The sequence below is a fragment of the Novosphingobium sp. 18050 genome, from assembly GCF_902706195.1.
In the GTDB taxonomy this organism is placed as follows: Bacteria; Pseudomonadota; Alphaproteobacteria; order Sphingomonadales; family Sphingomonadaceae; genus Novosphingobium.
The window spans coordinates 1-57671 of the sequence record NZ_CACSJO010000024.1; the positions used below are offsets into that span (position 1 = coordinate 1).

The window sequence follows — 57671 nt, forward strand, 5'->3', positions numbered from 1 at the left end:
TTCCTTCGGGGCCGCCGCCGGGAGGAGGGCCGAAGCCGTCGGGCGGAGGGCCGTCGCCCGGAGGCGGGCCAAATCCGTCAGGCGGCGGACCGCCGGGGAAAGCGCCATCGGGGCCGCGGTCCTCGCGGCTGCCGTTGACGGTGATCTCGTTGCCTTCGCCCTGCTGGCCGCCCTGTTGCTCGGGAAGCTGCGCCAGGCCTTTTGCCTCCCCGCCCGGCTCGTGCGTTTCTTGCCCCTGAGGCCCCCATCGGCCCGGACCCGTCCGTTCCTCTCCGGCGCCCGGCGATGAACGCCACTGGGACCGCCGCTCGGGCCGCTTGGCCTTGCGCAGCTGCGCCGAGAAATTGAAGCCCCAGCGCAGCTGCTCGGTGCGCTGGCGATAGATGTTCACCGGCCGGGCATCGACTTCCACCAGCGTGCCCCCGGCATCGCGCATGAAGCGGTCGGGGAAGGCGTCCTCGACCGCTGCGGTCACCCCGCCCAGGCTCATCACCGCGTTGCGGTTGCGGCTGTCGACATAGCTGGCGGTGAAGTTGAGCTTCGGTTCGCTCGTCAGCTTGGCGTTGACGCCCAGCCGGAAGACGTGGCGATCGTCAGACTTGAGGCCGGCATTGCCTCCCGTCACGCTGGTCACCAGTACGGTCTGGCCGGTGACGTAATCGTAGACCCGCTGGTTGCTGCTGATGGTCACCGGATTGCCGAGCTGCGCCACGGTGGGGGCGCTGCGGTCCTGATTGACCGACGCAATCACGCTCACCCCGGTAACCGGTGCCCAGTTCACCCCGTAGCCGAAAGTACCCAGCGTTCCATAATCCGAAACTTGCGTGATCCCGCCGTTGAGGTTCAGGCTGATCGTGCCGATGCCCCCCAGCACGCCCTTACTGCGGCTGGTCAGCGGCACATCGACACTGAGCCTGGCGCTGCCGTTGGTGCGGTTGGCGTCGCCGCTGCTGGTCAACCCGTCGCGCACCGTGGTCGAGGACTGCGCGGTGAAATCGCCGCCCAGCTTCAGGCTTACGCCAAGGTCGCCTGCGGGAAGCTTCAGCAGCTTGCCGAACAGCAACACGCTGGCACTGCCGGTATCGCTGTTTGCATTGGCGCGGTTGGTGACCATGTTGCCCAGCAGGGCGCCAGATAGCGTGGCATAGGGATCGACGGCGGTGTTACCGCCGTCCAGCGCAGCCTGTAGTGCGCTGATATCGTACCCGTTGTCCGACCGGGTTTCCGACTGCGAATGCGCGTAGCTGCCGATGACAGACAGTTTCCAGCGCGTGGACAGGTCGACGTTCAGCGTACCGCCCGCCGAGACACTGCCCGAATTGGTCGCCTTGCGCAGCGGATCGGTCGACAGATAGCGTTTCAGAGGCGTTTCGGTGCCGTCCGAGTAGGGATTGTCGGCCGGGATCGTCAGGTCGCCGGTGGCCAGTCCGTCCAGCCCGCGGCTGGTCGCGTATGTGCCCTTCAGGTTGAACGAGGCGTTGGAAGTGGCGCTCAGTTCGTGCGCGAGGCCGGCGCCCAGCGCATAGTTGCGGGTCGATGCCTGCAGTGTGCGATTGGCAGTCTCATCGGCGATGCCGCCTGCGGGAGTCACGCCGCTGGCGGGATCGGCGGCGATGCCCCGATCGCTTTCCAGGATTGCGGCCTGGGTATCGACCTTGCCGGTCAGGTTCAGCCGGTCGTTGTCGTGGATCTGCGTGTACGTGAAAGCGCCCGATCCCTGTCCGCCCCCGCCCTGCGCCGCCATGCCGCCGCCAAGGTTGGCGACGCGCGACTTGAAGCGGCGTTTGAGGATGATGTTCACCACTTTCGCCTGCGCATCGTAGCCGTACTTGATGGCCACTTCCTCGGGCAGGATATCCACCCGCAGAACCGATTCCACCGGCAGGTCGCCCACCTCGTTGACACCCGAGACGCGCTTCCCGTTGACCAGCACGACCGGCCCGCTCGACGCATCGCGCCCTGCGATGCTCGTGGTCTGGTCGGCCAGCTCGGCAAGGAGATCGCTGACCGAATCGACACCGTAAGAGGCGATCTCCGCCTGCCTGATCTGGTTTTCCGGCGGTACATCGCCGATTACAGCGCCCGGCACGGCCTGCCCGGTGACGATGATTTCATCCTCGGCCGACGCTTCGACAACCGGCGCCTTTTTTGCCGAAATCGGCGCGGCGGCGGTTTTCTGCGCTACCGCTTCCCCCGATATCGCCGTCGACGCGAGCAGGATGCATAGCAGGCCGGAGCCGGACCGGAGGGGGAGCGTGTTCCTCATGATCTCCCGGCTATGATGACAAGGGCTCACAAAGTAGCCGCAAATGGTAAGAAATTGTATTGGCCTCGCGGCGCGTCGTGAAGGCCGCGACGGGAAATCGAAGCCAGAAGCAACATTCCGCGACTTCGTCCCTTGTCGACAAGGAACAATCGCATGCCTCACGGGAAGGGATTAAACGTTGCTCACCGTCCACCACCTCGAAAATTCGCGGTCGCAGCGCATCCTGTGGATGCTCGAAGAGCTGGGGATGCCCTACAAGGTCACCCGGTACGAACGGAACAAGGAAACGATGCTCGCGCCGCCTGAACTGCGCGCGGTACATCCCCTCGGCAAATCACCCGTCATCGTCGACGGGGATGACGCAGGCGAGCCGCTTACAGTCGCCGAAACCGGGGCGATCATCGAATATCTGGTAGAAAAGGCCGGCGGCACGCTGGGTCCTCCGAATGAACGGCAGGAGGCGCTCCACTATCGCCATTTCCTGCATTATGCAGAAGGTTCGCTGATGCCGCCGCTGCTCATCAAGCTGGTGCTGGGCAGAATCCCCCTCCTCGGCAAGACCGCGCAGAGGCGGCTGCAACCGATGATCGACGTGCACCTCAATTTCGTGGAAAGCGAGCTTTCCGCCCGGCCCTGGTTTGCAGGAGATACCTTCACCGCCGCTGACATCATGATGAGTTTCCCCCTGGAAGCTGCGCGTGATCGCGGCGGTCTGGACGGCTCCCGGCCCGCGACGACAGCATGGCTCGAAAAGATCCACGCGCGCCCTGCCTACCAGGCCGCGCTGGCCAGCGGCGGTCCCTACAAATACGTCTGAGAGGGCGATCCGCGCCTTACGTAACGGCGCGGATCGTCTGCACGCCCGGCTCGATATCGTCGTGCTTGGACGCCGAAGCGACCAGGGCGTCGTGTTCGGCGAACACCCGCTCGATCTCGTCGCGCTTGTCGAAGATCATGCGGGCCACGCCTCCGGTCATACCCCCTTCTTCGCCGACCCGCCCGAGGACGCCGGCAAGATCCTCCAACGTAGCCCGTTCAGCGCTGCTATGGAGTCCACCCTTGGAATCGCGATAGGCGATGCATTCGCTTGCCATGTGCCGTCCCCTTCTCTGGATAGCAATAAAATGCGCCAGTTCGGCCAGAGTTGCATCCGTAATTCTACGGAGCATGGGCTTCAGCCCCCGGGTTTTTCTGCGGATGCCCCCAGAGGTGCCTACCAGCCCCGGTTTCAGGAGCGCTTGGTCGCCCCTCACTCGCCCCTTCCCGATGCCGGGACGCCGATGCAGATGGTAGACAGGGCGGGTACAAGCCCCGATTCGGCAGCGGCAATATATTTGTTATGCCTGGATGCTCCGCTTCCCGACGTATGATTAGCCGCTCGCAGTGAAGCCAAATCCCAATGGTGCTGGGCCAAAACCCAATTCTGGCGCATACTCGCACCGGCCCGGCGGGAACGCCCGGCCCGCATGCGAGTTAGCAGTTGCAGCATCACGGGAATTGCAGGTTTCCGGGCACTATCGGCATGTTTAGCAGCCATGCCCCCACCCTGCGCCCTTACCATCTGGAGTGTCGCGATGTCGCAGGGGTCCGCCGAATTTTCCTTCGCCAAGCCAGAGCGCCTGATCCACGAACTTGGCGCCGAATATACCGGCCAAGGCACGCATTTCGCAGTCTTTTCCGAAAATGCCGAGGCTATGGAACTGTGCCTGTTCAGCGATGACGGGGCGCAGGAAGTCTCACGCATGGAACTGCCCTCGCGCGAGGGATCGGTGTTCACCGGCTATGTTCCGCGGGTACGGCCCGGGCAGCTCTATGGCTTTCGCGCCCACGGCCCCTACGAGCCCGAGCGCGGCCACCGCTTCAACCCCAACAAGCTGCTGCTCGACCCTTATGCTCGCGAAGTCTCGGGCGCGGTCCGCTGGGACGATGCCCTGTGGAGCTACGACCTCACAACCGGCGACGACACCACGTTCGACGAGCGCGATTCCGCCCCGTTCATGGTGAAGAGCGTAGTGCAGGACCCCGATTTCGACTGGGAAGGCGACCAGACCCTGGCCCGCCCCTGGACCGAAACCGTAGTCTACGAAGCCCATGTACGCGGCCTTACCATGCAGCACCCCGACGTGCCCGAAGCCTTGCGCGGCACATACGAGGGCATGGCCAGCGAGCCGATCCTCCACCACTTGCGCAAGCTGGGCGTCACCGCGATCGAACTGCTGCCCTGCCAGTTCTTCCTCGACGACCGGATGCTGCTGGATAAGGGGCTGTCGAACTACTGGGGCTACCAGACCCTGGGCTTCTTCGCACCCGAACCGCGCTTCCTGCGCTCGGGCGACGTCGCCCCGCGCGCGATCAAGCAGTTCAAGGACATGGTGAAGCGGTTCCACAAGGCCGGGATCGAGGTCATCATGGACGTGGTCTACAACCACACCGCCGAAGGTTCGGAAAAAGGCCCGACGCTGTGCTTCCGCGGCCTCGACAACGCCAGCTACTACCTGCTGAGCCCCGAGAACCCGCGCTACAGCTTCGACACCACCGGCACCGGCAACACGCTGCAGGTAGCCCATCCGATGGTCATGCGCATGGTCCTCGATTCCCTGCGGTACTGGGTGCAGGTGATGCATGTCGACGGCTTCCGCTTCGACCTGGCCTCCACCTTGGGCCGCGAGGCGGCGGGTTTCGACCGCGAGGGTGGATTCTTCGACGCGATCCGGCAGGACCCGATCCTCGCCGGCGTGAAGCTTATCGCCGAGCCATGGGACGTGGGGCTCGGCGGCTATCAGGTGGGCGGCTTCCCCCACCCGTTCCGCGAATGGAACGACAAGTTCCGCGACACCACCCGCAGCTTCTGGCGCGGCGACGAAGGTCAGGTGGGAGATATCGCCCAACACCTGATCGGCTCTCCGGTCCAGTTCAACCACTCCGACCGGGGCGCGACCAGCTCGATCAATTTCCTCGCCGCGCATGACGGTTTCACGCTGATGGACACCGTATCCTACAACGACAAGCACAACGAGGCGAACGGCGAAGGCGGTGCCGACGGGCACGACAACAACATCTCCGACGACATGGGCGCGGAAGGTCCGACGGACGATGAAGGCATCATTGCCGCCCGCGCCCGCCGCCGCCGCGCGATGGTGGCGACGCTGCTGGTCAGCCAAGGCGTGCCGATGCTCCTTTCCGGCGACGAGATCGGCAACAGCCAGAAGGGCAACAACAACGTCTACTGCCAGGACAATGAACTCGGATGGGTCGACTGGAGCGCGCGCGACGACGAATTCCTCGAATTCTGCACGAACATGATCGCGCTGCGCCACCAGTTTCCGGTGCTCAGCCAGGAGAACTTCCTGCAAGGCGACGCCAGCGACAACGAGCGCGTCGAAATCGCATGGTTCCAGCCCGACGGCCGGCCGATGGACCAGGAGTTATGGAACCAGGAGGGGCTGCGCGTGCTGGGCATGATGATCGACTATTCCGCGCGTGAGGTCTTCCTAGACGGCGGACGGCCGCTGTTCGCCGTGCTCAACGCGGGCGACGAACTGGACTTCGTGCTGCCCAGCGGCAACGGCGCGGATCGCTGGGTTCGGGTACTGGATACCGCCCGCGACGATCCCTTCACGTCCGAGGCGATCCCCGGCGAGACGGCGGCGATTTCGCCCGCCAGCCTCTGCCTGTTCCGTCCCGTCTGAGCGGGGCGAGGACATGACCAAAGCATGGGGCGCGGCCCCAATCGACGGCGACCGATGGCGCTTCGGCCTCTGGGCACCGGACGCCAGACGCGTCGCCATAGAGCTAGGCGCGTCGGTCCTGGCGGCCCGGCCTGCCGGCGATGGATGGTGGCAGCTCGATACCAAGGCGCAGGCGGACGACGCCTATCGCTGGGTGGTCGACGGCGGCGCCTATCCCGACCCGGCCGCCCGCGCCCAGACCGGCGATGTCCACGGTCCCTCGCGCCTCGTCGATCCGTCGCGCTTCGTATGGCAGCAGGAATGGCCCGGCCTGCCGTGGCACGAGGCGGTCATCTACGAACTGCACATCGGCACCTTCACTGCGGAAGGTACTTTCGCCGCCGCCATCGACCACCTGCCGCGCCTGCGCGATCTTGGCATCACCATGATCGAGTTGATGCCCGTGGGCCAGTTCGACGGGGCGCATGGCTGGGGCTACGACGGTGTGCTTCCTTACGCGCCGCACCCTGCCTACGGCACACCCGACGATCTGCGCGCGCTGGTGGACGCGGCGCACGGACAGGGCATGGGTGTCCTGCTCGACGTGGTCTACAATCACTTCGGCCCGTCCGGGAACTACCTCGCGGCGTGGAACCCCGCCTTCTTCCATGAAGGTCGCCCCTCTCCGTGGGGACAGGGCATTGCCTTCGAAACCCCCGCCGTGCGCGAATTCTTCATCGCCAACGCCCTGCACTGGCTGGACGAATACCGCTTCGACGGCCTGCGCCTCGACGCCGTCCACGCCATTGAGGACCACTCGGCCAAGCACTTCCTCGATGAGCTGGGCGACCGCATCCGCAGCCATGTGGCCGGCCGGCCCGTCCACCTTATCACCGAGGACGAGCGCAACCTCGCGCGCTATTTCACCCCGGAAGCGCCTTTCGACGCGACGTGGAACGACGACTGGCACCATGCCGTCCATTGCCTGCTGACCGGCGAGGACGAGAGTTACTACGCCTCCTTCGCCGTGAACCCCATCGGCGACATCGCCGCCGCCCTCGCAGACGGTTACGTCGAGCAGGGGCAGACCAGCCGCAACGGCAAACCGCGCGGAGAACCCTGCGGACACCTGCCGCGCACTGCTTTCGTCAACTTCCTCGGCAACCACGATCAGGTCGGTAACCGCGCCAGGGGCGAGCGTCTGCACCAGCTGGCCCCGGACAAGCACGCCCTGCGCGTGGTCACCGCGCTGACGCTGCTTTCCCCGTTCGTGCCGATGCTGTTCATGGGCGACGAGTTCCTGACCTCGGCCCCGTTCCAGTTCTTCGCCGATTTCTCGGGCGACCTTGCCGAGGCCGTACGCAAGGGCCGCGCGGAGGAATTCGCCGGGTTCGCCAGCTTCGGCGGCGAAGTGCCAGATCCGATCGCGCGCGAAACCTTCCTCGCCTCGAAGATCGGCGAGCCGGACCGTCCCGAGCAGTGGGAACACGAACAGTTTATCCACGGTCTGCTGACCCTGCGCGCCGAACATGTCGCCCCGCTGCTGGCGCAGAACCCGAACCCGGTCGCCGCCGTGTACCGCACCGGACCGCAGATCGAGGCGCAGTGGGCCTTCGGGCCGACCGCCCTGCTCGTGCGCGCGCGGCTGGGAGCCGGTGAAGGCACCGATTTCAAACCGCACCCTGCGCCGATCCTGCAACTGTCCGATCCATCCAGCCCCTTTGCATTCTCTGCCGCCGTGACGGCCTTGTGAGACGGGAGTGACCTCGATGCCGCCAGCCGTACCCGTCGCCACCTACCGCCTCCAGCTGCGCTGCGGCGTCGACCTCGACCGCGCGCGCGCGCTGCTGCCGTGGCTGGCCGAACTGGGGGTGAGCCACCTCTACCTCTCCCCGCCGTTCCACGCCGCCACCGGCTCCACCCACGGCTACGACGTGATCGATCCCACCCGCATCGACCCCGTGTTGGGCGGTGAGGAAGCCTTCACGGCACTGAGCGAGGCCGCCCAGCGGATCGGCATCGGCATCGTGATCGATATCGTGCCAAACCACATGGCGTTCACGCCCGAGAACCCGTTCCTCGCCGATGTCCTGCGCCATGGAGCGGATAGCCGCTTCGCCAGCGTGTTCGACATCGATTGGGAGAAAGGTCCGATACACTTTCCGGTCCTGGACGGCACCGTGGCCGAAGTGCGCGCAGCGGGGCAGATCGCGCTTGCGGGTAGCGAGGACGATCCGAAGCTGCGCATCTACGACCGCGAATATCCCCTGCGCCTGACGCCGCTCACCCAGCGCCTGGCGCAGGCTGCGGGTGAGTTGGACGACCCCGCGCTCGATGCCCTGCTGACAGAACAACACTGGTCGCTGGGTGACTGGCGCAAAAGCGCCGATCGTATCGTCCACCGCCGCTTCTTCAATATCACCGACCTCATCGGCGTGCGGCAGGAAGACACGGAAGTCTTCACTCTCACCCACCGATGGATCATCGACGCTGTCGCGGCCGGCCGGGTGCAGGGGCTGCGGGTCGATCACATCGACGGGCTCGCTCGCCCCGGCGGCTATCTCCACCGCCTGCGCGAGGCCGTGGGCGACACCCCGATCTGGATCGAAAAGATCGTCAAACCCGGCGAAGAGATCCCCGCAAACTGGCCGATCGAGGGCATGAGCGGCTATGAGTTCATGAGCCCGGTCACCCGCCTTCTGACCGATCCCGACGGTCTTGCCGCCATGCGCGATGCGGCGGACGGGGCGGTGCCGCCCTCCACCGCGCAGGAAGTGCGCAAGGTGCGCGGAGAACTGCTGGAACAGGTCTTCACGCCCGAACTGGAGCGAGTCACCGACGCCGCCATGGCTGCACTGTCAGCCGACGTGGATTTCCGGCCCGCGCTGATGGACGCCGTCGTGCGGCTGGCGACGGCCTGGCCCGTCTACCGCTCCTACGCCGCAGACCTGTGCCCCCTGTCCCCGCAGATCGCCGAGGCCGTGGCGGCAACGGGCACTCAAGCGGGTGCAGCCCGCCTGCTGGACCTGCTGCGCGCACCCGACGACCCGCTCGCCCGCGCTTTCGGCGCGCGATTCGAACAGTTGACCGGCGCCCTCACCGCCAAGTCCGAAGAAGACACGGTGTTCTTCCGCAGCGTCGCCTTCCTGCCCCTGTGCGAAGTCGGTGCCGAGCCCGACCTCGACCCGTTCGACCATGAAGGGTTCGAGGAAGTCATGGCGATGCGCGCGGCCCGGACGCCGCTCGCCCTCGATACCCTTTCCACCCATGACACCAAGCGCTCCGCCGATGCGCGCGCGGTGCTGATCGCCCTCAGCCACTTTCCGCAAGCGGCACGGGACCTTTACATCGAAGCCCGGGAAGCTGCCCTTAACCTCGGCCTGCCGGAAGGTTGGGGCATCTACGCCCTGCAAACCGCGCTGATCCTGCGCGGCCAGCCTGACGCCAACGAGCGCCTTGCCGCCCACATCGCCAAGGCCATGCGCGAGGGCAAGGAACTGTCCCGCCACGAAGCCCCCGACGAGACCGCCGAAGCCGCCGTCACCGCTCTTGCCCGTTCGCTGCTGAACGACCTGTGCGACGGCACTTTGATGTCTGCGGAATTTGCCGCGTCGTTCGACGCGGCTGTGGAGACGGTCGTGCTTGCCCAAGTCGCCCTGCAACTCACCGCGCCCGGCGTGCCCGACATCTATCAGGGCACCGAAGGCCTCGCCATCGCTCTCACCGACCCCGACAACCGCCGCCCTGTCGACTGGAACGGGCTCGAGACTATGGACGAAGATGACACCAGCCTTTCCGCCCGCAAGCTGGTGCTGACCCGCGAACTCCTCGCCCGGCGCCGCGCCGCGCCGCGTCTTTTCGCGCAAGGCAGCTACCGACTGGTCGCCGCCGACAACGCGCTGCTGGTCGAACGCGGATGGGACGGCGAAAAGTTCACATTCGCCATCCCGATCCCGGTGAAACAGGCCGCGCCGGGTCCAAGGCTCGCCGATCAGTCCGCCTGATCGGTTGCCCCGCGCGCTCTACAGTCTGAACAGAAACCCGCTCAGCCGCATTTACTGAAACCGCATTGGAAGCAGGTCAGGCACCCTTCGATGCGGTGGGCGGTATCGCGCTTGCAGTTGGGGCATTCCTCGCCGTTCTCTTCCGCGCTAGCCGTTCCGACCACGGGGGCAGGATCATCGAACAGCTCCTGCTGCGGTGCGGAATGCATACGAAGGATGCGCCCCATCAGCGCAATGAGGCTTGGGGCATAGCGCCCCTTCTTTTCGCCCTCCAGCCTCACGAACGTGCCGCCCTTGGGGGAGTGGACCCGCTCCAGTTCCTCGAACAGGAAGGTCGCATCCCCGCGCCGGCACGCGGCGGAGAGTGTGCGGGTCAGCGCCGCCATCGCCTCGAAATTCTCCACCGAGCTGGTCGAAATGAAGATTTCGAACGGCACCCGCCGCCCGTCGCCGTGCACGTAGTCGTTGATGGTGAGGTAGTAGTTCTCGCCGTCGACCGGCCATTTGATCTTGATCGTCTTGCCGGACAGGATTTCCGGCCGCTTCAGGATCGCCTGCTCCTCGGGCGTGGCGGGCGTCGCTGCAGCAGGAGCCGCTTCGGCAACCGAAAGGACCGAGCCGCGCACGCCGCTGGGGCGGTAAGTCGTGCAGCCCTTCATGCCCATCCGGTAGGCGGTGAGGTAGACCTCGCGGAATGCCGCGTAGCTCATGGTAGCCGGGCAGTTGATGGTCTTGGAAATGGCCGCATCCACCCACCGCTGCGCGGCTGCGGCAACCGCGATATGGTCCTCCACTGAAAGTTCCAGCGCGCTGACCATGTAGTCCGGCAAAGGCGCCGCCGGATCGAAACCGGGCAGGCGGCTGTAGAGGAACCAGCCATAATCCTCGACCTCGAACTGTTCGGTCTTTTGCTCCGTCGCGTTCTGCTCCACCACCACAGCGCGGTTGTAGTGCCAGCTGAAAGTCGGCTCTACGCCCGAACTGACATTGCCGTAGAAGATCGAGGTCGTGCCGGTCGGCGCCAGCGTCAGCAATACGCCGTTGCGGATGCCGTGAGCGGCGATCTCATCGCGCAGGTCCTGCGGCAGCTTGGCCAGAAACGGTGCGCGCGCGAAGGCCTTGGCATCATAGGCCGGGAAGACGCCGCGTTCCTGTGCGAGTTCCACCGAGGTACGGTAGGCCGCTACCGCGATCGCCTCGCCCAACTGTTCCACTAGCGGCACCGCGCCCGCGCCGTAGCGCACCCGCATCTGCTGCAGCAGGTTGCCAAGGCCGGTATAGCCAAGCCCGATGCGCCGCTTCGCCAGCGCTTCCTCGCGCTGTTCGGGGGTGGGGAAGGGCGAGGTGTCGAGCACATTGTCGAGGAAGCGCACGCCCGTCGCCACGGCGGCCTTCAGCCGGTCCCAGTCAACCCGCGCAGCGTCGGTGAAGGGATCGAGCACCATGTTCGCCAGATTGACGTGGCCAAGATCGCAATCGCCATTGGGCGGCAGCGGCTGCTCGCCGCATGGGTTGGTTGCGGCGATGGTTTCGCAGTAGTTGAGGTTGTTGAGCGCGTTCACCCGGTCGATGAAGATGACGCCGGGTTCGGCAAAATCGTAAGTCGTGCGGGTGATGAGGTCGAACAGTTCCGCCGCCGGCAGCCTATGGTAGACATACCAGGGCGCCCCGTCCTTCTCCAGCACCTCGACGTGCTTGCCATCGGCGCGCGGCACGGCAAAGCCGAGGTCCCAGTGCCGCCCCTGTTCCAATGCCGCCATGAAATCGTCGGTTATCGTCACCGAGACGTTGAAGTTCTTCAGGAAATCCTTGCGCGTCTTGGCGGTTACGAAAGCCAGCACATCGGGGTGCCATACGGGCAGCACGCCCATCATCGCACCGCGCCGCGATCCGCTGGAACGAATGGTCACGCACATGCCGTCCCACATCGCCATGAACGGGATCACGCCCGACGATACCGATCCGGTACGCCCGACCAGCGCGCCGTCGGGGCGGATCGTGCCGAAGTCCATGCCGATGCCGCCGCCCTGCTGCTGGGTAAAGGCCGCCACGCTGAGCGCAGGCATGATGCCCACGCCCGGCTGACCCGGCTCGGTGTCCATCGAATCCTGGATTGTCGGGCTGACGAAACAGTTGATCCACGTCACCCGCTTGGCCGTACCTGCCCCTGCAAAGATGCGCCCGCCGGGCACCCAGTCACGCGCTTCCAACGCGGCCAGCGCCAATGCGGCGTGCGCCGTGTCCTTCGCATAGACCCCGGCGATGACACGGCGGAACGTGTCGGACGGCGTGGCCTCCTGCCCATGCCGATATTTCTCGCGCCAGATATGCACGGTTACGGGCTGGTCGAGAGGGCCTTGGCTGTCGGTTCCGGTCATCGGAGGTCGTCTGTCCGTTTTGCTGGTTGAGCCCATGAGGGCAGAAAAATCCCAAAGTCGGTGTCAGGCACGCGGCCTGAAAAGCGATAGCGCATTGCGCATGTAGGCCGCCTTGCCCTCTTCCGAATTGATCCAGGGCAAAGCCACGGACCGCATCATCAAGGGCATCGCGACGGCCCCGATCAACATCGTGAGAAATGTCTCTGCGTCACATTCCGGCGGCAGGATGCCTGCGGCTTCCGCTTCGCGCAACAGCGGCAGCAGCGCTTCGTCATTGAGGTTCCAGATATGCTCGATCACGTAGTTGCGCCGCTCGCCCGGGCGGGAGATTTCGTCGGCGAAGAAGCGGCCGAGATCGGGCATTTCGAGGCTGAAAAGCACGAAGCGCTCGATGGTGGCATGGAGCCGCGCCTCGATGGAAGTCTCGGCTCCATCCGCCGCAGGAAGGTAGGCGTCCTTCAACCCGGCCGAAACCTCATCGACGACCGCCCGCCAAAGCCCGAACTTGCCGTCGTAGCGCCGCACGATCAGCGCCGCATCGACGCCGGCCTCCTGCGAGATGTTGCGCAGGCTGACGCCGGCATAGCCATGCTGGGCAAAGGCGCGCAGTGCCGCCTGCAGGACTCCGGTCGGGTGGGGTGCATCCTCCTTGCGAGGGCGACCACGGCTGCGCTTGATTACAGGTACTTGCATGACCGGGATGCTAAGCGACGCCTTGGATTTAATCAACGCATATTGATTAATTTCAACAGGTCCGTAACACTACGCCGTGACCGGACGAAAAACGCCCGCGCCGGCCGTTCGTCACGGCTGGCGCGGGCGTTGGATTGCCTGAAAGGCTAGGTCAGTTGGCCGGAGCGGTTCCCGCCGCGCCGACGGTCTCGGTCTCTTCGAGACCGCCGCCAAGCGAGCGATACAGCTCGACCAGATTACCGCCCTGGGTAAACCGAGTGGTGACCAGCTGCTGCTCGGCTGCATAGGCGATACGCTGGGCGTCGAGCGTGGTCAGGAACGAATCCACCCCCGCGCGGAAGCGGGCATCAGACAGCTTCGCCGCCACTTTCGCCGATTCCGCCCTGCTCGACTGCGCGCGGACCCGTTCACCGATCTTGCCGCGCTGGGCAAGGGCATCGGCGACTTCGCGAAACGCCGTCTGGATCGTCTTCTCATAGGTCGCGACGGCAGCCTGCTGCGACGCCTTTGCGTAGTTCAGGTTGCCGGTGCGGCGGCCGAAGTCGAACAGCGGCAGACCCACGCTGGGGCTGGCCGTATAAGTATAGCTACCGTCCTTGAACAGATCGGAGAGCCCCAGGCCAAGCGTACCGAGCGCACCGGTGAGCGAGATCGTCGGGAAGAACGCGGCGCGCGCGGCGCCGATGTTGGCGTTCTGGGCGATCAGCAGGTGCTCGGCCTGAAGCACGTCGGGACGGCGCAGCAGCACGTCGGAATTGACGTCGCCCGGCAGCGCATCGCGGGTCGCCGGCTCGGCGCCGAGACCTTCCGGAAGCTGCTCCTGCGCCACGGTGGTGCCGACCAGCAGGTTCAACGCGTTCTGGTCGAGCGCAACTGTCGCCTCCAGCGCGGCAATGTCGCTGACCGCGCCCTGATAGCTGGTGTCCGCCTGGCGCACTTCCAGCTCCGAACCGACGCCGATGCGGAACTGCTCCCGCGTGAGGCGCAGGGTGTCTTCGAATGTACGCAGGGTTTCCCGCGAAAGGCGAAGCTGTTCCTGGTCCGAGGCCATTGTCAGCCAGGCCGTGGCGATTTCGGCGATCAGGCTGATGCGGGTGGAGCGCTGGGCTTCCTCGCTGGCGAATACCTGCTCCTGCGCCGCGCGTGACAGGTTACGCACGCGCCCGAACAGGTCCAGTTCGAAGGACGAGAGGCCGATGGTGGCCTGGTAGATCTCGATGTCCTGCGAGGAACCGGTGCCCGTACCGACTCCAGTCCCGGCGCCGCCGGCACCCTGGAGGTTGTTGGTGAAGGTTCCGGTGCCGGTGGCGTTGACCGTCGGCAGCAGATCCGCGCGCTGGACCCGCAGCTGAGCGCGGGCCTGAAGCACGTTGGCCGCCGCGATCCGCAGATCGCGGTTATTGGCGAGACCCGTCTCGATCACCTGCCGCAGGCGGGGATCGAGGAAGAAGTCCCGCCAGCCGATGCGCGACACGTCTACGGCATCGGTGGCCGCGGCGGGATAGACCCCGCCTTGGGGCAAGGCGGCCGGGATGGCGCCTGCGGGCCGCTCGTACTTGGGTGCAAGGTTGCACCCGGCGAGCAGCGCAGTGCCGGTGAGCAGGGCGATGAGCGACTTGGTCATGTTCAGAATCCCTGCGGCCCGACGCCGTCTTCGGAGGGGCGGTGCATGTCTTCGGTTACCGGCTTCTGCCGGTCGGTCTGCCCGTGGTTGAACAGGCGGCAGATGACCACGAAGAACATCGGCACGAAGAAGATCGCGAAGACCGTGGCGGAAAGCATACCACCAACCACGGCGCGTCCGATGGCGTTCTGGCCGCCGGCGCCCGCGCCAGTGGAGAGCGCCAGCGGCAGCACGCCGAAGATGAAGGCCAGCGAGGTCATCAGGATCGGGCGCAGACGCAGTCTTGCCGCTTCCATCGCCGCATCGAAGGCGTTCATGCCCGCCTGCACGCGCTCCTCTGCAAACTCGACGATGAGGATCGCGTTCTTCGCCGAGACACCGATCGTCGTTATCAGGCCCACCTGCAGGTAGATGTCGTTGTTGAGCCCCGTCATCCACGCGGCAGTGACCGCACCGATGACGCCCAGCGGCACGACCAGCAGCACCGAGATCGGCACCGACCAGCTTTCGTACAGCGCGGCAAGGCAGAGGAACACGATGAACAGCGACAGCGCGTAAAGCATCGGCGCCTGACCGCCGGAGAGGCGTTCCTCATAGGACAGGCCGGTCCATTCCAGACCCGTGCCCGGGGGCAGTTTCGCCTGCATCTCGGTGATCGCCGCCATGGCGCCGCCGGTGCTCAGGCCCTGGCCCGGCGCACCCTGCAGCTGAACTGCGGGACGACCGTTGTAGCGCGTAAGGGTGACCGGGGCGGTCTTCCAGGACAGCGTGGAGAAGGCGCCGAAGGGTGCCATCTCGCCGCTGGTTCCGCGCACGTAGAAGTTCTGAAGGTCCTCGGGAACCTGACGATAGGGCTCGTCGGCCTGAAGGTAGACGCGCTTGGTACGGCCGCGATCGAGGAAGTCGTTCACATATGCGCCGCCCCAGGCCGACGAGATTTCCGTGTTGATCGCACTGAGATTGAGGCCCAGCGCGCTCGCCTTGTCCTGATCGATCTTGATGTCGAGCTGCGGTGCATCCTCGAGGCTGACCGGGCGCACCTGGGCGACGCGCTTGTCGCCAGCGGCCATGCCCAGCATCTGATTGCGCGCGGCAATCAGCTTCTCGTGGCCCATGTTGGTCTCGTCGACCAGCCACAGGTCGAAGCCGGTGGCATTGCCCAGTTCCTGCACGGCAGGCGGCACCAACGCGAAGATCATCGCGTCACGATATTTCGAGAACGTGCCCATGGACCGGCCTGCGATCGCGGCAGCGTGGTTTTCCCCGCCGCTGCGGGCAGCCCAGTCCTTCAGCTTGATGAACGCCATGCCGGCGCTCTGGCCCTGGCCGTTGAAGGAGAAGCCGTTGATGGTGAAGACGGATTCGACGTTGGCTTTCTCATCTTTGAGGAAGTGGTCGCGCACCAGGTCCAGTCCTTTCTGGGTCCGGGGCAGCGTGCTGCCCGGAGGGCCCTGGACAAGCGCAATCATAATGCCCTGGTCCTCGTCCGGCAGGAAGCCGCCGGGCAGGCGCGAGAAGACCAGAGCCATGATCCCCGCGATAACCAGGTAGATCAGGCTCGAGCGCTTCCATCTGCGCGCGGTGCTGCTGACGCCCTTTTCATACTTCTTCGTACCCCGGTCGAACTTGTCGTTGAACCAGCGGAAGAAGCGGGCGAACAGGCCGTTGCCCTGCCCCTGCTTGGGGTCATGAGGCTTGAGGATCGTGGCGCAGAGCGCCGGTGTCAGGATCAAGGCGACCATCACCGACAGCGCCATCGAAGACACGATGGTGATCGAGAATTGGCGATAGATGACGCCGGTCGATCCGCCGAAGAACGCCATCGGCAGGAACACCGCCGAAAGCACCATGCCGATGCCGATCAGCGCGCCGCTGATCTCATCCATGGATTTTCGCGCTGCTTCCTTGGGAGACAGATGCTCCGTCTGGATCAGGCGCTCGACGTTCTCGACCACGACGATGGCGTCATCGACCAGAAGGCCGATCGCCAGCACCATGCCGAACAAGGTCAATGTATTGATGGAATAGCCGAGCATCGACATCACGCCGAACGTGCCAAGCAGCACGACCGGAACCGCGATCGTCGGAATGATCGTAGCACGCCAGTTCTGGAGGAACAGGAACATGACGAGGAACACGAGCACGACCGCTTCGACCAGCGTGTGCACCACCTGCTCGACCGAGAGGCGGACGAACGGGGTGGAGTCGTAAGGGAAGGCGACCTTGACGTCCGCGGGGAAGTTCTTGGCGATCTTCTCCACTTCGGCCTTCACCGCATCCACGGTGTCGAGGGCGTTCGCGCCCGAAGCCAGCCTGACGCCGAAACCGGAAGAGTTCTTGCCGTTGTACTGCGTTTCGAAGCCGTAGGTTTCCGCGCCCAGTTCGACGCGCGCTACGTCACGCAGACGCACGATCGCGCCGCCCTGGTCGGTGCGCAGGCGGATGTTACCGAATTCCTCAGGCGTCTGCAGACGCGACTGGACCGATACGGTGACGTTGAGCTGCTGCTCCTTGGACGAGGGAAGCTGGCCGAGCTGACCGGCCGAAACCTGTGCGTTCTGGGCCGAAACAGCGGTGCTGATATCGGCGATCGTCAGGTTGTAACTGCGCAGCTTGAGCGGATCGACCCAGATGCGCATCGCGTACTGAGTGCCGAAGATCTGCAGTTCGCCGACGCCGTTGATGCGGCTGACCGGGTCCTGGACCTGGCTGACGATATAGTCGGAAAGGTCGGTGGAGCTGTGGCTGCCGTCCTCGGAATAGATGGCGGTGACCAGCAGGAAGCTAGCCGCCGACTTCTGCACCTGCACGCCTTGGCGCTGAACGTCCTGCGGCAGGAGCGAAGTCGCCGCCTGCAGCTTGTTCTGCACCTGCACCTGCGCGATGTCGGGGTCAGTGCCCTGCTCGAAGGTCAGGGTGATGGTGACCCTGCCCGCCGAAGAGGACGAGGCCGAGAAGTAGCGAAGGTTGTCGATGCCCTTGAGCTGCTGCTCGATGATCTGCGTCGTCGTGCGCTCAAGCGTTTCGGCGTCGGCGCCCGGATAGGCGGCGCTGATCGTGACCGTTGGCGGCGCGATCTCGGGAAACTGCGAGATCGGCAGGCTGCGGATCGCGATCGCGCCGAACATCATCAGCACGATCGCGATGACCCATGCGAAGATGGGCCTGTCGATGAAATAGCGAGACATGGTCTGTTACTGCCCCTGCTTCGGCTGCTGGCCTGCCGCCGGAGCGTTGCCGCCGGCCTTCGCCGCCACGGCCTTGACCGCCGCGCCGGGACGCGCGTTCTGCGCGCCTTCGACGATGACCTTTTCACCCGCCTTCAGGCCGCCGGTGACCAGCCAGTTGGTGCCGACCGTGCGCGGTGCGGTGATCTTGCGACCCTCGACCTTGCCCTGCGCGCCGACGACGAGCACCGTCGGGGTGCCCTTTTCATCGCGTGTAACGGCGACCTGCGGGATCAGGATGCCGTTGCTGCGGGTGCCTTCGACCAATTCGGCGCGCACATACATGCCGGGAAGCAGCAGACCGCCGGAGTTGGGGAACTGCGCCCGCACGACCTGGCTGCCGGTAGCGGGATCGACGCTGACGTCGGTGAACTTGAGCACACCTTCCTGCGGATAGACGCTGCCGTCCTCCAGCTTCAGGCGCACGCGTGCGTCGCCGCCTTCGCGTGAGATTTCGCCCGAAAGCAGTTGCTGGCGCAGCCTGAGAACGTCAGCGCTGGATTGCTGGATGTCGACGAAGATCGGGTCGATCTTCTGAATCGTGGTCAGGGCCTCGGCCTGCGAAGCCGATACGAGAGCGCCGGTAGTGAAGGTCGAACGCCCGATACGGCCCGAAATCGGCGCGCGCAGGGTGGTGCGGCCCAGATCGATCTCGGCGGTCCGCAGCGCGGCCTGCTGGGCAGCGACGTCCGCCTGTGCCTGCTGCGCGGCCACGACGGCGTTCTCTGCGTCCTGACGCGAAATCGCGTTGATCTTCACCAGTTCGTTATAGCGCCGCGAAAGGGCGGAGGTGGAAGCAATCGCCGCACGGGCACGGCCCAGAGCGGCACGGGCGCTTGCAACCTGCGCTTCGTAAGGTGCTGGATCGATGCGATAAAGCGCCTGACCGGCGGTGACCTGGTCACCTTCGGTGAACAGGCGCTGCAGGATCAAACCGTTGACCTGCGGACGAACGTCCGAAGTCTCGTAAGCACTGGTGCGGCCCGGAAGCTCGGTGCTGATGACCACGGCTTCCTCGCGCACGGTCACGACGCCTACCTCGGGCGGACCTGCGGGCGCGGCTTGCTGCCCTCCCCCTCCACATGCAGACAGCAGCAGCACCAGGGCCGGGGTGATCTTTTTCATGGAGTCTATCCGCCAAAGGAGTTAAAGCGTGAGTGAGTGTTCACTCATGATTCGGGCGCTCTTTATTGCGTCGCAGCATTCAATGCAAGTCGGGACGGGGAATGACAAACAACTGTACTATCGACCGACCGCGCGCCGCACGGTCGGCGGCCCGGCGGCAACACCTTCTCCTCATAGCGCGTAACCTTTTTGCTGAGAAAGGGTTCCATCAGACCGGTGTGGCGCAGATCGCCAACGCTTCCGGCATCGCTGTCGGCCAGATTTACAGGGACTTCGCGAACAAGGAGGCGATCATCGCCGCCATCTGCGAGGCCGACCTTGCCGGCTGGCTTCAGGAGGAAGTTCTTGAGGCCGCGGTGGCTGCCAGGGACAGTCAGGCGATCCGTGACTGGATCGAACGCGTCGCCATCGAGGAACCCACGAAGGAGGAGCGCCGGCTGATGTGCGACCTGCTTGCGGAGGTTGGCCGCAACCCTATCATCGCGGAAATCAACCGCAAAGTGAACGAACGTCTCAACACCAGCCTGGAGGCCGCGCTCGTTTCGCTCGCGCCCGACACCACGCAGCAGCAGCGTCGCACGATGATGGATTTCATCCTGTCGATCTCGTGGGGGATGGTCGCGCGGATGGAACTGTTTCCCTACCGCGAACATGCAACCCTGCACCGCTATGTCGGCTCGCTGCTTCGCCAGGAGATCGCCGCTCTGGGCCGCTGAAAAGGCCCGCCCTGCCGCGCGAATCCCTCCAACGGGTTCAACGGATGGGCCGCACCATCGCCGCAACACGATTCGAGTCCGGCAACTGGCTGGAAACGGCACAATCGTGCGCGTTTGAGGGGTCTGGACATTCTTGCTTGTTCGTATCATCCTGATGCCATTGAAGACCGAACAATACGGTCTCGTGATAGGATGCCAAAATGATGATCGAGAATAGTGACGTTGATACCGGCGATAAGGCAATGATCATTCTGCAGAGCCTGATCTGCTACCTGCGTGAAAAGAACGTGCTCTCTCGCGCGGATATGGAAGAACTGCGCGACCGCGTGGAGGCCCGTATCGCTGCGTCCGAGACCAGCCTTCCCTGCGGCCAGGCCATCGCTGCGGCGGCTGCAAGCGAAATGCGCGAACTCGACGACTTCTGCGGTAAGAAGTACGGCGGCAAGCATCGGCGCCGGGTAAACTGACCACCCGAAGCGCGCCTGTCGAAACCGGCGCGCGCACTGTCATGGAGCTTTGGCGGGGATTTCAAACTCGACCCTGAGCCCCTGCCCAGGCACATTGGCCGCGACTAAGCGGCCCCTGTGTGCGGCAACCGCGCGTGACGCGATCGCAAGACCAAGGCCCAGACCCTGGCCATCCGTCTGTCCTCGCACGAACGGTTCGAACAGGGTGTCGATCAGATCCGGCGGCACGCCCGGTCCTTCGTCGACGACCGACAGGCGAAATGCGCCTTCACCGGCCAGGTACGCGCAGCGGACCTCGATCCGCCCTCCCGGCGGGGAAAAGCGCAGCGCATTGCGCACAACGTTCTCTATCGCCCGGCGCATCAGCTCAGAACTGCCGCGCACCGGCGGGCGCCCCTCTTCCTCTTCGCCCGGCGCATCGAAGGCGATCTCGACAGCCCCCGGCTGCGCTTCATAGCGGGCATCGGCAATAACGCTGGCCGCCACGCCGACAAGGTCGAAGTAGTCGTCGCCGGGGTCCTGCTCGTTCTCGGCGCGGGCCAGCATGAGCAGTTCGCCGACTAGCCCGTCCAGCCGCTCGACCTCGCGCTCCATCCGGTCCATCGCGCTTTCGATCCGCGCCGGGCTCTGCCGCGCCAGCGCGATCGCCAATTGCAGCCGCGCCAGCGGGGAGCGCAATTCATGCGAAACGTCGTGGAGCAGCCGGTCGCGGCCCTGCACCAACTGCTCGATCAGCCGCGCCGTGCGGTCGAATTCATGGGCAAGGTCCGCCACTTCGTCCCGCCGCGCGCCGATCGCGGGTGAAACCCGCGTTGCCAGTTCGCCGCGGGCAAGGCGTTCGAACCCGCGCCGCAGGTGGTTGATCGGGGCCAGCAGATACCAAGCGAGAAGCCCGCTGAAGAGCAGTCCCGCCAGCAAGCCCGTCACCACGAGTTCGCGCGGGACGTTGAGCAGCCCGGGCGAATCATCGCGGTGATAGCGAAAGCGCAGGAGATAACGCGCCCCCGCCGGGTCACTCACCCGCCGCTCCAGCACAGCGTACCCTTCGCCGGGTCGCGCCGGGGTCGCGCCGTCGGCGACGAGTTCCAGGCGGCGGCGCGAATCCTCGGGCAGGTTCGGCAACATCGCTCGGTAGCGCCCCGGGCCGCCGCCCGCGACTGCCTGCACAGCCGCCTCCAGCACCGGCGGGCCGATATGGCGGGTCATCAGGAATTCCGGCGGTTCGCGGTCTCCGCGCAGCGCGAAGAGCAGCCAGACCGCCTGCGTCATCACCACGAAGGTGACAAGGAACGCCAGCAGGATCTTCCAGAACAGCCGCCGTCCGGCCAACAGCCGCCCGATCCGGAGGCTCATCAGCGGACCCCCAGCCGGTAGCCGACGCCGCGCACCGTCTCCACGTTGGCCGCGCCGCGTGAGACCGATTCCAGCTTTTGGCGCAGGTTGCTGACGTGGACGTCAACACTGCGGTCATAAGTCTGGCGCGCACGGCCAAGACCCCGCAACGAAATCTCGTCCTTGGTTGCTACCGCCTCGCCGGCTCGGGCCAGCACCAGCAGGATGTTGAATTCGGACGCGGTCAATTCCACGGCCGCGCCTTGCCACTGCGCCTTGCGCGCGGCGACCTGCACTTCCAGCCCGCCCATCGCGATCGTTGCGGGCTGCAGGGCGGCCACCGGCTGCTGGCGGCGCAGGTTGGCGCGCAACCGGGCGACCAGCTCCCGCGGATAGCAGGGCTTGGCGACGTAATCGTCCGCGCCCAGCTCCAGCCCTATCACCTTGTCCACCTCGTCGCCGCGGGCGGAGAGCATGATGACCGGCACCTGATTGCTTTCCCGCAGGGCACGCAGCAGATCGATTCCGTTGAGGCGAGGCAGCATGATATCCAGCACCACCGCGTCATGCTCACCCGAAAGCGCGCGCGCCAGCCCCCGCCCGCCATCGGAGACGATCTCGACGCGGAAGCCTTCGCTTTCGAGATATTCGCCGAGCATGGCGCCCAGTTCGTGATCGTCGTCGATCAGCAGGATGCGTTTGGAATCCTCGTCCACCAAGCCTTGATGGCCCAGCATCGCGCCGTTGTCAGCCGAAGCCTGCTTACCCTTACGAAAACTTTACAAATCCCTGTCGAAGTCTTTACCCACAACTCACCAGCCACAAGCCATACCGGAGCCCATGTTCACCACTCGTCGCATCGTGATCGGTGGCGCCATTCTGGGCGCGTGTATTCTCCTCCTCGTGTGGAAGCTGTTCCTGTCGGGGCCGGCCGAGCCCAATGTCGCGACCGCCAAGGTCGTGCGCGGCGCGATCGAGCATACGGTCGAGGCGACCGGCACGCTTGAGCCCAAGGAACTGGTCAGCGTGGGCGCGCAGGTCGGCGGCCGGCTGGACCAGCTCAACGTCGCGGTAGGCGACGTGGTGCGTCAGGGCGACCTCATCGGCCTGATCGATCCGCGCACCCAGACCAACAGCCTGGAGACGGCAAAGGCCAATCTCGCCAACACGCAGGCCCAGCTTGCCGGCGCAAAGGCTACCCTGGCGCAAGCCCAACTCGCCTTCCGCCGCCAGCAGGCCCTGGGATCTGGCGAGGCGACCTCGCAGCAGGACTTCGAGGCGGCACGCGCAACTCTGCAATCCGCGCAGGCCAGCTACGATGCGCTGCAGGCGCAGATCCGTGCGGCCGGGGTCAGCGTCGATACCGCGCAGGTACAACTGGGCTATACCAAGATAACCGCGCCGATGGACGGAGTGGTCGTCGCCGTGGTCAGCAAGCAGGGGCAGACGGTCAACGCCAACCAGTCGGCACCGACCATCGTCGTCCTCGCCAAGCTGGATGTGATGACGATCAAGGCCGAAGTGTCCGAGGCCGACGTCATCAACGTAAAGCCCGGCCTGCCGGTCTATTTCACCATCCTGGGCGACCCGGACAAGCGCTATGAAGCCAGGCTGCGCCTGATCGAACCGGCGCCCGAATCCATCGTCGACGAAGTCAGCACCAGTTCGAGCAGCTCCTCGACCAGCAGCACCTCCACGGCGATCTACTACAACGCCCTGTTCGAAGTCCCCAACAACGACGGCCGCCTGCGCGCGCTGATGACCGCCAAGGTCTCCATCGTGCTGGACCGCCGGGCCAATGCCCTGTCCATCCCGGCCACAGCGCTCGGCGCCAAGGACAAGAACGGAAGCTACACGGTGCGCGTGAAGACCGGGGAAGGCCTGATCGAGAACCGCCAGATCAGGATCGGGCTCAACAACAACGTCAATGTCGAGGTCGTCTCCGGCCTCAAGGAAGGCGAGAACGTGGTGGTCGGAGAGGCCAGCGCGGCAACCGCATCGAGCGGCCGCCGCATGGGCCCACCGGGTTTCTGAGGCGGCGATGACCACCACGCCGCTCCTGTCGCTGTCGAAAGTCCGGCGTGAATATCCTTCGGGTGACGGTGTCTTCGCCGCGCTCAAGGACATCGACCTGACGATCCAGGCGGGCGAGATGGTCGCCATCGTCGGCCAGTCCGGTTCGGGCAAGTCGACGCTGATGAATATTCTGGGCTGCCTCGACCGGCCGACCTCCGGATCGTACCGGGTCAGCGGGCGCGACACCGGCAAGCTGGAGCCGGACGAACTGGCCGCCCTGCGCCGCGAGCATTTCGGCTTCATCTTCCAGCGCTACCACCTGCTCACCGACCTTTCCGCGCTCGGCAATGTGGAAGTTCCGGCAGTTTATGCCGGCAAGCCGCGCGGCGAGCGGGCGGACCGGGCCGGGCAACTGCTCGCCCGCCTCGGCCTGGGTGAGCGCACCAAGCACCGGCCCGGCCAGCTTTCGGGCGGCCAGCAACAGCGCGTCTCGATCGCGCGCGCATTGATGAACGGCGGCGAGGTGATCTTCGCGGACGAGCCGACCGGCGCGCTCGACAGCGCCAGCGGCGTCGAGGTCATGGCTATCCTCGGCGAACTCCATGCCGAAGGTCACACGGTCATCATCGTCACCCACGACATGCACGTCGCCGAACACGCCGACCGGATCATCGAGATCCACGACGGCGAGATCATCGACGACCGCCGCAAGGGCGAGGCCAGGCAGGCTGCCACCCTGCCCCCGCCGGTCCAGGGCACCAGCGGCTTCCAGCAGCTTGCCGACCGGTTTCGGGAAGCCTTCCGCATGGCGGTGCTGGCGATGTCCGCGCACAAGCTGCGCACTTTCCTGACGATGCTGGGCATCATCATCGGCATCGCCTCGGTCGTATCCGTGGTGGCGCTGGGCAAGGGGTCGCAGGAGCAGATCCTCTCGGACATCTCGGGGCTGGGCACCAGCACCCTCACCGTCTTCCCCGGCAAGAGCTTCGGCGACATGCGATCGGGCAAGATCCAGACGCTCAAGGACACCGACGCCGACGCGCTCTCGCAGCTTTCGTACATCGACAGTGTGACCCCCAGCGTCTCCTCCAGCGTCACCGCCCGCTACCGCAACGTCGCCGCTACGGCGAGCGTCAGCGGCGTCGGCGCAGACTACTTCCGCGTGCGTGGTTTGAAGCTGGTGTCAGGCAGCCTGTTCGACCAGCAAAGCGTGCGCCGCCTCGAGCAGGACGCCGTTGTCGACGAGAACACCGTGAAAACCCTGTTCCCGGACGGCGAAGACCCGCTGGGCAAGGTCGTCCTGCTGAGCAAGGTGCCCGTGCGCATCGTCGGCGTCGTGGGCACCCAGCAGCAGGGCTTCGGCGGCAGCGACAGCCTGACCGCTTACGTGCCCTACACCACGGTGATGAGCCGGATGCTGGGCCAATCCTACGTATCGAACATCACCGTGCGCATCGCCGACAATACCCCCACCTCGGCGGCGGAGGCGGCGGTGACGCAGCTTCTGACCCAGCGCCACGGCACGGTCGACTTCTTCATCAGCAACTCCGACGACATCCGCGCCACGATCACCAGCGCCACCCAGACGATGACGCTGCTGGTGGCCGCGATCGCGGTGATTTCGCTGATCGTGGGCGGTATCGGGGTGATGAACATCATGCTCGTCTCGGTCACCGAGCGCACCGCCGAAATCGGCGTGCGCATGGCCGTCGGCGCGCGCCAGTCGGACATTCTCCAGCAGTTCCTGATCGAGGCGATTCTGGTATGCCTGATCGGCGGCGTGATCGGGGTGCTGCTGTCACTTTCGGTGGGCGTCGTGTTCTACCTTGCGAGCGCCCCGATAACCCTGTCCTACTCGACCACTTCGATCGTTGCCGCCTTCGTGTGCTCCACGATGATCGGCATCGTTTTCGGCTTCCTACCCGCGCGCCGCGCAGCCCGGCTCGACCCGGTCGACGCCCTTTCGAGAGATTAAGCGTGCATAGGCCCTTCCCTTCTCCGCAGCTGCTCGCCGTGCTTGCACTGCTTCCCCTGACCGCCGGCTGCGCGGGCGTGACCCGCTCGCATTACGCCGCGCCTTCGGTCCCGGTCGCGGCCGGATGGGACGCCGCTCCGGTCGGCGATCCCGCCCGCGCAGGCGGGCCGTGGTGGAACGAATTTGCCGATCCCGCCCTCACCTCGCTGGTGGAGCAGGTGCTGGCGACCAACGCCGACCTTGCCGCGGCCGGCCTTCGCCTGAAACGCGCGCGCCTGTCGTCCGATCTGGCGCGGCAGGCATTGCTCCCCAGTTTCACGGCGGGGCTGTCCTCCAACGCCTCGAAGCCGCTGGAGGGCGGCGCATCGTGGACCAAAGGCAGCACCGGTTCGCTGGGCGCCTCGTGGGAGATCGACCTTTTCGGCAAGCTCGACGCGCAGGCAGACGCGGCGCGCTGGGAAGCGCAGGCCACCGCGCAGGATCTGGCCGGAACGCGGCTTTCGCTTATCAGCACCGCTGTGCAGGCCTGGTGGCAGCTGGGCTATGCCAACGAGCAGATCGCGCTGGGCGACCAGAGCATCGCCTATGTCAAGCGCGCGCTGGAACTGGTGCAGCGCCAGTATGACGCCGGCGCCGTATCCCGCGTGGAACTGCGCGATGCGCAGCAGTCGGTCGCATCGCAGGAAGCCGCGCAGACGCAGCTGGTGCAGGCCCGCGTCGAGGCGCTGAAAGCCCTCGCCGCGTTGCTGGATCGGCAGGGTTACGACGGCGAGGAACTGCGTGTCCTGCCCCAAAGCGCCCTGCCCGCCATCGACGCAGGCGTGCCCGCCTCGCTGCTTGCGCGCCGGCCCGACCTTGCCGCCGCCGAACTGCGCGTGCGCGGAACGCTGGCGACCAGCGATGCCACCACGGCAAGCTACTACCCCGGCTTCAGCCTGACCGGGGCGCTGGGAACGGCCAGTTCCTCGCTGCTCACGTTCTTCAGCAACCCCGCCGCCAGCCTCGGCGCGGCGCTGTCGTTGCCGGAACTGAACCCGGTCAAGGTGCGCCTCGCCACCGGCGTCGCCCGCACGGATTACGACATCGCCGTCCAGGCCTTCCGCCAGACCTTCTACGACGCCCTGCGCGATACCCAGATCAGCCTTTCCGCTCGCGACCAGTTCATCGCACAGGCCCGGTTCCTGGACGCCAACTACACCGCCGCCAAGGACGCCGAGGCCCTGTACGAGCGCCAGTACCGCAATGGCCTCATAACCCTGCGCCTGTGGCTGGACGCGCAGGAACGCTTGCGCAGCGCGCGCAGCAGCCTGCTACAGAACCGCTACAACCAGCTGACTGCCCAAGTGCAGGTCTATCAGGCGCTGGGCGGGGGTACGGCGACCCCCGCCTCCTGAAGGCGCCAGTCAGGCGCCGAAGCCGCCGTCGATGGTGTGCATGGCGCCGGTGATGCCGCGCGCATCCGCGCTCACAAGATACGAAACAAAGCTCGCAACTTCCGCGCCGGTGCCGTGGCGCTTGATGGCCATGACGCTGTGCATCAGTTCGGCCATGGGGCCGTCGGCGGGATTCATTTCGGTGTCGGTCGGTCCGGGCTGGACGACGTTGACCGTGATTTCGCGCGGACCGAAATCACGCGCAAGCCCGCGCACCACGCCCTGCAAGGCCGACTTCGTCATCGCATAGGCGGCAAGGCCGGGGAACGGCATGCTGTCGCCGTTGACCGAGCCGATGAACACGATGCGCCCGCCTTCAGGCATGGTCCGCGCCGCCTCGACGGCGGCATGGTAGGGCGCGCGTACGTTCACGTCGATCATGCGGTCGACCGCGTCGGCATCCAGTTCCAGCGGGTCACCAGCCACCAGCAGGCCCGCGTTGAACACCAGGATATCGGCCGGTCCGGCATCGCGCACAGTCTTTATCAGGCCATCGCGATCGGCAGCGTCCGAACGGATCGCCGTGGTCCCGGTCTCCTGCGCCAGAACCTCGGCGGCTTGCTGAGAGCCTGCATAAGTGAAATCGACTTGCGCGCCGTCAGCCGCCAGTCTCTTTACGATAGCCGCACCAATGCCTCGGCTGCCGCCGATCACAAGTGCCTTCTTGCCTGCGATTCCTGCCATGTCACATTCCTTGATAAATATTGAGTGACCGCTACATATATCTCGCCAAAAGGGTGTTCAAGAGGTATTTTGTAGTGACTGCTAATTTAATATCGGGAAGGGGCAGGCCGCGCGGCTTCGATACCGAGCAGGCGCTGGCGACAGGTGAGGCGCTGTTCCACGAAAAGGGCTACGACGGCGTCGGCCTTGCCGCGCTGACCAGCGCCCTGGGCATCAAGCCGCCCAGCTTCTACGCCGCCTTCGGCAGCAAGGCTGCCTTCTTCGAGCGTGTCCTCCAGCGCTACAGTTCGGCGGCCACCCCAATCGAGGACCTTTTCGTACCCGGCCGCCCGCCCATCGATGCTCTGGCGCAGTTGCTATTGGGGTCAGCCCGCGACTACGCCGCCGATCCGGGGCGGCGCGGGTGCCTCGTACTGGAGGCCGCGCGCTCCTCCACAGATGCCGAAATCTGCCAGTTGGCTCGCACTGCCGCCCAGCACCCGCGCACCGCTATTCGCGGTTTTCTGATGCAGTCGCACCCCGATGCGGCAGACGGCGTGACGGACATGGTGATCGCCACGATGTCCGGCATGTCCGCCGCCGCTCGGGAAGGCTGGGACGAAGAACGACTGTCCCGCGTCGCCCGCATTGCCTTGATGGGGATCGCGGCGGAACTGGGTGATTAACTATGGGCCCGATTAACGCTGCGATAGTGCAAACCGGATCGAGGCGTTAAACGGCCCGCATGATACACCCCTCCCCCCTCCGGCAGATCGGCATAATCGGCACAGGCAGGGTGGCACGCGCCATGGCACTGGCCCTTGGCAAACAAGACGCCGCGCCGCCGATGTTCTGGGGCCGCACACGCGCGGCAGTGGACGAGGCGACCACACAGATCGGTCAAGGCACGGCAGCGGACAGCCTCACCGCGCTTGTGCAGGCCTGCGATATCGCCGTGATTGCGGTGGCGGACGATGCGATCGCGGCTGTTGTTGAAGCGCTGGCTGAGGCCGGGCAGCTGGACCACGCCCCCCTCGTCTTCCACGTCAGCGGCAGCAGCGGCACGGCGATCCTTTCCGCCCTGCGCGGCAATGGCGCGCTGACGGCGGCGATACATCCGGCCATGACCTTCACCGGCGATCCGCACCTTGAAGTGCTCCGCATGGCCGGGGCAAGTTTCGCCGTCACCGGCGCGAATGCCGAAGCGGTGGCCCGGGCCCATGCGCTTGTCGAAAAGCTGGGCGGGGTCCCGGTCGACGTGGCCGAAGCGCAGCGCACGCTCTATCACGCGGCCCTGTGCCACGCGGCCAATCACCTCGTCACGCTGATCGCAGGAGCATCAGGCGCCTTGCGGGCGGCCGGAGCGGAAAAGCCGGGAGACCTCCTGGCCCCGCTGGTACGCGCGGCGCTGGAGAATACGCTCCAACGCGGTATCGGCGCCTTGTCAGGGCCGGTGCTGCGCGGCGACGCGGGCACCGTCGGCGCTCATCTCACAGCGATCGAGGCGGGCTACCCTCAAATGCTGGCACCCTATCGCGCCATGGCGCTGGCAACCGTCGAGGAACTCGCACGGAAGGACCCATCAGCACACCCTGTACAAATACGCGAGGTTCTGGCTCGCACGACCTGAACGCTTGCAACAAGGCCCAGATCGAAACCACGACGTCTTTAACGGGCGAAGGCTTTCACTTCAGCCAGTCGGATCGCGCGGCCCGGCTGCGGGGTCATGGTCACGCGGATACGGTCGGTGCCCAGCGTTGGCCAGCGGACCTGCGTGATGCCGTTGGCAAGCGCCGCCACCGGTGTGCCGAGCTTGTTCCAGCGGCCGTCGCGCCATGCTTCTACCGTGACGTTGCGCGGCGCCGCGAACTGCTTGCCGTCGGCGAAGAAGGCCAGTTCGGCGCGCCCCAGCGTGACCATCTTGCCGAAGTCCAGTGCATACCACTGCGGCTTCGACGAAACGGCCGAATCCCAACCGTTGGGCAGTTCCGGGTAGAACCACGCGCGGCCGTCGACGGCGTCGTGCAGCTTCTCCGCATCGGTGCCGGACGAGGCGCTCGGCTTCGGGAAGCCGCTGCGCACCAGTTGCACCGCAAGGTTCACCTCGCGCACGATGGGCGCATTGGCCTTGCGCGGCACCGCTACTTCCAGGCGCCCGAGATCGGCGCGGCGGGCGACTTCGCGGCCGTCCACCTCGATGGCGAGGCCCTTGCCCCGGCCGTAATGCGCGCCGTCCACATCCCACGTCACAGAGACTTCGTGGCCGTGATAGGGCACTCGCTCGGCCCGAAACCAGGCCAGCGCTTGCGGATCGCCGGCGGCGGGGAGCAGCGGCTTCACTTCCAGCACGTCGTCCGCGCGGGGGCGGATTCCGACTACGCCGGACAGGATCAGGTCGTTGTAGCCCGAGTGGAAATAGTGGTGGCTGCGGTCTAGCCCGACGATCGGCTTGCCGGTTTCGGGATCGTAGTCCTCCTCCAGATCCAGGCGCTCGTCGGCGCCGGTGCCCTGATAATGCATCTGGGTGTAGAGGCGAAGCTGCTGCATCCAGTCACTGCGGGTGACAGAGCCGCGCTCGTCGTAGTGGTCGAGCAGGTTGGCCATGCCGGTCAGGACCTGCGTGGTCTGGTAGGGCCAGATCGGACCGTTCCACTGGCATTCGCGCGCATCGCCCAGATAGCGGTACTGCCGCATGTAGTATTCGTAATTCTTCTCCACCGTGCGCATCCCGGCCTTGCCGGCAAGCGACTGCGCATCGAGCAGGTGGTTCCACGCCTTCGAATACTTCGCCTCGTCCGGGACAAGGTCGAACATCCACGGCAGGTAGCCGACCAGTTCGCGGTTGCGGATCGGGTCCCAGTATTTGACGTGCTCGTTGGTGATCTGGTGGCGGTCGGTGAAATGGCCCAGCGCCGGGTTCCACAGGTCCGCCAGAACGCGGGTGCGCAGAGCCTCGGCGCGGGCGGTATATTCCTTCGCCATCGCCGTATCGCCAGCCATCTGCGCCATGCGCGACAGAGCGCGGGCGTTGGCGAACATGTAGCTGTTGACCGAAGGGCGGAACGAATCCCCGCCCCGGAAGCCATCCTTGCCGCCCGATGCATCGATCGAGGAGACAGTATACTCGGTCGCATCCAGCAGCGGCTCGACGAAGTAGAGCCCCTTGTCGAAGTCGAACTTCTCGTCCCACAGACGGTAGATGTGGCGCATCGTCTTCAGATGAGCGAGCAGCGCATCGCGGTCACCGTCGACAAGATATCGGCCCCAGACCGAGTCCGCCATGTGATCGGTGAAATGGCGGTCGTTGCCGCCCTCGTACATAAAATCGACGTAGTCAGCGGTGAAGCGCCGGTCGTTCAGCCAGCGCCCTTCGGCAATGTGGAAACCGCTGGCGTCATTGAGGCTCGCGTAAGGTTCGCGCTGCCAGTCGACATCGTCAGCGAATTCGGTGGTGACATACCCTTGCGCACCAAGATCGCGCTGGTGTGCGCGGAACAGGCCCCAGCGGTAGTAGTAAACCGCATCGATCTTCGCATCGGCGGATTCGAAGAAGGGGATGCGGCCCTCATACCAGGCGGCGTCGTTACCATAACGCGCCCTGGCAATGGCGGGGATATCGAGCGCGGCGGGCTTTGCCGCTGCGGTGGATTTTTCAGACGCGGGCATGGGCGGGCTGGCCGCCGTTGCAAGAAGCGCCGCGACGGCAAGAAATTTCCGCATTTTTCCGCGCATCGTTACCCCTTCAGGTGAGCGGCAGTAAGTGGGGCGGCCGGCCCCCCGGGGATGTTGGGAGAGGAAGGAACCCCGGAAAGAACGGCCGCCCGTGGGGAGAGCTGCGACGGAATGGCAATAACGCCGCAGCCTGCCCCGATCAGTCGAACTTGAAGCGCACACCCACCGCGAACGTGCGGTCGATCAGCAGCGTGCTGGAGTTGAACTGCTGCGGATTACCGACATCGCCGAACTTGTAGTAGTTCTGCTGCTTCGCCTTGGTGAGGTTCACCGCGTCGAAGGTGATGCCGATGTCCTTGTTGACGTTGAGGGTCAGCTGCAGGTCGAGGCTCTTTTCAGGCGCGCGCCAGAAGCCGATCGGGTTCGCGAAGGAGCGGCCCTCGTTGCTCTGGAGGAAGCCCTTGCGCCACACATAGGACAGGCGGGCACCGATCGGGCCGCTGTCGTAGGCGAGCGTGGCGTTGTACGAGAGCTTCGACACGCCGAAGAAGGCGGACTTGGTGGAGCCGGTGATCGCGCCGTTCGTGTCTACGACCGGAATGGTCTGCTCGGAGTCGAGGATCGTGGCGCTGCCGGTGAAGCCAAGGCCGTTCAGCGGACCGGGCAGATAGGTCGGGAAGTAGGTCAGGCCCAGTTCCACACCCTTCAGCACGCCGTCCGAAGCATTCACCGGACGGGTGATGTTGAAGATCTCGGTGTAGGTCTCATTACGCGGCAGGTAGTTGTTCGGGATAATCTCCCGCGCAGTCAGAGGAACGACCAGACCGCTGATCTCGCGGCGGAAGGCCGTCGCGTAGATCGCGCTGTTGCGCTCGAAGTACCATTCAACGGCCACGTCGATGTTCTTCGAATGCGTCGCACCCAGGTTTGCGTTACCCGCGCTGCCGGAGCCGAAGCCGATGCGCGACAGGTCACCCGTGAGCGAGACGTTAGGGTTCAGGTCGCCGAAGGCCGGACGGCGCAGCGTCTCGCCGTAGTTGAAACGGATGCGCAGGTTGTCGGTGATGCCGTAGCGCGCGGTGAACGAGGGCAGGAACTTCGACGACCCGGTCGAAACCGTGGTGCGGGCGAAGTTGTTACCGCGATCGAAGTAGTCGTAATCGGTATCGATCGACACATAGCGCACGCCTGCCTGCAGCTGCAGCGGACGTCCGAACAGCTCGATCTCGCCGTCGGCCATGATGTAAGCTGCGGTGTTGATCTCGCCGATGCCGAAAACGTGGCCGAAAGTCAGCTGGTCGGAGAGCAGCAGGCCCGAATTGACCGACTGGTACAGAGTGCGAACCGCGTCCCTGTCCATGCTGCGCGGGTCGGCCAGCACCCAGCTGGTCGGAATGTCCGCGCGGCCATCGAAGAAGCCGCTGTTGGTGAACGGGGTGCCCTGGCTGAACTGGTCGAGGGTGATGCCCAGACCGCCCGCGCCCTGATCGCGCACGTAGTTGTCGGCCTTGCGATCATCGTAGCGGAAGCCCGCCTTGATGCGGCGCAGGAAGCCTTCGTCCCACTCATGCTCGCCGTCGAGCATCACGGTCAGCGCGCTGCCGGTGTTCTTGGTGCCGCTGTCGAACAGGTTCCCCACTGTCCACGCCGAAGCGTCGGTCAGGACGCCCTGGTTGCCAAAGCTGTAGGAGGGCAGGCCGCCGCCGGCGTTGAAATCGACGTCGATGTCGAGCGGGCCGCGGTCGGTGCGGATGGCGAAGAACGAAGTCTCGTTCTTGCTGTCCTGATAGGCGATATCGGCCGTGATCTTGCCGCGATCACCCACGTCCCACTTCGCGTTGAAGGCGTAGACGTAGCTGTCGGTCTTGTTGGTGGCGGTGTCGCCGCTGTTGAAGCCGGCGACGGAGCCAGCCTGACGCGACTTGATGATGTTGGTGCCGTCGTACAGTTCGAAGGTCGAACCGGGGTTGTCCCCAAGGTCACCCCACCAGTCGACGAAGCTAAAGTTCAGGCTGTTGAAGGTCTTGCCGCGGAAGCCGGTGTAGAAGACCTCTGCCGTGTAGACCGAACGGTCATTCGGCGCCCACTGCAACGCAGCGTTGATGGCGCGGCGCTTACGCTCGCCGTAAAGGTCCGAGGCGATGACCGCATCGCGCGACAGGTAGTACGGCGTATCGACGCCGTTGATGTTCAGCGTGGAGCCGGGCGCGGTAGGCAGGCCGGCATCGAGACCCGGCGTCCAGTTCTGGTTGCGGTCGCCCGGGAAGATGCGCTCAAGCGGGGTCAGGCCGCTGCCGGCAGTGGGGTTTTCAGTGGCGAACGGCACCATGGCGCCGGCCTGAAGGTTCTGGTTGCGGAACTGGGCCTTGGTGTAGCTGGCGTTCACCAGGAAGCCGATGTCGCCGATGCCGGTTTCCCAGCGATCGCTGACGAGCAGCGCGCCATTGGGGTTCGCCTTGTCGGCCAGTTCGCTGTAGACACCGCGCACGAGACCCGAAACCGTAAAGCCGTCGAAGTCGAACGGACGCCGGGTCTGCACGTCGATCTGGCCGGCAAGACCGGTCTCGATCTGGTCGGCAGAGCGGGTCTTGTAGACGTCGATCTTCTTGACGAGGTTCGCCGAGATATCCTGCAGCGCGAACGAAGTGCCCGCAGCGGTGAAGATGTTGCGGCCGTTCAGCGTGGTCAGCGGATCGGTCAGGCCGCGGATCGTGATCGTCGCGGCTTCACCGCCGGCACGGTCGGTGACCTGGATGCCGGTGACGCGCTGCAGCGCCTCGACGACGTTGTTGTCGGGCAGCTTGCCTACGTCTTCGGCCACGATCGAGTCGACGATCTGGACATTGTCCTTACGGGCATTGATGGCGCCCACGATCGAAGCACGTACGCCGGTAACGATGATGTCTTCTGCCGTCGCAGAGCCGTCTCCGACAGCCTCCTGAGGAGCAACTTCCTGTGCATGGGAGATGCCCGACAGAGCCAGAGCGAAAACGGATACAGTGCAGAATGCAAATGGCTTGAGCGCCATATATCAACCCTCCCAGTTGGGGCTGGCCGATACCATGCCCCGCAAATTACTCGGACTAGTTATTAGTCGGACTAATGGGTTGCAAGTGAAAAAGCACAGCGCCTTTCAAAAAGCCGTCGCAGGTGTGGCCGATCAGCCGCACGACCACCCGGAACGTCGCGATTCCGGGCGGTTCAGTGGATTTAACAGTCAGCCCGGCAGCCATGCGCTGGCCGGATCGGCGGTGCGGGCGAGTCGTACGTTGTCTGAGGAATGTGCGAGGGCCTTGCCCGCAAACGCCTGTGATACGAAACAGACGGCGCCGCCCTTGCCTTCTTCGCGGCGGAAGCGATCGGCGCCCGGTGCGCCGCCTGTCGCGGCAGCGGGGGCCAGGGTCACTGAACCATCGGCTGCGGCGACAAGAACGTGATCCCGCTTGAGAATCGGCGAGATTTGCACGGTGCCGTCACCAGCAGGCAGCGAGCGGAACTGGGTCTGCGCGAGCGGCGCATTGCCGAGGATGAGACGGTCGCCGTCATGCGCGAGGTTGACGCCGCGCCGAACGGCAGGCGCGAAGCGCTCAGGCAGAGGGCCGTTGCCGACAGGGACGCCGAAGTCGGGATTGCCGGCCGCGTCGAAATACAGACGCTGTATGCGGGTATGACGGTCCGGGTTGTAGAGCGGATCGCCCTCGATCGCCTCGTAATCGCGGCCGTGGTAGACGAGGATGGGGTTGCCCTTTTCGTCCACGGTGAAGCTGTTGTGGCCCGGCCCGTAGACTGAAGTTTCGCGGCAGGTGACGAAGACCGGCTCCTGCGACTTGGTCCAGGCGCGCGGGTCCATCAGGTTCGCGTTCTCGTCGATCGTCAGCAGGCCCATGCAGTACCGCGCGTCGGTGGCGCTGGCGGAATAGGTCATGAACAGGCGGCCATCGTGGACGATGAAGGCGGACCCTTCGTTGACCTTGTAGCCGCGCACTTCCCAGTCCAACGTCGGCACCGTCAGGCGCGCAGGCGCCGCCGCCAGTGTCAGCGCGTCCTTCATGGGCGCGATGTAGACGTTGGAATTGGTGTCGATCCCCGCCTCGCGCTGCGCCCACGAGAAGTAGCGCACGCCGCGGTGCGTGAAGATCGTGGAGTCGAGGTTGAAGCTGTCCCACGGCGCCTTGAACTGGCCGAGCACGGACCAGTTGCCGGTCATCGGATCGGGTCCATCACAGACCACGGCAAAGGTGCGGATGCGGAACACGTCCTCGCCGCCGCCGCTGGGACCGGCTGCGAAATAGACGATCCAGCGCCCGTCGACGAAATGCAGTTCGGGCGCCCAGAGGAAGCCCGACATCGGACCGCTCGCTTCATGGCGCCACAGGACCCGCTCCTCGGCGGTGGCAAGGCCGGCCAGCGTCTTTGCGCGGCGCAGGGCAAGGCGGTCGTACTCGGGCACGGAGCCCATCAGATAGTACCAGCCATCGGTGTGCAGGAATATCTGCGTATCGGCGCGCTGGCGCACCAGCGGGTTGCTCGGCACCGGTGCGGACGGGGCCGCCGGGGCGTTCAAAGCGGTCTTGCCGGGGGCCGTGCAGGCGAGCGGAAGCAGCGAGGTGGCGGCCGCGAAAGCGCGGCGCGAAAGAAGCATCGTCATGTCGTCCTCTCCGGTGTTCTTGTGTGGTTGAGTATCTTTAGGTGTTGTTCGGGTCAGACCAAAAAGGACGCCCCGGCCAGGCCAAAACCCGGCCGGGGCGCCGTCAGGTGGGTTCAGTATTCAGCCGTAGGCCAGCCGTCAGCTTCCCAGCGGATCGGCGCAATGCGCAAGGTAGGCGCACCGTCGGCCTGCTTGTCGTAAGCGTGGTAGACGACGTAACTCGTGCCGTCCTTGTCGGTGAAAGCACCGGCATGGCCCGGTCCCCGGAAGCGCTGCTGCTCCTGCAGATCGGCACGCAGGAAGATCGTGCCGCCGCCCTGCATCATCTCGCTGCCATCCTTGCCGAGGTACGGCCCGGTGACCTTTTTCGCGCGGCCGACCACAGTGTAGTAGGTGCTGTTCACGCCCTTGCAGCAGTAGTCGTAGGACGCCAGCAGGTAATACCAGCCGCCGTGCGGAATGATGAACGGCGCCTCAACCGGAGCGGGTCCGCCTGCCGGAGCAAGGCGGCGCGCGATCGAATAAGGCTCAGTCCCGGGGGCGACCTTGCCAGTCTTCGCATCGAGCGGGAACAGCTTCAGGCCGCTCCAGAAACTGCCCAGCGATAGCCACTGGCGGCCCTGCGCATCGACCACGAAGTTCGGATCGATCGCGTTGAAATCGTCCTCCTTCGTGGACATCACGACTAGGCCCTTGTCCTTCCACTTCGCCTTCGCGCCCAGCACAGGGCTGGTGGCGAGGCCGATGGCGGAACGGTTCGAGCCGAAGGTCGAGACCGAATAATAGAGCCGGTATTCACCGTTCACGAAGGAAATGTCGGGCGCCCAGATGCCTTCGGTGCCAGGCACGGCCTCCTTGGTCCACGCCGGCATTTCAGCGAAGACCGAACCCGCGTCGGCCCAGGTCTTAAGGTCCTTCGAGGTCTTGATGCCGATATATTTGCCCACGGTGCTGAACACGTAATACGTGTCACCCTCGCGGATGATGACCGGATCATGCACCGTCAGATCACCCGAAAGCTGCGAATTCAGCGACTTGCCCGCATCCTGAGCAGGCGCCGCGCCGGGAAGTCCCAGCGCGGCAAGAGCGAGAATCCAGCCCTTCATTTCAGTTCGAGCACGACGACCGACTTGGCCGGCAGCGTCACGACAAGCTGGCCGCCCTGCACGCTGGCGCCGGTGAAGGCCGCAGGCTTGACCACTTCGGGCGCGTCGAAGGTGTTGTGCGAATTGATCGCCGAGGCCGTGAGGATACGCCCCGTCACCGCCGAAGCGTTCATGCCGTCCAGCTTGATCGTCACTGTATTCGGCTGGTTGGGGTCAAGGTTGGAGAGGCCGACGTGGATCGTGCCGTCCTTCGCCTTCACCGCCGAGCCGCTCACCGCCGGCATCGTGAACTCGTCCTTGGCGTACCAGGGGGACTTGATCTCGATCGGCAGCACGGTGGCATCCTGCCACGGCTTGTACATCTCGAAGACGTGATAGGTCGGCGTCAGCACCATCTTGTCACCGTCCGCGAAGATCATCGCCTGAAGCACGTTCACCATCTGCGCGATGGCGGTCATGCGCACGCGGTCGGCGTGCTTGGCGAAGATGTCGAGGTGGATCGAGGCGATCAGCGCATCGCGCAAGGTGTTCTGCTGGCGCAGGAATCCGGGGTGCGTGCCCTCGTCCTGTGCGTACCACGAACCCCATTCGTCCACGGCCAGGAAGACCCGCTTTTCGGGGTCGTACTTGTCCATGATGGCGCTGTGCTTGGTGATCAGCTCGTCCATCTTGCGCGCGCCGTTCAGCGCATCGGCCCAGCCATGCTCGTCGAATGCGACGGCAGGTGCGCGCGGCGGCCAGCCACCGGCGGGGTGGACGTAGTAGTGCAGCGAAACGCCGTCGAGCTGGCCTGCGGCGACACGCATCATCGTGTCGGTCCAGGTGTAGTCGTCGACGTTGGCGCCGGCGGCGATCTTCTGGATCTTGGTGCCGGCGGGTGCCTTGATGAAGGTCGCGTAGCGGCGCGTCTCGTCCGCTGCGAATTCGGGACGCATGTTACCGCCGCAGCCCCACAGCTCGTTGCCGACGCCGAAGAACTCGACCTTCCAGGGCGCCTTGTGGCCGTTCTTCGCACGCTCGTCAGCAAGGCTGCCGGCGGGCGAGGTCATGTATTCCACCCATTCCGCCATCTCGCGCGGGGTGCCGTTGCCGACGTTGCCGGCGACGTATGCCTCGGCGCCAACTTGGCGGATCAGCTCGAAGAATTCGTGCGTGCCCACGGTGTTCGGTTCGGTAACGCCGCCCCAGTGCGTGTTGATCTTGACCGGGCGCTTGTTCTGCGGGCCGATGCCTTCACGCCAGTTGTACTCGTCGGCGAAGCAGCCGCCGGGCCAGCGGATCACCGGCACCGACAGGTCGCGCAGGGCCTGCACCACGTCGTTGCGGAAGCCGTTGGTGTTGGGGATCTTGCTGTTCTTGCCGACCCACAGGCCGCCATAAATACCCGTGCCGAGGTGCTCGGCGAACTGGGTGAAGATTTCCTTGTGGTAGACCGGGCCGGGCTTATCCGCCTCGATCGTCGCTGTGGTCGGCTGGCCGCCCGTATCGGCCTGCGCGGTCGAAGCCAATGGGCCGGTGAGCGCGGTTGCGCCCAGCAGCAGGGCCAGTGTCGTGCGGCTAAATGCTTTCATCATGGTGTGTCCCCTCCCAGGGAAAATCAATCGTGGAATGCTTCGACGGTCTGGCGATTGCCGCGCAGGAAAGCGTCGGCGACAAGCCGCAATGGCGCTATATCGACATCGCTGCGCCCGCCCCGGATGAGGTTGGCGAAGCGTGCGTAAAGGCCCGGGTACTCCAGGTCCTCGCTATGCTCGGCGCCGGTCGGCAGAGTAAGCACGGCGCCGCCATTGGAGAGCTTCAGCGTGCCCGCATCGGTTTCGACCACGATGTCCCAGGACTGCGGGCCGGTCTGGCGCCAGTCGAGGTCCATGTGGATCGGGGCGCCCGCCGTGTCGCAGAACTGGATATCGGCGGCGATCGGAGCGGCGCGGTTGGCGGGGATTTCCAGCGTCGCGGTCTTCAGGAAGACCGGGCGCGGCAGGATGTGGGTCAGGATCGAGAGGGCGTTGATGCCCGGATCGAACACGCCGAGCCCGCCCGGCTCCCAGATCCATGCCTGACCCGGATGCCATACCCGCACGTCTTCGCGCCAGACGATCTTCACGCTCTCGATCCGGCGCTCTGCCAGCCACGCGCGCGCCGGGGCAACGCCCGCCGCAAAGCGCGAGTGCCAGGCCGCGAACAGCGTAGATCCGACCTTCTCGGCGCGGCTGGACAGCGCGACGCATTCGGACAGCGTCGCCCCCGGCGGCTTTTCAAGGAACACATGCATGCCCTTGTTCAGCGCCTGCACGGCCAGGTCGTAGCGAACCTGCGGCGGCGTGCAGAGCGCCACCGCATCGACCGCCGGGCCGTTTTCGATCAGCTCATCGAGGCTCTTGTGGTGGGACACGCCCTCCACGCCTGCGTCATGCGGGCTGACCGTGGCGGCAAGGCTGAACGCCTTGTTCCCGGCGATAGCCGGCAGGTGCTGGTCGCGGGCGATCTTGCCCACGCCCACCACCGCGATCCGGATAGGGTCCATTGATCAGAGCGCCTTGACGGTAGCGGTCTGGACTTCGGCGCGCGCCAGCGGGTTCGAAACCGGCAGCGTGAAGGGCGCAGCTGAAATCTCGAACACATCGCCTTCCTCGGTCTGCACGGCGTCGCTGAACGAGAGCGTGGCGGTGCCGAAGAAGTGGACGTGCACGTCGCCCGCGCGGCGGAACAGGTCGTACTTGAAGTGGTGATGCTCAAGGTTGTCGAAGCTGTGCGACATGTTGCCCTCACCCGAAAGGAAAGGCTTTTCCCAGATCGTCTCGCCTGCGCGCACGATCTTGCTGGTGCCCTCGATGTGGGTCGGCGGGGTGCCGATCAGCAGTTCCGGGCCAAGCGCAGCCTGGCGCAGCTTGGAGTGGGCCAGCCACAGGTAGTTGTGACGCTCGGTGACGTGGTCCGAGAACTCGTTGGCGAGCGCGAGGCCGAGGCGGTAGACGGTGCCGTCTTCGCCGACGAGGTAGATTCCCGCCAGTTCCGGCTCTTCGCCCCCGTCCTGCGAGAAGGCAGGCATGGTCAGCGTGTCGCCCGGGCCGACGAGCTGCGAGCCGTCACCCTTGTAGAACCACTCCGGCTGCTGGCCGACTTCGCCGACTGCCGGCTTGCCGCCTTCGAGGCCTTCGAGGAACATGCGCATGGAATCGGTCTGCTGCTCGTTGGCGATGGCAGCTGCATGCATCTTGTCGCGCCCTTCGGCGGACCCGAGGTGCGTGAGGCCGGTGCCGGTCATCAGCAGGTGCGCAGGATCTTCATGGTCGATCGGCGCGATCAGGCGGCCGGCTGCATGTTCGGCGGCGATGTCGATGCCTTCGCCCTGCCCGCAGGCCCTGGCGGCATCGGCCAGCGATACGCCGTCAGCGATGGCGCGCAGCGCGAGTTCGCGGATCGAGGTGACGCCCGGCAGGACGTGGGCGGCATCGCCCTCGGCCAGGATGACGGAACGTGCGCCATCGGCGGCGCGGTGCTGAAGCAGGCGAAGGTAGGTCATGGGGTCTCTCCCAGAGAGTTTTTGGCCTACCGCGGCGCATCTTCTTGCGAGGCGCGCCGCGGGGATCGGAGCAGGATCAGTTGAGGGTAAGCGTACCGTCGATCAGGCGCGGGGCGCCGTCACCGAAAGCATCGTCGCGCAGTTCGGGCGGAAGCAGGCCCTGCGCGAGGTTCTGGTAGCTGACCGGACGCAGGAAACGGTCGATTGCAAGGCTGCCGACCGAAGTGGTGCGCGGATCGGTCGTCGAGGGGAACGGGCCGCCGTGAACCATCGCGTGGCACACTTCCACGCCGGTCGGCCAGCCGTTGACCAGGATGCGGCCAACCTTGCGCTCCAGCACGGGCAGGACACGGGCAGCAGCGCCCTCGTCCGCATCGTCCATGTGGATCGTGGCGGTCAGCTGGCCTTCCAGACCTTCGAGCAGGAGGGCGAGTTCCGCCTCGTCCTTGCAGCGCACCAGAATCGAGGCTGCACCGAAGACTTCGTCGCCAGCGGCCTTGTCAGCCAGGAACTGCGCGGCCGTGGTCTGGAACAGCACGGCGCCGCCCGTGGTACGGCTTCCCTCTTCGCCCTTGGCGAGCGTTTCGACGCCCGGCAGGCCGGTCAGCGTCTCGACGCCCTTGGCATAAGCAGCGGCGATTCCGGTGGTGAGCATGGTCTGCGGCTTGGCAGCGCCGACGCCGGTGCTGGCGGCGGCGACGAAAGCGTCAAGACCTTCACCCTCGATCGCCAGCAGCAGGCCGGGGTTGGTGCAGAACTGGCCGGCGCCCATCGTCAGCGAACCGACGAAAGCGGTGCCCAGTGCTTCGCCGCGCGCCTTCAGCGCTTCAGGCAGGAGCAGGACGGGGTTGATGCTCGACATTTCGGCATAGACCGGGATCGGCACTTCGCGGGCCTGCGCCAGCTTGACGAGGGCAAGACCGCCGCCGCGCGAGCCGGTGAAGCCAACCGCCGCGATGCGCGGATCCTGCACGAGCGCAGCCCCCAGCTCGTTCGACGGGCCGGAGAGGTGCTGGAACACGCCTTCCGGCAGGCCCGCATCCTTGACGGCCTTGGCGATGGCGCCGGCGATCAGGCCGCCGGTGATCGGGTGGGCCGGGTGGCCCTTGACGACGACCGGGCAACCGGCAGCAAGCGCCGATGCAGTGTCACCGCCGGCAGTCGAAAACGCGAGCGGGAAGTTCGAGGCGCCGAACACGGCAACCGGACCGACCGGGATCATGCGCAGGCGCAGATCGGGACGGGGAAGCGCACGCTCGGGCAGAGCCGGGTCGATGCGCAGCTGCTGCCACTGGCCCTTGCGGACGACATCTGCGAACAGGCGCAGCTGGCCCATAGTACGGCCACGCTCGCCTTCGCTGCGACCGCGCGGCAAACCGCTCTCGGCAGTGTAGGCATCGAGCAGCGAATCGCCGATGGCGAGGATTTCGTCAGCGATTCGCTCAAGGAACGATGCGCGCTCCTCGCGGCTGGTCGCGCGGTAGGTATCGAATGCGGCCGCTGCGGCAGCACAGGCAGCCGCGACATCTGCGGGGGTGCTGACGGGAAGCGGTTCGCCCTGAGGCTCGCCGGTTGCAGCGACGATGGAACGGAATTCAGTCATTCGGGGTCTCCCTATTTACTCCGACATATTAGGAGCGGACGCGAAACGCAATGTTTGTCGTTCCTTCTGACAAGAAGGACTGTTAGTTTCGCCTTCGGAGGAGCCCATAGCAGTGCCAGAAGCCGGTTTTATGAATGAAGACGCCAATGCCAAGCCCGGTGACGAGGCCCGCGGGCCCGGAAGACGGCTGCACGGCGCCATCGCACACAAGCTTGGCACAGCCATCTTGTCAGGCAAATATGCCCCCGGCGACATCCTGTCGGGCGAAGTCGCATTCGCAGAGGAACTTCAGGTTTCGCGCAGCGCCTACCGCGAAGCGATACAGGTGCTCACCGCCAAGGGCCTCGTCGCGAGCCGCCCCAAAGCCGGCACCCGCGTCCTCCCCCGCGACCGCTGGAACCTGCTCGACCCCGAAGTGCTGGGCTGGGCCTTCGCCGGCGAACCCGACATCGAATTCGTGCGCAGCCTGTTCGAACTGCGCGCCATCGTCGAACCTGCCGCCGCCCGCCTCGCCGCCCAACGCCGCGACAAGGCGGACCTCAAGACGATGAAAGACGCCCTCGCCGCCATGCGCCGCCACACCCTCACCACCGAGGCCGGCCGCGCCGCAGACCGCGACTTTCACAAAGCCATCCTCCAGGCCACCCGCAATGACGCCCTGCTGGTCCTGAGCGCCTCGATCGGTGCAGCAGTGAACTGGACCACCCAGTTCAAACAACGCGCCCGCGCCCTGCCGCGAAATCCGATCCCCGATCACGTGCGGGTGTACGACGCGATTGCCGCCGGGGATGCCGCTGGGGCTGCCGAGGCGATGAACGTGCTGGTCGATCTGGCGCTTGAGGATACCAAAAGTTCTATGGTGGAGAAGTAAGGGAAGACCTGGGGCCATCGCCCCAGATCCCTTTACCGTCGTCGTGGTGCGTGCAGCTTCGTCGCGCGCTCATTACATAGCCCTTTAGGGATTCCCTGCCGCGCCGCAGGCCGTGTTCATCCTCCAGCGATGCGACATGCGCGACCTCCGAATGAGGAAAGCGGCTTCGCCGCAAGTCACCCTCGAACCAAAGCGCCACGCCGCTGCAAGGCACGGCGACGACATTCCCGGGGTCTGGGGCGATGGCCCCAGATCTTCCCCCTTCCCTTAAAACACAAAAAAGCCCCGGAGACTGATCTCCGAGGCCCTCTTGTCTCAACTGAAAACCGTTATTCGAAAACGACTTTCGGGTCGGCTTCCGCGTTGGTCACCTTGCTCCCCCACAGTGCGTAGAACAGCACGTAGAGTTCGCAGGCGGCCGTCAGCAGGAACGAGGTCTGCAGGCCGTAGTTGTCTGCGATCCAGCCCTGGACGATCACCAGCGCGCCGCCGGCGATGGCCATGACCAGCAGGCCCGAGCCTTCTTCGGTCAGCGGGCCAAGGCCCTTGATGCCCAGCGTGAAGATCGTGGGGAACATGATCGAGTGGAACAGGCCGACGAGGATCAGCGACCACATGGCGATCGGGCCATGGGCGAAGACGGTGATCATCATCACGATGAAGGCACCGATGGAGAACAGGGCGAGCACCTTGCTGGCATCGAAGCGTTGCATCACGGCGGAGCCGACGAAGCGGCCGACCATCATGCCGCCCCACAGGAAGGCGAGGTAGCGGCCTGCCTGCTCGTGCGTGGTATTGGCGATGTCGGGCTGGCTAACGAAGTTCACGAACAGATTGGCGACACCGATTTCCGCGATCAGGTAGATGAAGATCGCGGGGATGCCGAAGACCAGATTGCGGTGGTTCCACAGCGACAGGTTCTTGCGGTCTGCCTTGGCGACGCGCGATCCTGCCGAGCCCATCGCGGGCAGCGGGAACTTGGCGATGACGACCGCGAGGATCACCAGCACCGCCGCGACAAGCGCGTAGGGCAGGATCACCGAGTGCGCGTCGGCGATGCGCTCTGCTTCGGTCAGGACGGTGCCGGCGGCGGACGTGCCGCTCTTGGAACGACCCAGGATCAGGTAGGCGCCGAAGAGGGGCGCCAGCATGGTGCCGGCCGAGTTCAGCGCCTGCACCAGGTTGAGGCGCGAGGATGCGGTGGCCGGATTACCGACGACGGCAACGTAGGGGTTCGCCGCGACCTGCAGGAGGGTGATACCGCTGGCGATGACGAAGAGCATCACGAGCGTGACGCCGTAGGACGGGATGCTGGCGGCCAGCATCATGCCCAGTGCGCCGGCGGCCATGATGAGCAGGCCGACGACCAGCGACTTCTGGTAGCCGACCCGTTCGATCAGCTTTGCCGAGGGGATCGAGGCAACGAAGTAGGCGATGAACCACACCGATTCGATCAGCGTCGTCTGGGTGTAGCTGAGATCGAACACGCTGCGCAGGTGCGGCAGCAGCGTGTTATTGATGACGGTGATGAACCCCCACATGAAGAACAGGCTGGCAAGCAGCGTGAGCGCGGGGCCGTAGCGCACGCCATCGGGCGTCGCGTGAACCACGGGAGTATCTCCAGACGAGACCACTGGCGGCATGACTATCCTCTCAAAGCAAATACCGGCCCCTCAAACCGGAACCGACCCGGACCTTTGTGGCAAACCGGCTTGCACTGTTTCTATTTGTCGGACTATATGCGCTGAAGGACGCCGTCAATGGTCAGCGTCAAAGGCATCTTACAGAATCGACACCCACACAAGAGAGGCGGGATCTAGGGCATGAGGAATCCGGGCAAAGGCATTTTGGCGACGGCAGCGTCCGTCCTCGCACTCGTACTGGCCGCAAATCCGGCGCTGGCCGCCGATGCGTCGCAGGCGCCTGCGGGCAACCTGGCCGACGGCACGCAGGTAAATGCAGTGACGCTCAAGGCGGCCAACGGCGTTTCGGCGACGATCCTGACCTACGGCGCAACGCTGTGGAAATTCATGGGCCCCGACCGCGACGGCAAGATCGCTGACGTCCTGCTCGCCTACGACAACGTCGCCGACTTCGAGAAGAAGCCCAACTACTGGGGCGCAACCATCGGCCGCTACGGCAACCGCATCGCCGACGGCAAGTTCACGCTTAACGGCAAGACCTACCAGCTTCCCCAGAACGACCACGGCCAGTCGCTGCACGGCGGCGGCAAGGGCTTCGACGTGCGGAACTGGAAAGTCGAATCGGTGAAGTCGGGCAAAGTCGCGACCGCCGTGTTCTCGCTCGTCAGCCCTGACGGCGATTCGGGCTATCCCGGCACGGTAAAGGCCAAGGTCACCTACTCGCTCGACGAGACGGGCAACCTGCAGATCGTGTTCGACGCCGTCACCGACAAGCCGACCGTTCTCAACATGACCAATCACGCCATCTTCAACATGGCCGGCGAAGGCTCGCCCCGCGATGCCACGCAGAACGTGCTGACGATCCCGGCCAGCCGTTACACCCCCGTCAACGAGAAGCTGATCCCGACCGGCGAATTGCGCGCCGTCGAGGGCACCCCGTTCGACTTCCGCAAGCCCAAGGCACTTGCCGGCGACATCCGCGACGGCAAGGACCAGCAGATCCTCTTCGGCCGCGGCTTCGATCACAACTTTGCGCTCGACAAGGGGCAGACCAAGACCCCCGAACTGTCGGCCCGTCTGGAAGACCCTGTCTCGGGCCGCGTGCTGGAAGTTCTCAGCACCGAGCCGGGCGTGCAGTTCTATTCCGGCAACTTCCTCGACGGCACGCTCGTCGGCAAGGAGGGCCATCTCTACCGCATGGGCGACGGCATCGCGCTGGAACCGCAGAAGTTCCCCGATGCGCCCAACCATCCGGACTTCGCATCCACGCGCGTCGATCCCGGCAAGCCGTACCGGCATGTCATGATCTACCGCCTCACCACTTCTCCGCGCTGATCGCCACTTTTCGCGCTGAACGAACGAAACGAACCGCTCCATGACAGAAAAGACCACTCCCAAGCTGCGTTCGCGCGCCTGGTTCGACAATCCCGACAATATCGACATGACCTCGCTCTATCTGGAGCGGTATCTGAACTTCGGCCTCAGCCTTGAGGAACTGCAGTCGGGCAAGCCGATCATCGGTATCGCCCAGACCGGCAGCGACCTGTCGCCCTGCAACCGCCACCACCTGGTGCTGGCCGAGCGTATCCGCGAAGGCATCCGCGAACAGGGCGGTATCGCGCTGGAATTCCCGGTCCACCCGATCCAGGAAACCGGCAAACGCCCCACGGCGGGCCTCGACCGCAACCTGGCCTACCTCGCGCTGGTGGAGGCGATCTACGGCTACCCGCTTGACGGCGTGGTGCTGACGACCGGCTGCGACAAGACCACCCCGGCGCTGCTGATGGCGGCCGCCACGGTCAACATCCCGGCGATTGCCCTGTCGGTCGGCCCGATGCTCAACGGCTGGCACAAGGGCGAGCGTACCGGTTCGGGCACGATCGTGTGGAAGGGCCGGCAGATGATGGCGGCGGGCGAACTGGATGCAGCGGGCTTCATCAAGCTCGTCGCCTCCTCGGCGCCTTCGACCGGCTATTGCAACACGATGGGCACGGCCACGACGATGAACTCGCTGGCCGAAGCGCTGGGCATGATGCTGCCCGCCTCCGCCGCGATCCCCGCGCCTTACCGCGACCGTCAGGAATGCGCATGGCGCACTGGCAAGCGCATCGTCGACATGGTGCACGAGGACCTCAAGCCCTCGGACATCCTGACGCTGGATGCGTTCCACAACGCCATCGTCGTCAATGCCGCCATCGGCGGGTCGACCAATGCGCCGATCCACCTTGCCGCGATCGCCCGCCACATCGGCGTCGACCTGCCGCTCAAGGACTGGGAGCGCCTTGGCCACAAGATCCCGCTGCTGGTGAACCTGCAGCCCGCCGGTGAATATCTGGGCGAGGACTATTACCGTGCGGGCGGCGTGCCTGCCGTGGTCGCGCAGCTGATCGGCCAGGGGCTGATCGCCGAGGGCGCGATGACCGTCAACGGCATGACCATCGGCGACAACTGCCGCGATGCCACCATCGAGGACGACAAGGTCATCAAGACCTTCGACAAGCCCTTGGTGGAAGAGGCAGGCTTCCTGGTCCTCTCGGGCAACCTGTTCGACGCGGCGATCATGAAGACCAGCGTGATCTCGGACGAGTTCCGCGCGCGTTACCTTTCGAACCCCGACGATCCCGAGGCTTTCGAAGGCCCCGCCGTGGTGTTCGATGGTCCTGAGGACTACCACCACCGGATCGACGATCCTTCGGTGGGCATCACCCCTGAAACCCTGATGTTCATGCGCGGCGCCGGCCCGATCGGCTATCCGGGCGCGGCGGAAGTGGTGAACATGCGTCCGCCTTCGTACCTCATCACCGAAGGCGTGAGCGCCCTTCCCTGCATCGGCGACGGCCGCCAGTCCGGCACTTCGGGCAGCCCCTCGATCCTCAACGCCTCGCCCGAAGCGGCGGCGATGGGCGGCCTCGCGCTGCTGCAGACCGGCGACCGTGTGCGCATGGACCTCAAGAAGGGCACCGTCGATGTGCTCATCTCCGACGAGGAACTGGCCGCACGCCGTGCCGATCTGGAAGCCAAGGGCGGCTACCCCTACCCGGCGTCGCAGACCCCGTGGCAGGAAATCCAGCGCGCGCTCGTAGGCCAGATGGATACCGGCGCGATTTTGGAGGGTTCGGAAAAGTACCAGCGCATCGCCCAGACCATGGGCCTGCCGCGCGACAACCACTAAAGGACTGCGGCTCGGCGTCGGAAGCGGCGCCGAGCCGCTCCCGGCCCGGCCTTTTCAGTCCTGTCCGACCGGAGGCCGGGTGGGGCATATACCAAGGGAGAGAAGCGATGACGCTCTGGCGCAAGATCGAACGCGGCGTGCGCGATACGCTGGGCGAAGGCGCCCTGTGGTGCGAACGCGACGGCGCTTTCTACTGGGTCGACATTCTCGCCCCCGCCCTCAACCGCATGACGCTGGCCGACGGCGAGATCACGCGCTGGGGTATGCCGGCCCCACTCGGCTGGGTCGCGCAGCGCGCCTCTGGCGGGCTGATCGGCGGCTTTCGGGACGGTGTCGCCGCAATTTCGCTCGACCCGCTGGGCGTCGCCCCGCGCCATGATCCCGAACCCCATCTGCCCGGCAACCGCATGAACGACGGCAAGGCCGACCGTCACGGCGCGATCTGGTGCGGCACCATGGAAATGGCCGAGGAGAACGCCACCGGCTCGTTCTACCGCCTTTCGCCCGATGGCGAGTGGCAGGTGATCGACACCGGCTATACCGTGACCAACGGCCCGGCGTTCTCGCCTTGCGGGACCTGGCTGTACCACACCGATTCCGGTCGCCGCACGATCTACCGCTTTCCCTTCGATGCGAACGGCACCGGCCTGCGCGAGGAGTTCATCCGCTTCTCCGAGGAAGACGGCTATCCCGACGGCATGACCACCGACGCGGAAGGCTTCCTCTGGGTCGCGCACTGGGACGGCGGCCGGATCAGCCGCTTCGCCCCGGACGGCACGCGCGATCGCTCGATCGAACTGCCCGCCAAACGCATCACCAACATCGCCTTCGCGGGCGAAAAGCTGGACCGCATGTTCGTGACTTCAGCGTCGAAAGGATTGCCGGAATCGGAATTCGACGGCGCCCTGTTCGAGGTGGAGTCCGGCGTGGTCGGCAACCCGGCAGGCACCTACCTGGGCTGAACCCTTCGCCGTCCCGGATCTGGTCCGGGACGGCGTTCAGCCTCAGGCCGGATGCGGTGACGTTACCCGGCCCGTACGCTCCAGCTTGCCCCAGCCGACCACCCAGCCCGCTACGGCGGAAGCGATGGCGCGCAGCACCACCCAGTACATGATCTGGCGATAGACCAGCCGCTGCGCCACCAGCAGGTGCGCCGGATAAGGCACCTTGTGCCCGTCCAGACGGTAGGCAACCCACCCGCACAGCACGTCGATCGCGGTGAAGGCGATCCAGTAGATCGCCATGGTCCCCACGTCTCCGCGTGTTTGCGCCCAGCCGTGGGCAGCAACGCGTACCGCCGTCCCGATGATCGAAAGCACCAGCGCCAGATCGATCAGCGGAGAGATCGCCGCAAAGCCGATCTGGAACAGCCACGCCTGCGGCAGACCCACCAGACCCAGCCCGGAAGGCTTCCGGCGCGAGATCACCTTGCGGTGCTTCCACAGACATTGCAGCGTCCCGAAAGCCCAGCGGAAACGCTGCTTGGCCAGCGCGGCAAAGCTCTCGGGCGCTTCGGTCCAGGCTATGGCGCGCGGATCGTAGGTGACGCGCCAGCCTGCGCGCTGGATGGCGATGGTCAGGTCCTGATCCTCCGCCAGCGTGTCTTCGGGATAGCCGCCGACAGAATCCAGCGCCGTGCGCCGCCAAGCACCCACTGCGCCGGGCACCACGGTCATCGCGTCGAAGCCCGCCAGAGCGCGGCGCTCCAGGTTCTGCGCGGTGATGTATTCCACCGCCTGCCAGCGGGTAACCAGGTTCACCCGGTTGCCCACCCGCGCATCGCCGGCGACCGCGCCGATCTCGGGGTCGGCGAACCAGCGGGCGAGGCGGCGGATCGTCTCCGGCTCGAACTGCGTGTCGGCGTCCAGCGCTATGACGACTTCGCCGGTCGCATCGCGCAGCGCCCGGTTCAGGGCCGCAGCCTTGCCGCCGTTGCGCAGCGTCAGCAGCGTCACCCGTGGGTCTTCGCCGAAAATCTCGCGCACGATCGTGCTGGTGGCGTCCTTGGAGCCATCATCGGCGACGATCACCTGCAAGGCTGGATAATCGCTCGCCAGCACCCGCGCGATCGAGCCGGCTATCACCCGCTCCTCGTTGAAGGCAGGGATGATGACCGAGACGGTGGGCTCGTAATGCGGCGGCTCGGCGCGCTGGCGGCGGCTCTGGAACCACGCGAGACCGGCCATGATGACGGCGCGCGCCATGCCCAGCGAGATCGCGACATAGAATACCCAGGCCAGGATCGCGGAAACCGTCATCAGCAGGACGAAGGCGGCAACGTCGACCCGCACCGCCGCCAGATCGGGCGAGGAAATCACCGGCATCGCACGGGCCTGCGGAATGCCGACCAGCTGCGAAGCCGTGACGAAGCTGTACCCTTCACCCTTGAGCGTCTCGATAATGCGCGGCAGCGCGGCCACCGTCTCGGCGCGGTTACCGCCACCGTCGTGCAGGAGGATCACGTTCATCGCATTGGTGCTCGACGCGGAATGGACCTGATCGAGGACCTGCTGGACGATCGATTCGGTGCCCGGCCGCTGCCAGTCGTTCGGATCGACGTGGAGGCCGACGACGGTATAACCGGCTTTCTGCGCTTCCAGCGCGGGGCCCAGTTCGTCGGGCGTGGTCGGCTCGGCGTCTCCGAAATAGGGAGCGCGGAACAAGGTCATGCTCCGCCCGGTATAGGCTTCCACCAGCCGCTGCGTGGCGTTCAGCTCAAGACGCGTCTGCTGGCCCCCGGCGTTGGCGAGGTTGGGATGGGTATACGTGTGATTGCCCAGTTCATCCCCGTCGGCAACGATCCGCTTGAGGAGGCCGGGACTGCCGAGCGCGTTTTCGCCGATGACGAAAAACGTGCCGGGGACGTGGGCCGCTTCCAGTTCATTCAGGATCAGCGGCGTCCAGGTGGGATCAGGCCCATCGTCAAAGGTCAGTGCCAGAACCTTGGGGTTGGAGCCGCCTGCGCGCTGGACGACGTAAGGCGTGGGCAGGGACTGGTACTGTTCATCCCGGATCATGCCATCCGCGTCGAACCGGATGGCGCGGTGGCCGTCGCGCGGCGTGGCAGTGATGCGCAGGATTTCGCCCGAGCCTTCTATATCGGCGCTGCTGAGCGCCCTGGGGGTCGACAAATCCGGCGTGCCGCCCTTGCGGAACGCGGCAAGGTCGGCCCAGAAGCCCGAATCCTCGGTGCCCAGACGCCACATCGCCATGTCCTGGATGCCCAGACGCTTCAAGGCGGCCAGTTCGTTCCAGTTGGTGGCGGCATCCAGCATCCAGATCGTGTGATGTCCCCCTCCCTTGACGCCCGCGTCATCGTCATAGGCGAAGGCCGCGTTGCCGCTGGCAGGGTCGAAGGAAACCTGCGCACCGCTGTCATGCGCGGCGAGCCACGCGTCCTCGATCGAGAGGGCATCCGTATCGTCGCCGTGCCAGTCATAGGCATAGCTGCCCAGCGCCACGACGATCCGGTCGGGGCCGATCCGCTTCAGGGCGCCCTGCACTTCGCGCAGGAACCAGTCCTGCGGCGCGATCGGGCCCGCCTCACCACCTTCCCAGTGCTGGTCGTAGGCCATGAAGATGATCTTGTCGGAAACCTTTGCCAGCGCTTCGAGCGGCCAGCCCTCGGTATCCGCAGGCACCGTCACCGCCAGATGCGAGCCTTGCGGGAGGGCTACGCGAAGTTCGCTCAGAAAGGCGACATAGTCAGGCATGGCGCGCGCGGGTAGCGCCTCGAAGTCCATCACCAGCCCCTTCTCGTCGCGCTGCGCGACCATGGCGCTCAGACGCTGCTCGAAAGCCCGGCGCTGGACCTTGTCGTGCATCAGCGAGGCGGCACCGGCGCCGTCCCACTCGGTCGCACCGAAGTTCTGGACCATCGGCAACACCTTGAAACGATGCGCTTCGCCGGCGACGAGGTGGTCGAAGCGGGCATCGCTTTCGATCTGCACGTCGTGCGTCGGACCGGACACGCTGACCACCGCCGGCACCACCCAATCAAGATCGTTGCCGTGGTGGACCAGCGAGAGGAAGCTGGCATCGTTGTTCGGCACGTAGAAGCCGATGCTCAGCGGCTTCTGCTGCCCGGCGGGGTGCAGCTTGGGCAACCACGAGGTCAGCCGGTGCTTGAGCGGCGATCCATGCAGGGTGGAGGCGTGCAGGCGCTGGAGGGGAAGCTCCAACTCCTGCTGGGCCGGCACCGCGACGAGCGTCGTCGCGAAGGCTACCGCGCCTATGATGACAGCTACCAGCAGCAGCGACAGGACGCGCCGTGCCCAGCGGCTGCGGCGTCCGGTGGGATCGTAGAAGATGGGTTTGGACATGACGGCTTTCCGGCGATGCGCGAAGGATGACGACCTGCCAGTTAGGCCCCTCGTCATGGGGGCGACCTAAGCGCCGCCTTAAATTTTCGTCATGTTCGCACAGAGGCAGGCAGATGGCTGCCGGGGCTGCGACAGGCTCGCCCCGAGCGGAAGCCGGGGCGGATCAGCCCATCATGCCGGAGCGGAACCAGCGCCGCAGCGAGGGCAGTCGCCGCAACTCGCAGCCGCAGACCCGGCAGCGGCAGCTCTGGATGCCCAAGGCGTTCACGACGATCTTCGAAGCCGCAACGTGGCGCTCTGCCGCACAGTCCGCCAGCGTACCCTGCGCCCGCCTGCCCACGCGGTGGAGTGACATGAAATCTCCTTCGGCCATGCTCATAGTCCCGGTACGGCGGCGCGCAGCGCGCCGAGGGTAGTGGCGATCAGACGCGCCGGATCGTGCTTCAGGTAATGGTCGCCGGGCAGACCGATCACGCGCGCACCGGTGCCCTGGAGCGCCGGGCACAGGCTGTCCTTTTCCTCCAGCCCATGAACACAGACGACCGGCGCCCAGTCGAGCCCGCGCATCCCCGCCATCGGGAGCGCATCGGGCTTGCCCAGATAGGCGAGGCCACTGGGGTCGGCCCGGAAATAGACGTTGAGCGCGGGCACCGTGAGGTTGACCGCCGCGATGCGGGCGCGCAGATCCGGCGGCAGGTCGGGCGCGGCGGTGGCTAGGATGTCGGCCCCGTAGGACTGCCCCATCAGCACCAGCCGCTCGGCCCCCGTCTGCGCCAGAGCGAGGCGAATGGCACCGGCGACCACCGCGTCGGCCTCTGCCCGCGTGCGGTGCTGCGAGAAGACCACGGGCGAACTCACCCCCACGACGGGAATGCCCTGCGCGGCGACCGCTTTGGCCACCTCGGCGCCCATGCCGAAGTGAAAGCCCATGTCGCCCGAGAGGAACACCGCCGCCAGCCGGGGACGGCCCGAAGCCATCCCGCCCGGCGCCGGGAACATGCGTATCGGCGCATAGCCGAGCAAGCGGAGTGCGGGGGCATTGGTCACCGCCAGGGCCAACGCCACAAGCGCCAGCAGACACAGGAGCAATCGGCGATAAAGGGGGCGGGCCGAAGGGCGGGACGCGGAGAGTGAAGGCGAATGGCTCATACCGGGAGCATCCTTTCGCGGGAAAATGCCTGAACGATGGCCGGAGGAGAAATCGGCGCGAAACCGGCCGGCGCCGCCTGGGTCGGCGCGGGGCCGCTTCCGATCAGGCGCGATACGTCGTGCAGGCCCTGGATCAGGCCGATGCCGTGCGGCCCGGCGACGTAGCGCGGCTCCCAGCGGGGCGCGAACTTCTCCTTGTACCCGCGCAGCCCGCGAAAGCCGTAGAAGCTCTCGCCATGCCGGAAAACAAGCGCGGCGGCCTTGGCCCAGGCGGGCGCGAGGTGACGCCCGTCGATCCCCGACAAAGGCACCTGGCCCAAAGTGAAGCGCCGATATCCGCGCGCCTTCGCCCAGACCAGCAGGTTGGCGAAGAGGAAATCCATGGTGCCGCGCGGCGCATCGGCGCGGTGACGCATGAGGTCGACCGAGGCCTCGGCCTTGTCCTGCGTCAGCCACAGGTTGGCGAAGGCAACGATGCGCCCCTCCACCATGACCAGCGCCATATCGAAGTTGCACATGTATTCGCGCTCGAAACTGCCGAGGCTGAAGCCCTTTTCGCGGTGCCCCTTGGCGGCCATCCACTCTGCCGAAACAGCCTCCAGTTCGTCGAGGATCACCGGCACGGCAGCGGCGGGGACCACACGCAGGGTCGCCCCGGCCTTGGCAGCGACGCGCTCGGATTTGCGCACGCTGCGCAGCTGCGGCGTGCCCAGTTCGAAAGCGGGGAGGTCGACGATCGCTTCCTCGCCGTATTTCACGATCTGCAGCCCCATGCCGATGGCAAGGTCGAGCGCGGCGGGCGATACTTCGTAAAGCATCAACCGACCCTGCTGGCGGTGCGACAGGTCGCGGATCGCCCAGAGCAATTCGCCCCAGGACTGCTCCGCTCCCACCGGATCACCCATGACGACCCAGCTGGATCCCTTGACCTGGTACATTATGAAAGCATCGCGCGCGGCGGAGACGAGGAAGCGCTTGTCGCCGGTCAGTGCCAGCATCGCCTCGGTGCGACCGCTGGTGGCGAGGATGGCGCGGATCGCCGGCCCGGCTTCCTCCACGCTTTCGCCATGAGGGCGCGAGGCCGATGGCGCGAAGAGACGCCACAGCGCAAAGCCCGCCAGGAACACGCTGCAGGCCAGCGCGGCGCGCAAGTAGCGCGGGGCATTGGCCTGCAGCGCGAACTTCCACCACAGATCGTCGTCGTAGGGAACATGGCGATAGGCGAACATACCGGCCCAGAGCGCCAGCCCGCCGACCATCCCGATCGCCGCCAGCCAGCCGGCGTTCAGCGGTGTCTCGGTCAGCGCGGTGCGGCGATAAAAGGCGCCGCGCGTCAGCTGGAGCAGTGTTGCAAGGGCGAGGCAGACCCCCGCCTCCTCATAGTCGATGCCCTTGGTCAGCGAGAAGAAAGCCCCCGCAACCAGCAGCAGCCGCGTCGCCAGGCAGGCTCCGTCTAGCCTGCGGTAAAGCCCCGGAGCCAGCAACAACAGCGCCGTGCCCACGAGGCTGGCAGCGATGTGGCTCGCCTCGATGAAGGGCAGCGGCAGGAAGTCGGCGAGCAGACCCATACGCGCGTGGATCGCGGGCAACGAGCCCGACAGCAGCAGCATCCCGCCGCCCAGGAAAGCCGAACAGCTCAGCAGCAGGGGAGAAAGGCTGGTAGCCAGCGTCTGCATCCCGCCGACCAGCTGGGCGAGGCGCCGGCTGCGGCGGCTTTCGTGCCAGGCCAGCAGCAGCGCCGCGAGTACAAGCGGCAGCAGATAGTAGACGAGGCGATAGGCGATCAGCGCGGCGAAGAGCGTCGCCCGGTCTCCCGGCACGATGGCAAGGACCACCGCCTCGAACACACCCAGCCCGCCGGGAACGTGGCTTACCAGCGCAACGACGATGCCCAGCGCATAGGCCAGCACGAAGGCGGGCAGCATGGCGGGATCGGCACCGGGCAGCAATACGAACAGCGCCGCTGCCGCGCAGGAAAGGTCGATGAAGCCAATGCCGGTCTGCGCCATGATCTGGCCCGGACGCGGTACCGGCAGGCTTACGCCCAGGAACCGGAGCGGACTTTTCAACCGTGCCGCCGCGACTACGAGCCCCGCCATGAAGGCCACCATCGCCGCTCCGGCAAGGTGGGTGACGCCGGCGCCAAGCGACACACCGAACAGTTCCAGCCCGCCCGAATGAACCACCATGGCCACGCCCGCGATGGTTATGACCCCGGCCCAGAAATTGCCCGCCGCCAACGCCACCACCCGCGCGACATCGGGCCCATCGAGCCCCGCCGCGACGTAGATGCGGTAACGCGCCGAGCCGCCGGTCAGCAGCGAGAGGCCGAGATTGTGACTGAGAGTATAGCTGGTGAACGAGGCCAGCGCCGCCGTCCGCCAGGGCAGTGGCCGCCCGACGATGCGCAGCGCAAGGTAGTCGTAAAACGTCAGTGCAAAATAGCTTGCGGCGGTAAACGCCAGCGCCAACACGATCTGCGTGGACGTCAGGGCATGAACGGCAGCGCGGACCTGCGAATAGCGGATCTGGTGTGTCAGGGCATCAAGCGCGGCAAAGCCGAGCGCGATGACCGCCAGCACCACGCCCAGCGTAACCAGCCGCTGGCGCCGTTCGATCAGGGCAAGAAGGGCGCGCAAGGGTTTCATGCCGGCACTTGCCCGATGCGGGTCCAGACCTGCGACTTGCACAGCAGTCCGCCCAGGATGCAGCCCTTGACCCTCAGTTGCGTAGGCGAAAGCTGGTCGATCTCGGAAGCGAAGTGGCGGCCCATGTCGGGCACGAAGACGGTGCCGCTCCAGGTGCCATGGCCGCGAAAGCGGTAGTCCTCGAGGATTTCGGTGCCGAGAAGGCGAGGTACGTCGCTATCACGCGCATCGGCCCGAGCCTGGTTGCTCGCCCAGACAATCTGTCCGCAAAGGCTCTGCGAGCGATTCTGGATACTGTTCGGGCCGCAGGCGTCGGTATGTACGGCGACGGTGTGTTTCGGGTTCAGCCAGATGCCTTCGGCATCGGCCGCCACATGTCCCTCGCGTGCGAAGGCAGGCGAGGCCATCGCGACGAGGGAGGGGATGAGCAAGGCATAACGCATGACGGACTCCGTGGGGTTACCATCGCAGTACGCATGCCCGGATTGCACCAGCCTCACGGGCAGATGAAATATCGGCAATGTCAGGGCAACAGGCTGAAGCAGGAGACCGCCGAGAAGAGGTTTCTCTCTCGCCCCTCCCGCAGCTCGTACCAATCAAAACAGGCAGCGCAGCATGAGCGCTATTCAGCTATGTCTTTCAAACGGCACTCATCGTCTGATCCACGGCCCTGGGACATAGCACGCGGAAATGCGCCCCCTGCGGCGAGCGCAGCAGTTCCAGCACGCCTCCATAGGCATCGAGCAGCGAGCGGGCGATGGCGAGCCCGAGCCCGGTGCCGCCTTCCTCACGCTTGCTGGTGAAGAAGGGGGCGAACACGCGCTCCCGGTCGCTCTCCGGAATGCCCGGCCCATCGTCGACAAGGTCGATGCGCACCCAGTCGTCATCCTGCACCGTCAGCGTCACTTCCAGCCGGGAGGCACCCGCCTGCCGGGCGTTCTCGGCCAGCGTGGTCAGCACTGCCTCCAGCGCGCCGGGGTCCATCGCAACCGCGGGGACCAGCGTCGAGGATGCTTCGGACAGCGCAAGGTTCACGCGGAACCGGTCCCGCGTCATGGCATCGGCCATGGAGGCAAGGATACCGTGCACCGGGGCGCTGGCATCGGGCTCTTTCACAAGGACGTCGGCCCGCGCCAGTTCCATCAGCCGTCCCACGAGGCGGGAGAGGCGCCGCGCATCGGCGCCCATGTTGGCGAGGAAACGCTCGCGGTCGGCCGAGGCCATGTCGTCGCCGTGGTCCTGCAGCAGTTCGATGGCGCCCGACATCGCGGCCAGTGGGGTCTTGAACTCATGGCTGACCGAGGCGGCGAAATCGCGCAAGTAGCGCGAGCGTTTCTCGATGCTGTCGGCCATCTGCTCGAAATCGTGGAACAGGGCCCTGATCTCCACCACCTGCAAGGACGACTGCCGCGCCGCGACCCGCCGGCCCGAGGCCAGTTCACGCGTCGCCTGGCTAAGCCGCTCTACCGGGCGCACGATTGCGCGCGACAGCACCGCCGTCAGCGCGAACAGCAGCCCCAGGATCACCACCCCGCCCAGCGCGATCTTGCCCCGGTCCTCGTAGATACCGAGGAACAGCGCGCGCGGCGAGCGCGACAGCAGCAGCACCCCCACCACCTTGCCATCGACCATGATCGGGCGCGCATGGTGCAGGCGGATCTGCGCCGCCCGGCTCAGCCATTCCAGCGGATAGCGGCGCACGTAGCCTTCGTTCTTGCGCAGCACCG

Annotated in this window: 40 protein-coding genes (1 of these 40 running past the window's edge); 15 read left to right on the top strand and 25 right to left on the bottom strand. The window is 65.6% G+C overall.

Annotated elements, in window-relative coordinates:
• Positions 1-2266: TonB-dependent receptor (locus GVL61_RS19235; protein WP_159982278.1), on the bottom strand; the 2266-nt coding region annotated here is incomplete at its 3' end.
• A 178-nt stretch (positions 2267-2444) separates the two neighbouring features.
• Between GVL61_RS19235 and GVL61_RS19240 the strand changes: the two genes are divergently transcribed.
• The gene (locus GVL61_RS19240) at positions 2445-3083 is read left to right on the top strand and encodes a glutathione S-transferase family protein (RefSeq protein WP_159982279.1); all 639 of its coding nucleotides are present in this window, start codon (positions 2445-2447) and stop codon (positions 3081-3083) included.
• 16 nt (positions 3084-3099) lie between these two features.
• Here the strand turns inward: GVL61_RS19240 and GVL61_RS19245 are convergent, their stop codons facing one another.
• Positions 3100-3360 carry a hypothetical protein gene (locus GVL61_RS19245; protein WP_159982280.1) on the bottom strand — a complete coding sequence of 87 codons (261 nt, stop codon included), beginning with the start codon at positions 3358-3360 and terminating at the stop codon, positions 3100-3102.
• 480 nt (positions 3361-3840) lie between these two features.
• Between GVL61_RS19245 and glgX the strand changes: the two genes are divergently transcribed.
• From glgX to treY, 3 genes are read left to right on the top strand one after another with little or no spacing between them, the layout of a single operon-like run.
• Complete coding sequence (glgX, locus tag GVL61_RS19250; protein ID WP_159982281.1) at positions 3841-5955, top strand: glycogen debranching protein GlgX; 2115 nt, start codon at positions 3841-3843, stop codon at positions 5953-5955.
• A gap of 13 nt (positions 5956-5968) precedes the next feature.
• Positions 5969-7687: a malto-oligosyltrehalose trehalohydrolase gene (gene treZ / locus GVL61_RS19255; RefSeq protein ID WP_159982282.1), complete on the top strand. Its 1719-nt coding sequence runs from the start codon at positions 5969-5971 to the stop codon at positions 7685-7687.
• 16 nt (positions 7688-7703) lie between these two features.
• The gene (gene treY, locus GVL61_RS19260) at positions 7704-9938 is read left to right on the top strand and encodes a malto-oligosyltrehalose synthase (RefSeq protein WP_159982283.1); all 2235 of its coding nucleotides are present in this window, start codon (positions 7704-7706) and stop codon (positions 9936-9938) included.
• Between the two features lie 41 nt (positions 9939-9979).
• On the opposite strand, the gene GVL61_RS19265 is transcribed toward treY, so the two are convergent.
• The 5 genes from GVL61_RS19265 to GVL61_RS19285 all read right to left on the bottom strand — a co-directional run bounded on the left by GVL61_RS19265 (position 9980) and on the right by GVL61_RS19285 (position 18985).
• Complete coding sequence (locus tag GVL61_RS19265) at positions 9980-12316, bottom strand: adenosylcobalamin-dependent ribonucleoside-diphosphate reductase (RefSeq protein WP_159982284.1); 2337 nt, start codon at positions 12314-12316, stop codon at positions 9980-9982.
• A 63-nt stretch (positions 12317-12379) separates the two neighbouring features.
• Positions 12380-13009 carry a TetR/AcrR family transcriptional regulator gene (locus GVL61_RS19270; protein ID WP_159982285.1) on the bottom strand — a complete coding sequence of 210 codons (630 nt, stop codon included), beginning with the start codon at positions 13007-13009 and terminating at the stop codon, positions 12380-12382.
• Between the two features lie 151 nt (positions 13010-13160).
• Entirely contained in the window at positions 13161-14633 is a 1473-nt protein-coding gene (locus tag GVL61_RS19275) for an efflux transporter outer membrane subunit (protein WP_200844830.1), read from the bottom strand.
• Positions 14634-14635: 2 nt separating this feature from the next.
• Positions 14636-17821 (bottom strand): efflux RND transporter permease subunit, encoded by a 3186-nt coding sequence (locus GVL61_RS19280; RefSeq protein ID WP_159982286.1) that lies wholly within the window; start codon positions 17819-17821, stop codon positions 14636-14638.
• A gap of 6 nt (positions 17822-17827) precedes the next feature.
• Entirely contained in the window at positions 17828-18985 is a 1158-nt protein-coding gene (locus GVL61_RS19285; protein ID WP_159982287.1) for an efflux RND transporter periplasmic adaptor subunit, read from the bottom strand.
• Between the two features lie 101 nt (positions 18986-19086).
• Here GVL61_RS19285 and GVL61_RS19290 point away from each other — a divergent pair, with 101 nt between their 5' ends.
• Entirely contained in the window at positions 19087-19701 is a 615-nt protein-coding gene (locus tag GVL61_RS19290; RefSeq protein WP_159982288.1) for a TetR/AcrR family transcriptional regulator, read from the top strand.
• A gap of 203 nt (positions 19702-19904) precedes the next feature.
• Positions 19905-20168 carry a hypothetical protein gene (locus tag GVL61_RS19295; RefSeq protein WP_059153028.1) on the top strand — a complete coding sequence of 88 codons (264 nt, stop codon included), beginning with the start codon at positions 19905-19907 and terminating at the stop codon, positions 20166-20168.
• A 39-nt stretch (positions 20169-20207) separates the two neighbouring features.
• Here the strand turns inward: GVL61_RS19295 and GVL61_RS19300 are convergent, their stop codons facing one another.
• Positions 20208-21521 carry a cell wall metabolism sensor histidine kinase WalK gene (locus GVL61_RS19300; protein ID WP_159982289.1) on the bottom strand — a complete coding sequence of 438 codons (1314 nt, stop codon included), beginning with the start codon at positions 21519-21521 and terminating at the stop codon, positions 20208-20210.
• Positions 21521-22237 carry a response regulator transcription factor gene (locus GVL61_RS19305; protein WP_159982290.1) on the bottom strand — a complete coding sequence of 239 codons (717 nt, stop codon included), beginning with the start codon at positions 22235-22237 and terminating at the stop codon, positions 21521-21523. Before GVL61_RS19305 ends, GVL61_RS19300 begins: the two co-directional genes overlap by 1 nt.
• 103 nt (positions 22238-22340) lie before the next feature.
• On the opposite strand from GVL61_RS19305, the gene GVL61_RS19310 reads away from it, so the two are divergent.
• The 3 genes from GVL61_RS19310 to GVL61_RS19320 are packed head-to-tail and all read left to right on the top strand — an operon-like array spanning position 22341 to position 26885.
• Positions 22341-23534: an efflux RND transporter periplasmic adaptor subunit gene (locus tag GVL61_RS19310; protein ID WP_159982291.1), complete on the top strand. Its 1194-nt coding sequence runs from the start codon at positions 22341-22343 to the stop codon at positions 23532-23534.
• Between the two features lie 7 nt (positions 23535-23541).
• Positions 23542-25491 carry a MacB family efflux pump subunit gene (locus GVL61_RS19315; protein WP_159982292.1) on the top strand — a complete coding sequence of 650 codons (1950 nt, stop codon included), beginning with the start codon at positions 23542-23544 and terminating at the stop codon, positions 25489-25491.
• 2 nt (positions 25492-25493) lie between these two features.
• Positions 25494-26885, top strand: coding sequence for an efflux transporter outer membrane subunit (locus GVL61_RS19320; RefSeq protein ID WP_159982293.1), 1392 nt, complete (start codon positions 25494-25496; stop codon positions 26883-26885).
• A 9-nt stretch (positions 26886-26894) separates the two neighbouring features.
• On the opposite strand, the gene bdcA is transcribed toward GVL61_RS19320, so the two are convergent.
• Complete coding sequence (gene bdcA / locus GVL61_RS19325) at positions 26895-27608, bottom strand: SDR family oxidoreductase (protein ID WP_159982294.1); 714 nt, start codon at positions 27606-27608, stop codon at positions 26895-26897.
• 74 nt (positions 27609-27682) lie between these two features.
• Between bdcA and GVL61_RS19330 the strand changes: the two genes are divergently transcribed.
• Positions 27683-28273, top strand: a complete 591-nt coding sequence (locus GVL61_RS19330; RefSeq protein WP_159982295.1) for a TetR/AcrR family transcriptional regulator — start codon at positions 27683-27685, stop codon at positions 28271-28273.
• Positions 28274-28332: 59 nt separating this feature from the next.
• A complete protein-coding gene (locus tag GVL61_RS19335) occupies positions 28333-29217 on the top strand; it encodes a Rossmann-like and DUF2520 domain-containing protein (protein ID WP_159982296.1) in 885 nt (294 codons plus the stop codon).
• Between the two features lie 38 nt (positions 29218-29255).
• Here the strand turns inward: GVL61_RS19335 and GVL61_RS19340 are convergent, their stop codons facing one another.
• The 8 genes from GVL61_RS19340 to GVL61_RS19375 form a co-directional block, all read right to left on the bottom strand.
• Positions 29256-31307 carry a glycosyl hydrolase family 65 protein gene (locus GVL61_RS19340; protein ID WP_235037804.1) on the bottom strand — a complete coding sequence of 684 codons (2052 nt, stop codon included), beginning with the start codon at positions 31305-31307 and terminating at the stop codon, positions 29256-29258.
• Positions 31308-31458: 151 nt separating this feature from the next.
• On the bottom strand, positions 31459-34287 hold the full coding sequence (locus tag GVL61_RS19345; RefSeq protein ID WP_159982298.1) for a TonB-dependent receptor: 2829 nt from the start codon (positions 34285-34287) through the stop codon (positions 31459-31461).
• A gap of 189 nt (positions 34288-34476) precedes the next feature.
• Positions 34477-35907 carry a family 43 glycosylhydrolase gene (locus GVL61_RS19350; RefSeq protein WP_159982299.1) on the bottom strand — a complete coding sequence of 477 codons (1431 nt, stop codon included), beginning with the start codon at positions 35905-35907 and terminating at the stop codon, positions 34477-34479.
• A gap of 113 nt (positions 35908-36020) precedes the next feature.
• Positions 36021-37013: an arabinan endo-1,5-alpha-L-arabinosidase gene (locus GVL61_RS19355; protein ID WP_159982300.1), complete on the bottom strand. Its 993-nt coding sequence runs from the start codon at positions 37011-37013 to the stop codon at positions 36021-36023.
• Entirely contained in the window at positions 37010-38587 is a 1578-nt protein-coding gene (locus GVL61_RS19360; RefSeq protein ID WP_159982301.1) for an alpha-N-arabinofuranosidase, read from the bottom strand. Before GVL61_RS19360 ends, GVL61_RS19355 begins: the two co-directional genes overlap by 4 nt.
• Before the next feature lie 23 nt (positions 38588-38610).
• Entirely contained in the window at positions 38611-39537 is a 927-nt protein-coding gene (locus tag GVL61_RS19365) for a Gfo/Idh/MocA family protein (RefSeq protein ID WP_159982302.1), read from the bottom strand.
• 3 nt (positions 39538-39540) lie between these two features.
• Entirely contained in the window at positions 39541-40536 is a 996-nt protein-coding gene (araD1, locus tag GVL61_RS19370; protein ID WP_159982303.1) for an AraD1 family protein, read from the bottom strand.
• A 76-nt stretch (positions 40537-40612) separates the two neighbouring features.
• Positions 40613-42139, bottom strand: coding sequence for an aldehyde dehydrogenase (NADP(+)) (locus GVL61_RS19375; protein ID WP_159982304.1), 1527 nt, complete (start codon positions 42137-42139; stop codon positions 40613-40615).
• Positions 42140-42269: 130 nt separating this feature from the next.
• On the opposite strand from GVL61_RS19375, the gene GVL61_RS19380 reads away from it, so the two are divergent.
• Positions 42270-43010, top strand: a complete 741-nt coding sequence (locus GVL61_RS19380) for a FadR/GntR family transcriptional regulator (RefSeq protein WP_200844831.1) — start codon at positions 42270-42272, stop codon at positions 43008-43010.
• 329 nt (positions 43011-43339) lie between these two features.
• Here GVL61_RS19380 and GVL61_RS19385 read toward each other — a convergent pair whose 3' ends face one another.
• Complete coding sequence (locus GVL61_RS19385; RefSeq protein ID WP_159982305.1) at positions 43340-44653, bottom strand: sugar MFS transporter; 1314 nt, start codon at positions 44651-44653, stop codon at positions 43340-43342.
• Positions 44654-44833: 180 nt separating this feature from the next.
• On the opposite strand from GVL61_RS19385, the gene GVL61_RS19390 reads away from it, so the two are divergent.
• The 3 genes from GVL61_RS19390 to GVL61_RS19400 all read left to right on the top strand — a co-directional run bounded on the left by GVL61_RS19390 (position 44834) and on the right by GVL61_RS19400 (position 48787).
• Positions 44834-45988: an aldose epimerase family protein gene (locus tag GVL61_RS19390; protein WP_159982306.1), complete on the top strand. Its 1155-nt coding sequence runs from the start codon at positions 44834-44836 to the stop codon at positions 45986-45988.
• A 40-nt stretch (positions 45989-46028) separates the two neighbouring features.
• On the top strand, positions 46029-47825 hold the full coding sequence (locus GVL61_RS19395) for an IlvD/Edd family dehydratase (RefSeq protein WP_159982307.1): 1797 nt from the start codon (positions 46029-46031) through the stop codon (positions 47823-47825).
• Between the two features lie 107 nt (positions 47826-47932).
• A complete protein-coding gene (locus GVL61_RS19400) occupies positions 47933-48787 on the top strand; it encodes an SMP-30/gluconolactonase/LRE family protein (protein ID WP_159982308.1) in 855 nt (284 codons plus the stop codon).
• Between the two features lie 42 nt (positions 48788-48829).
• Here GVL61_RS19400 and GVL61_RS19405 read toward each other — a convergent pair whose 3' ends face one another.
• The 6 genes from GVL61_RS19405 to GVL61_RS19430 form a co-directional block, all read right to left on the bottom strand.
• A complete protein-coding gene (locus tag GVL61_RS19405) occupies positions 48830-52147 on the bottom strand; it encodes a glycosyltransferase (RefSeq protein ID WP_159982309.1) in 3318 nt (1105 codons plus the stop codon).
• 163 nt (positions 52148-52310) lie between these two features.
• Positions 52311-52502: a hypothetical protein gene (locus GVL61_RS19410; RefSeq protein ID WP_159982310.1), complete on the bottom strand. Its 192-nt coding sequence runs from the start codon at positions 52500-52502 to the stop codon at positions 52311-52313.
• Between the two features lie 20 nt (positions 52503-52522).
• Positions 52523-53296, bottom strand: coding sequence for an AcvB/VirJ family lysyl-phosphatidylglycerol hydrolase (locus GVL61_RS19415; protein WP_159982311.1), 774 nt, complete (start codon positions 53294-53296; stop codon positions 52523-52525).
• Complete coding sequence (gene mprF / locus GVL61_RS19420; protein WP_159982312.1) at positions 53293-55944, bottom strand: bifunctional lysylphosphatidylglycerol flippase/synthetase MprF; 2652 nt, start codon at positions 55942-55944, stop codon at positions 53293-53295. Before mprF ends, GVL61_RS19415 begins: the two co-directional genes overlap by 4 nt.
• Positions 55941-56387 (bottom strand): DUF2147 domain-containing protein, encoded by a 447-nt coding sequence (locus GVL61_RS19425; RefSeq protein WP_159982313.1) that lies wholly within the window; start codon positions 56385-56387, stop codon positions 55941-55943. Before GVL61_RS19425 ends, mprF begins: the two co-directional genes overlap by 4 nt.
• A gap of 196 nt (positions 56388-56583) precedes the next feature.
• Positions 56584-57671, bottom strand: partial view of a HAMP domain-containing sensor histidine kinase gene (locus GVL61_RS19430; protein WP_159982314.1) — the 3' portion only. It continues 523 nt past the right edge of the window; the window shows 1088 of its 1611 coding nt (coding positions 524-1611); the start codon falls outside the window, past its right edge; it ends in the stop codon at positions 56584-56586.

What these genes read in the sequence shown, in the direction of transcription:
- GVL61_RS19425 (WP_159982313.1), bottom strand. Translation starts at nt 56,387, where the DNA reads ATGCGTTATGCCTTGCTCATCCCCTCCCTCGTCGCGATGGCCTCGCCT.
- GVL61_RS19415 (WP_159982311.1), bottom strand. Translation starts at nt 53,296, where the DNA reads ATGAGCCATTCGCCTTCACTCTCCGCGTCCCGCCCTTCGGCCCGCCCC.
- GVL61_RS19410 (WP_159982310.1), bottom strand. Translation starts at nt 52,502, where the DNA reads ATGTCACTCCACCGCGTGGGCAGGCGGGCGCAGGGTACGCTGGCGGAC.
- GVL61_RS19285 (WP_159982287.1), bottom strand. Translation starts at nt 18,985, where the DNA reads ATGAAAAAGATCACCCCGGCCCTGGTGCTGCTGCTGTCTGCATGTGGA.
- GVL61_RS19345 (WP_159982298.1), bottom strand. Translation starts at nt 34,287, where the DNA reads ATGGCGCTCAAGCCATTTGCATTCTGCACTGTATCCGTTTTCGCTCTG.
- GVL61_RS19280 (WP_159982286.1), bottom strand. Translation starts at nt 17,821, where the DNA reads ATGTCTCGCTATTTCATCGACAGGCCCATCTTCGCATGGGTCATCGCG.
- GVL61_RS19300 (WP_159982289.1), bottom strand. Translation starts at nt 21,521, where the DNA reads ATGAGCCTCCGGATCGGGCGGCTGTTGGCCGGACGGCGGCTGTTCTGG.
- GVL61_RS19315 (WP_159982292.1), top strand. Translation starts at nt 23,542, where the DNA reads ATGACCACCACGCCGCTCCTGTCGCTGTCGAAAGTCCGGCGTGAATAT.
- GVL61_RS19335 (WP_159982296.1), top strand. Translation starts at nt 28,333, where the DNA reads ATGATACACCCCTCCCCCCTCCGGCAGATCGGCATAATCGGCACAGGC.
- GVL61_RS19365 (WP_159982302.1), bottom strand. Translation starts at nt 39,537, where the DNA reads ATGGACCCTATCCGGATCGCGGTGGTGGGCGTGGGCAAGATCGCCCGC.
- GVL61_RS19380 (WP_200844831.1), top strand. Translation starts at nt 42,270, where the DNA reads ATGAATGAAGACGCCAATGCCAAGCCCGGTGACGAGGCCCGCGGGCCC.
- GVL61_RS19245 (WP_159982280.1), bottom strand. Translation starts at nt 3,360, where the DNA reads ATGGCAAGCGAATGCATCGCCTATCGCGATTCCAAGGGTGGACTCCAT.
- GVL61_RS19360 (WP_159982301.1), bottom strand. Translation starts at nt 38,587, where the DNA reads ATGATGAAAGCATTTAGCCGCACGACACTGGCCCTGCTGCTGGGCGCA.
- glgX (WP_159982281.1), top strand. Translation starts at nt 3,841, where the DNA reads ATGTCGCAGGGGTCCGCCGAATTTTCCTTCGCCAAGCCAGAGCGCCTG.
- GVL61_RS19265 (WP_159982284.1), bottom strand. Translation starts at nt 12,316, where the DNA reads ATGACCGGAACCGACAGCCAAGGCCCTCTCGACCAGCCCGTAACCGTG.
- mprF (WP_159982312.1), bottom strand. Translation starts at nt 55,944, where the DNA reads ATGAAACCCTTGCGCGCCCTTCTTGCCCTGATCGAACGGCGCCAGCGG.
- araD1 (WP_159982303.1), bottom strand. Translation starts at nt 40,536, where the DNA reads ATGACCTACCTTCGCCTGCTTCAGCACCGCGCCGCCGATGGCGCACGT.
- GVL61_RS19400 (WP_159982308.1), top strand. Translation starts at nt 47,933, where the DNA reads ATGACGCTCTGGCGCAAGATCGAACGCGGCGTGCGCGATACGCTGGGC.
- treZ (WP_159982282.1), top strand. Translation starts at nt 5,969, where the DNA reads ATGACCAAAGCATGGGGCGCGGCCCCAATCGACGGCGACCGATGGCGC.
- GVL61_RS19405 (WP_159982309.1), bottom strand. Translation starts at nt 52,147, where the DNA reads ATGTCCAAACCCATCTTCTACGATCCCACCGGACGCCGCAGCCGCTGG.
- GVL61_RS19310 (WP_159982291.1), top strand. Translation starts at nt 22,341, where the DNA reads ATGTTCACCACTCGTCGCATCGTGATCGGTGGCGCCATTCTGGGCGCG.
- GVL61_RS19385 (WP_159982305.1), bottom strand. Translation starts at nt 44,653, where the DNA reads ATGCCGCCAGTGGTCTCGTCTGGAGATACTCCCGTGGTTCACGCGACG.
- treY (WP_159982283.1), top strand. Translation starts at nt 7,704, where the DNA reads ATGCCGCCAGCCGTACCCGTCGCCACCTACCGCCTCCAGCTGCGCTGC.
- GVL61_RS19295 (WP_059153028.1), top strand. Translation starts at nt 19,905, where the DNA reads ATGATCGAGAATAGTGACGTTGATACCGGCGATAAGGCAATGATCATT.
- GVL61_RS19275 (WP_200844830.1), bottom strand. Translation starts at nt 14,633, where the DNA reads ATGACCAAGTCGCTCATCGCCCTGCTCACCGGCACTGCGCTGCTCGCC.
- GVL61_RS19375 (WP_159982304.1), bottom strand. Translation starts at nt 42,139, where the DNA reads ATGACTGAATTCCGTTCCATCGTCGCTGCAACCGGCGAGCCTCAGGGC.
- GVL61_RS19395 (WP_159982307.1), top strand. Translation starts at nt 46,029, where the DNA reads ATGACAGAAAAGACCACTCCCAAGCTGCGTTCGCGCGCCTGGTTCGAC.
- GVL61_RS19390 (WP_159982306.1), top strand. Translation starts at nt 44,834, where the DNA reads ATGAGGAATCCGGGCAAAGGCATTTTGGCGACGGCAGCGTCCGTCCTC.
- GVL61_RS19355 (WP_159982300.1), bottom strand. Translation starts at nt 37,013, where the DNA reads ATGAAGGGCTGGATTCTCGCTCTTGCCGCGCTGGGACTTCCCGGCGCG.
- bdcA (WP_159982294.1), bottom strand. Translation starts at nt 27,608, where the DNA reads ATGGCAGGAATCGCAGGCAAGAAGGCACTTGTGATCGGCGGCAGCCGA.
- GVL61_RS19290 (WP_159982288.1), top strand. Translation starts at nt 19,087, where the DNA reads ATGACAAACAACTGTACTATCGACCGACCGCGCGCCGCACGGTCGGCG.
- GVL61_RS19270 (WP_159982285.1), bottom strand. Translation starts at nt 13,009, where the DNA reads ATGCAAGTACCTGTAATCAAGCGCAGCCGTGGTCGCCCTCGCAAGGAG.
- GVL61_RS19350 (WP_159982299.1), bottom strand. Translation starts at nt 35,907, where the DNA reads ATGACGATGCTTCTTTCGCGCCGCGCTTTCGCGGCCGCCACCTCGCTG.
- GVL61_RS19305 (WP_159982290.1), bottom strand. Translation starts at nt 22,237, where the DNA reads ATGCTGGGCCATCAAGGCTTGGTGGACGAGGATTCCAAACGCATCCTG.
- GVL61_RS19340 (WP_235037804.1), bottom strand. Translation starts at nt 31,307, where the DNA reads ATGCGGAAATTTCTTGCCGTCGCGGCGCTTCTTGCAACGGCGGCCAGC.